Here is a 55,054-nt window from a genome sequence, read left to right as displayed (position 1 = left end):
ACCGGAGCGCTTGATGCCGCCGAAGGGCAGTTCCGCTCCCTCGGCGCCGACGCCGTTGACGAAGACCATGCCCGCCTCAATGCGGTCCGCGACGCGCTCGGCCTGCGCCGGGTCCGTCGTGAAGAGGTATGAACCCAGGCCGTACGGCGTGTCGTTGGCAATGCGCAGCGCGTCGTCCTCGTCGGTGGCCTGGAACACCATGGCGACCGGGCCGAACAGCTCCTGGCGGGCCGCCGCGGAGTCGGGGGTGAGGCCGGTGAGGACGCCGGCCGGGTAGTGGGCGCCGTCGCGCTTGCCGTCGGTGTGCAGGGTCGCGCCCTCGGAGACGGCCGCAGCCACCTGCCGCTCCAGGTTGTCGGCCCCGGCGACCGAGGACAGCGGAGCGCCGGACTGGCGGGCCAGGAGCTGGGCGGTGAACTTCTCCACGAACGCGTCGTACAGGTCGGACACGACGACGAAACGCTTGGCGGCGTTGCAGGTCTGGCCGGTGTTGTCGAGGCGGGCGGCGACGGCGGACTCCACGACCGCGTCGAGGTCGTCGGTGGACAGCACGATGAACGGGTCGGAGCCACCCAGTTCGAGGACGACCTTCTTCAGGTGGCGGCCGGCGATCTCGGCGACGGCGGCGCCGGCGCGCTCCGAGCCTGTGAGGGAGACGCCCTGAACCCGCGGGTCGGCGATGACGTCGGCGATCTGTTCGTTGGTGGCGTAGACGTTGACGTACGCGCCGACGGGGAAGCCCGCCTGCAGGACCAGCTTCTCCAGGAGTGCGGCGGTGGCAGGGCACTGCGGGGCGTGCTTGAGGACGATGGTGTTGCCGATGGCGAGGTTCGGGGCGGCGAACCGGGCGACCTGATAGGCAGGGAAGTTCCACGGCATGATCCCGAGCAGGACGCCGACCGGGCTGCGGCGGACGATCGCCCGGCCGGGGCCCGAGGTGACGTCCAGCTCCTCGTCGGCGAGGAACTCGACGGCGTGGTCGGCGTAGTAGTGGTAGATCGCCATGCAGAAGTCGACCTCGCTCTCCGCCTCCTCACGCGGTTTGCCCATCTCCCGCACGATGCTGTCCGCCAGTTCGGTGCGGTGCTCGGCGTGCAGGTCGCCGAGGCGGCGCAGGAGTGCGGCACGGTCGGCCACGGAGCTGGTGCGCCCCCAGGCGAAGGCCCTGTGCGCGGCCTCGACGGCTGCGGCGACCTCGGTGTCTGTGGCGGTCGGGTAGGTCTCGTCGGTCTTGCCGGTGGACGGGTCGGTGACGGCGTACATCAAATCTCCAGCTAGGTGTCGGGGGTGACGGACGGTGAAGGGGCTCTTCCGAAGCGGTCCTCGCGTGCCGCGGGGACGGAAGGGAAGAGCCCTACGGTTCCAGGATGGTGCGGGCTCCGCGGACTGTGCCGACCAGCTCGTCCAGCGTCAGCCGGTCGGGTCGGTAGAAGGCGGGTCAGTGCAGGGAGGTCGAACGCGCCGAGGCCAGAGCCGATGTTGGGGCTACGTCGCGCGGAATCGTCCCTCCTCCACCTCCGTGACCCGCCCTTCGCCCCGTAGCCGGTCCAGGTGCTGTGCCGCCGTCCTGCGTTCCGCCGGCTCCACGTGCGGGCCTTCGACGTGGGGCCGGTAGACCAGCCGGTGTGCGGCGATCTCTTCGACGGTGCCGGGCTCGCCGAGGAACGCGAGCAGGGCCGTGTCCCGCTTCTCCACCACGGCGGCGTAGGCGTCGAGCCGGCGCCGGAACTCCGCGGCGCCCTCGATCACGCCCTTCTGGTGGGACGTGCCGTACCAGCGGGCGTCGATGTCCCGGCAGCGGCGCATCGACGCCTCGAAGCCGGTGAGACTGCTGCCGGCGTCGCCGTAGTACGGGCCGAACGACGTCAGGTCGATGTCCGCGACGAACAGGAAGCCGTCCGGCTCGATCAGGAAGCCGCAGTGCCCGGCGGTGTGACCGGGCAGGTGCACCACGGTCACCGTGCGCCCGCCCAGGTCGAACACGGCGCCGTCCTCGAAGCCGAGCGCGTCCGGACGCCCCCGCACGTGGAAGTGGTCGCGGAACGTCGCCTCCACCTCCTTCGCCGCGTCCGGCGGGAGGCCGAACCCGGCGACCATGGCCTCACGGGAGCGCAGCGCGGCGAGGTCGGCGCTGTGGACGTGGACCGGCGCGACGTCGTAGCTCCCCAGTCCAGCGATGTGGTCCTCGTGCGTGTGGCTCACCAGGACCAGGTCCGCGGGGGGCGCGTCCTTGACGAGCGACAGCGACGGGTCGACGACCAGGCTCTCCGCCGCACCCCGCACGAGCAGGGAGTTGCCGTACGGGTAGGCGCCCTGCCGGGGGCCGACGAGGACGTCGACTCCGCCGTATGCGACTGCCGTGTATCCCGTGGTCTGCGTGTCCACGCCTATCGTGCCCTCCGATTCGAGACGAGCGAGGTGAGCACCGTATCGGACCCCAAACCTTTGACACAACACTCGTTATCAGAATTAACCCCGGGGAGCCGCGCCGCCGGCGCCGCATTCCTGGTCGTCGTTCAGTGCGAGGTCCATGACGCGCTTTCGGTCGTGTCGCCCTGCCGGTCGACGGTGTGTGCACGGCCGGTCATCGGGGCCCCGGCAGATCGGCCAGGTGCGCAAGGTGTGCCCGGTGTGCGCCGCCCGTGCCGAAGGCGATCTGGTCGGCCTTGGCCCGCTTCAGGTACAGGTGCAGCGGGTACCCCAGGTCATGCCGACGCCGGCGTGGAGCTGGATCGCCTCCTCAGCCGCCTTCACCACGAGGTCGCCGCAGTAGACCTGCGCTGCGGTGGCGGCGATCTCCGCGTCCGGGTCGCCGGCGGCCAGGGTGGCAGCGGCGTAGCGGGCGCCGGCGGCGGCCTGTTCGACGTCCGCGAAGAGGTCGGCGAGGCCGTGCTGGAGCGCCTGGAAGCCGCCGACGACTCGTCCAAACTCGAAGCCCATGCCGGCCGACGGGCGGTCTCGGCCGTCATCGCGGTCTCGATGAACCCGGGGGCGATCGCGTTGGCCGTGACCCCGAACCTGCCGAGTTCGATGGCGAGCGTCTTGGTGAAGCCCTGGATGCCGACCTTCGCCGCCGCATAGTTGGCCTGGCCGCGGTTTCCCAAAGCTGAGGTGCTGGACAGGTTGACGATCCGGCCCCAGCCGGCCGCGGTCATGTAGCCCTGGACGGCGCGGGTCATCAGGAACGAGCCGCGCAGATGCACGTTCATGACCGTGTCCCAGTCGGAGGTGGTCATCTTGAACAGCAGGTTGTCGCGGATGACGCCGGCGTTGTTGACGAGCACGGCGGGTTCGCCCAGCTCGCCCGCGATCCGGTCCACGGCGATCTGAACGCCGCGTTCGTCGGCCACGTCGGCGCCGACGGCCAGGGCCCGGCCGCCGGTGGCCGCGATCTCCTCCACGACCGGCTTGCAGGCCGCTTCGTCCAGGTCGATGACGGCGACGGCGAAGCCGTCCGCGGCGAGCCGTTTCGCGACGCCGGCGCCGATGCCGCGGGCCGCGCCCGTGACGACGGCGGTGCGGGTGGTGGTCATGGGGTCAACTCCTTGTCGTGCAGGCGGATGGGAGGCTGTTGCGGTCGGCGCCGGATGCGGAGGCTGCTCGGCGGGCCAGGCCGGGGATCAGATCGGCGAGGGCGGCACGGGTGGTGTCGGCGTCGGCGTGTCGCAGGGCCGGCATGCCGACGGCACGAGCGCCGAGCACGTTCGGCTCCGCGTCGTCGACGAAGAGCATCCGCTGGGGCGGCATGCCGAGCCGATCCAGGGTGAGCCGGTAGATCGGGGCCAGCGGCTTGCGCAGGCCGACCTCACCGGAGATCACCACGGGGTCGCAGAGGGCATCGATCAGTTCGCGGGGGTAGGTGTTGCCCCAGATGTTGGACAGCTGGGCGACCCGGATGCCGAGAGCGCGCAGTTCGCGGGCCAGAAATGACATCGCCGGGTCGGGTCGCATACCGGCGAACAGACGGGCCAGCAGGCCGACCGGATCGACCGCACTGCCGTCGACCGTGTCCAGTTCACCGGCGAGCAGCGTGTCGAACTGCGCGACGGTCAACTCGCCGGTCTCCAGCCGGTGGATGGGTGTCCCGTCCTCGGCATGTCGGGACAGCCATGCCTTGAGCGTGCGGGAGAACGACGCCGGCTCGATGCCGTCGGCCTCGAGCCACGCCGCGATCGAGTCGCGGACCGGACCGGTGAGCACACCGCCGTAGTCGAAGACCACCGCGTCCACAGGCGCTGTCGTCGCCCTGCTCCCCACGCCTCGGGCCGCGGCCGGAGTGGGTATCACGCTCCCCCGGTCAGCAGCACGCCGCCGTCGACCACCAGCAGTTGTCCGGTGATCCAGGCGGAGTCCCCGGAGAGCAGGAACGCGACCACGCTGCCGATGTCCTCCGGGACGCCGAGCCGTTTGAGGGGGTAGCCGGCCGCGACCTCGTCCTCCCTGCCCTCGTACAGGGCGGCGGCGAACTTCGTCTTCACGACGGCCGGCGCGACCGCGTTCACCCGGATGTCCGGGCCCAGCTCGACGGCGAGTTCCTGGGTGATGTGGGTGAGCATCGCCTTGCTGGCCCCGTAGAAACCGATGCCCGGCGCGGGCCTGACACCGGCCACCGACGAGAGGTTGACCACCGAGCCGCCGTGCTCCTTCATCCAGGCCCGGTGGACCTGCTGCACCCACGACAGGGCGGCGACGCAGTTGACCTCGACTATCTTGCGCGCGACGCCCAGGTCCATCTCGACCATCGGTCCGTACACCGGGTTGATGCCGGTGTTGTTGACCAGCAGGTCGGCGCTGCCGAAGGTGTCGATCGCGCGCTTGACGACCTCGGCCTGGTGGTCGGCGTCGTCCGCCCGTCCGGCGACGCCGAGGGCGTGCTCGGGGCCGCCGAGGCGGCCGACGGCCTCCGCGAGCGCGTCCTGCTTGCGGGCGGTGACGACGACCTTGGCGCCCTCGGCCACCAGCCGCTCGGCGATGGCGAATCCGATGCCCCGGCTGGCGCCGGTCACGATCGCCGTCCGTCCGGAGAATCTCCCGGCCATGACTGATCTGCCCTTCTCCTCGGAGGTCCGGATCGGGTGTCCGACGTGGTCGTTCGCCGTGGTCACGAGAGGCGCTCCAGTACCATCGCCATGCCCTGCCCGCCGCCGACGCACATGGTTTCCAGGCCGAACTGCTTGTCGTGCCACCGCAGGGAGTTGATGAGCGTGGTGGCGATCCGGGCGCCGGTCATGCCGAAGGGGTGCCCCACGGCGATCGCGCCGCCGTTGACGTTGAGCTTCTCCTCAGGGATGCGCAGATCGCGTGCGGACGGGACGACCTGCGCGGCGAACGCCTCGTTGATCTCGACCAGGTCGATGTCGTCGATGGTCAGGCCCGCCCGCCTCAGCGCCTGCTGCGAGGCCTCGACGGGGCCGAGGCCCATGATCTCCGGGGACAGCCCCGAGACACCGGTGGAGACCACCCGGGCCAGCGGTGTGATGCCCAGTTCACGGGCCTTGGTGTCCGACATGACGACGAGTGCGGCGGCGCCGTCGTTCAGCGGACAGCAGTTGCCGGCGGTGACGGTGCCGTCGGGCCGGAAAACGGGGCGCAGCCCGGAGACCGTCTCCAGGGTGACGCCGCTGCGGGGACCGTCGTCCGCGGACACGACGCTGCCGTCCGGCAGGACGACCGGGGTGATGTCGCGTTCCCAGAAGCCGTCGGCGCTCGCCTTCTCGGCGAGGTTCTGGCTGCGTACGGCGAAGGCGTCCTGTTCGGCTCGGCTGATCCCCTTGAACTGGGCGACGTTCTCGGCCGTCTGGCCCATCGCGATGTAGGCATCGGGCAGCCGTCCCTGCGTCCGCGGGTCGATCCACGTTCCGCCGCCGGCCGCCAATTGCTCGGTACGCGACTGAGCTTCGGCGAAGCGGGGGTTGCGGGTGTCGGGCAGACCGTCCGCGTTGCCCTTGGTGTAGCGGCTCACGGTCTCCACGCCGGCGGAGATGAACACATCGCCCTCGCAGGCCTTGATCGCGTGCAGCGCCATCCGGGTGCTCTGGAGGCTGGAGGAGCAGTAGCGGTTCACCGTGGTGCCCGGCACCTCGTCCAGTCCGGCCAGAACGGCCACCACGCGCGCCATGTTGAAGCCCGACTCGCCGGCCGGCTGTCCGCAGCCGAGGACCAGGTCGTCGACCGTCCTCGGATCGAGCTGCGGCACCTGGGCGAGGGCCGCGTGGATCATCTGGACGGTAAGGTCGTCGGGGCGCATGTCCCTGAGCGAGCCCTTGTACGCCCGGCCGATGGGCGAGCGGGCGGTGGCGACGATCACTGCTTCTGGCATGATGCCTCCCTTTTCCTTCTCAATCGCTTGGAGTTATCAAGCGCTTGCTTAGTTCAGTGCCGCAAAAAAATGGGCCGTGCGGGCCCGGGGGCCTCCCCGCTCACACGGGGAGATCCCTCTTGATGATCTTGCCCGTCGGGCCCTTCGGCAGGGCGTCGAGCACCCGCACCTCACGCGGGTACTTGTAGGCGGCGACACGTTCCTTGCAGTAGGACGCGATCTGCTCCGGTGTGGCCGCGGCGCCCGGCTTGAGCGCGACGTAGGCCAGCACCTCCTCGCCGAGCCGCGCGTCGCGCCTGCCGACGACGGCCGCCTCGGCGACCGCGGGGTGCGTGAACAGCACCTCCTCCACCTCGCGCGGGTAGACGTTGTACCCGCCGCGGATGATCAGATCCTTCTTGCGGTCGACGATGAACAGATAGCCGTCCTCGTCGGCGTAGCCGAGATCTCCCGTGTGGAACCACCCGTTCCGGCAGGCTTCGGCGGTGGCCCCGGGCTGCTTGTAGTAACCCTTCATCACGTTGTGGCCGCGGACGACGAGTTCGCCGATGTTGTTGGACCCCGGCGGCAGCGGGGTGTCGTCCGCGTCGACCACACGGACCTCCACCCCCCAGATGGGCCTGCCGATCGAGAGCACCTTGCGGGCCTCGGCGCTGATGTTGAAGGTCGTGGTGCTGGCCGTCTCCGACAGCCCGTACCCTTCCAGGATCACCACGCCCGGCACCTTCTCCTCGAACGCGCGGATCACCTCGCCCGCGATCGCGGCTCCGCCGGACACCCCCACCCGCAGGGCGGACAGGTCGCGGTCGCCGACGCCGGCCGACAGCAGCGCGACGTACATGGTGGGAACTCCGGTGAAGATCGTGCAGCGGTGCCGCTCGATGACGTCGAGCACCGACCGCGGGTCGAACCGGGGCACGAGGACGAGCGTGCTGCCGAAACGCACGCCGACGTTGAGGACGCTGGACAACCCGAAGACATGGAAGAGCGGCAGCACCGCCACGGCGACGTCGTCGTCGCGGGCGCCGAACAGCTCTCCCGCGACCGTGCAGTTCATGTAGAGCTGGAAGTGGGTGAGTTCGGCGCCCTTGGGGCGGCCGGTGGTGCCCGAGGTGTACAGCAGCACGGCGGTGTCTTCCGCGCCGGTGGGCACGATGTCGCCGGTGTCCTCGGCCGAGCAGAGGTCGTCGTACGGGAGTGCTTCCTCCGGGAGTCCGTCACCGGCCGGTGCCGCGACGACGTATGTGGTCACCCCTTTGGCCTGCCGCGCGCCCTGGAGAGCCTCGCCGGCGAACGGCTCGAAGGTCACGAGCAGTTGCGCGTCGGAGTCGTCGAGGTGATACGCGATCTCCGGTGCGCGCAGCAGGGGGTTGAGCGGCACCATCGTCAGACCCGCCTTGAGGATGCCGAAGTACGTGAACAGGAACTCCGGCACGTTGGGCAGGTGGACGGCGACCTTGTCGCCCCGCCGCAGGCCGAGGGCGAGCAGGCCGCCGGCGACCCTGCCGGAGATCTCGTCGACCTGGGCGTAGCTGTAGGACGTGTCCCCGAAGCGGCACAGCGGCTTGCCGGGGTTCGCGCTGCGCGACTCCCGCAGCATGGTGGCGAGGTTGAAGCTCATGAAGGGGCACTCCGACGTGACTGTGGGGCGTGGGTCTGCTAGCGGATCTTGCGGTCGGACCTTCGGTCGAATGCCCACATCGCCCGCATCACCGGAGCGTTGAAGGCGAGCGGGGGCGCGAACCGCGGCCGCTCCCGCCATACGGTGGCGAGGCCGTCGGGGGTCTGGTCGCCGGCGAGCCGGTCGGCGAGGAGCGTACCGAGGTAGGGGGCCTGGGCGAGGCCGTGGCCGTTGCAGGCGATCAGGTAGGAGACGTCCCGCGTCGCCTCACCGGCGACCGGCAGCCACGACGGTGTCATCGCGATCCATCCACCCCACGTGCGCTGGACCGCGACGTCGTGCAGCGAGGGGAACCTGGCGCGGAAGCCCTCGACGATGTCCGCCACGACCGCGGGGTCCGGCTTGCGAGCACCCACGGTGCCCCGCGCGCTCTGCAACTGGCGGACGCCGGCGACGATCGTGTTGCGCCGGGTCGGGCGGAAGCTCTCCATGATGTTGTGCTGGGTGGCCAGGCCGGAGCGGCTCGTCCAGCCGGTCGCCTCGAGCCGGTCGGCCGGGACCGGTTCGGTCTCGATCATGCTGACCCAGATCGGCTCGGCCAGCCGCTTCGGCGCGATCGCCAGCTCGCGGGAGTAGGCGTTGGTGGTGAGCAGGACCCGCTCGGCGCGGACGTGGCCGCCCGGCACGGTGACGATGACTCCCGCGCGGGTGGGCTCCACCGCCTGGACGGAGGTCTGTTCGAACACCTTCGCACCCGAGGCGAGGAGCGCCGTGCGCAGACCCAGCGCGAACTTCCCGGGGTCCATCACTCCCCCGGCGTTCTCCAGCATGCCGCCGAGGAAAGCGTCCGGCAGCCCGAGATCACGGCCGTCGCCGAACTCGACGTCCGCCCCCGCCTTCTGGAAGATCTCCGCCTTCTTCCGCGCGATCCGGAGCTGTCCCGGGGAGACGGCAGCCGCGACGTTGCCGGTCGGCTCGTAGTCGCAGTCGATGCCGAGCCGTCCGATCAGCTTCTCGGTGAAGCCGACGGCGTCCTCGGCGAGGCGGACGAGGCCGTTGAAGCGGCGCGGGTGCAGTGTGCTGAGGAGTTGAGGGTCGCCGCCCGGCACGCTCCCCAACTGGCCGGCGTTGCGGGAGCTCGCCCCGCAGCCGCAGAACCCCGCCTCCAGCAGGACCACGTCGGCGCCGCGTTCGGCCAGCCGCAGCGCGGCCGCCATGCCGGCGTAGCCGCCGCCGACCACCGCGACGTCGCAGTTGAGCTCTCCTTCGAGCGCCGCCGTGACATCACCGGGCGGATCGGCCCAGCCGAACTCCGAGTAGGTGACTCCCGTGGACGACATCGCACACCTCCGTTGTATTCGGGCACATGCCCTCTCTTGCTTTGACCTCGTGTCGCGCCTTCTCGGCTCCCCCACGTCGCGCTGACACGGGGCTGCTTCGCCGTATGAGCGTGTCGGCGGCTGGTTCGCCGTACGGAGCGCGAGGGCTGCTGCTCCGCCGTATGGAGCACGAGGCCTGCTGCTTCGCCGTACTGGGCGCGTCGCCTGCTAATTCGCCGGGCGGAGCTCGTCCGCGGCGACTCCTTCGAGTGGCCGGTTCGTCGTGCGCGGTCCGAAGAGGAGGACGGCGATGGAGAACACGACGTAGGAGGCCGCCGCGATGGCCATCAGGCCACTCCTCCCCCAGCCGCCGTAGATCGCCGCACCGAGGACTCCTGAGGCGGCGCCGCCGAACCGGCCGACGCTGATGATGATCCCGCTGCCCAGGCCGCGGGCCTGGGTGGGGATCGTCTCCGGGATGTAGGCGTAGTACGCGGTGACGATCAGCCCGGTCACGACGCCCGCGATGCCGCCCGCCGCGACGACGAGCCAGTGGGCGGTCGACACGCCGAAGACCACCAGCGGTACGGCGGTGACGACGGACGTGACGAGGATGAAGGTCTTCCGCTCGATCCTGTCCATGGCGAGCAGGGCGACGAACGGTGTGACGGCGTAGACCACGTTCCAGATCAGCTGGATCCGGTAGGCATCGCCCTCGGCGTACTGGAGGCCGTCGACGAGCACGTAGAGGGCCCAGTTCTGGAACAGGTACAGGCCCAGGGTCGCTCCGAAGTAGCCCGCGGCGACGACGGCGATGGTGCGGATGACGCGCTTGTTCCCGAAGAGCCGGCGCAGCGGGACCTCCTCGACGCCCTCCGGCACCGACCGCGGTTCGCTCAGCGGTCCGCGCCGCAGGGCACGGGCCTCGAGCTTCTCGACGATCTCCCGCGCCTTGGCGGGCCGTTTGCGCGAGGCGTACCAGCGCACCGACTCCGGCATGAAGAAGCGCGCCAGCGGGGCGATCAGCAAGCCGGCCAGACCACCGACGCCGAAGAGATGGCGCCAGGTGTCGGGTCCGCCGTGCGGGATCGTCACGAGTGCGAGCAGGGCGACCACCGGCGAGACGATCACGAAGGCCGAGGTCACGATGGACACGAACCTGCCGCGTGTCCTGCTGGGAAACATCTCCGCGATGTACACCAGCAGGGCCGAGATCGCTGCCTGCACGCCGATCCCCGTCACCACACGGGAGACGAGCAGCAGGGCGAGGTTCGGAGCGAGTGCCGTGGCCAGCGCCCCGCACGAGTAGAGGACCGTCGCCCAGACCAGGAGCCGGCGCCGGCCGAACCTGTCCGACAGCCGCCCGCCCACCAGGCCTCCGAGGATCATGCCCGCGAAGAAGGCGCTGCTGACCAGGCCGATCTCCGCGAGGGTGAGTCCTGTGTTCTCCTTGATCGCCGGGACGATGTAGGCGAAGAGCGCGTTGTCGTAGTACTCGAGCATGAGATTGCCGGTCAGGATCGAGATCCAGACGATGTGCGGCAGCATCACCGGCAAGCGGTCGAGCCGCGCGGACACATCCACGGCACTCCCTGACCGGACAGCCTCGGACTGGTCCATCTTCTCTCCCTTTTCTGCGACAACGCCGTCGCACCCACGAACGGCAGGGGGCAGCAAGCACGCGTCTCACGTGCACATCAGGCAGACCTCGGCCCGGTCGGTCAGGGGGAACCGATCGCGGATGCGGTCAGACGAGCCGGCGGAAGACAGGCGAGCGGAACGCGTCGCCCTCGTTCAGCTTCGCCATCTCTTCCGCGAAGAGGACGCCGTTGCGGGCGTAGCGCTTGTTCGCGTCCGGCAGCGGCCGGAAGGTGGCGTCGTCGCCGAAGAAGCGCAGGACCAGCGTGTGGCGGTCGGGGCAGGCGGCGTCGACACCGGCGCCGCCGTGCAGCGAGCGGGGGTGCAGCACCAGGACGTCACCGGGGTCGATGTCCCACGAGAGCACGTCATAGGCTCCGGGGTCCGCCGCGAGCTCGGCGTCGATGTGGGGCAGCCGGGGCAGGACCCCGCCGCCATAGAGGGGCTCGGTCGGGTCGTCGAGGTTGAACGTGGTGCCGTCGTACTGGAGGCCGCGGTGCGAGCCGCGCACGATCTCCAGCGAGTTCCGCTTCGGGATGTGCTGGAAGCTGATCCAGGCGTTGCCCCAGTGGTCCCCGGCCCAGGGCAGATAGGAGGTGTCCTGGTGCCAGCAGCTGCGGGCGCCGCGGCCGCCGGACTTGAGGAACACCTCCTCGGCGAAGTACCAGACGTGCTCCGAGCCCCACAGGTCGGCGAACAGTTTCCCGAACGGCAGGGTCGGCACCAGCGCGTCCAGCCGGTCCTTGGCGAGCGGGTTGGCGTTGTCGACGAGCGACCGGTACTCGGTCCCGTCGAACATCGACGACGCGTTCGGACCGGGGTGGGCGACGGCCCAGTCGAACGCCTCGTGGCACTGAGCCAACTGCGCCGGGTCCAGGCAGTCCTCGAAGAGGACGGCGCCGTCGGTCCGGAACGCTTCCCGCACTGACTCGTCCATCGGTGGTTCCTTCCTTCGTGTCGGGATGTGCAAGCAACGTAGAGCGCCGCGCGAATTTACACAACGGGCGTGACGAAAAATGTGTGGCAGAATCGGGAGGACGTCTAAGGGGAGGACCGATCAGTGAGTGGCGATGCCAGAAGCGAGCAGGTCACACGCCGTGGCCGGCCGACCGGCGACCACGCCGCCAAGCGCGCGGAGCTGCTGAAGGCGGCGGCGTCGGTGATCGCGCGGGAGGGCTTCGCCAACGCCTCGCTGCGCAAGGTGGCCCACCACGCGGGATGCACGACCGGGGCGGTGACGTACTACTTCAAGAACAAGGAAGAACTCGTCACCGCACTCGCCGAGAGTCGCTTCGACACCTACGACGCGATCCTCGAGGCCAGCCGCGAACAGACCGACGTCAAGACGGCCTTGGAGCGGTGGCTGCAACTGACCACCGGCAACCCCGAGTTCTGGCCCGTGATGTCCCAGCTGCTCGCCCACGCACGGTACGAGCCCGCCTTCGCCGCCCTCATCCGGCAGCGCTACGCCCGCTACCGCGCGGTGCACACCGAGATCCTTCAGGCCGGGCAGGCGCAGGGCACCATCCGTACGGACATCCCCGCCGAGCTGCTCGCCGACCAGCTCAGCGCCATGGGCGACGGCTGGATGATGATGTACCCCTTCGAGCCCGAACGGTTCGAACCCAGCCGGGTCCGGGCCCTCGTCGACGCCGCCGTCGCCCTGATCAGTCCTCCTTCCGGCACGCCGCACACCTGATCACTCCGCCGATCCTCGGACCCGCCCGGTGGGGGCGTGATCAGCTGCGCCCGCCGTTCAGTGCGCGAGCGACGTCCCGGGCCGCCCGGACACCGGTCTCGATGGCGCCGTCGATACCGCCGACTCCGAGGGCCGCGATGTCGCCGCCGGCGAAGTGGATCCGTCCGTGCGGCTCACGCATCAAGGGAGCGGCCTGGGTGAGGTTGCCCGGCCGGTGATGGACCCAGGTCCCCTGCGAGCAGGGGTCGCTCACCCAGTCGTGGCAGGCGATGTCGACCACCTCGATGCCGGGGACGAAGAGGCGCAGGGCACGCTCGACGGCTTCGCGGTCGTCGACCAGCGAGAGGTCGGAGCCGAAGCACACGACGAGCGTGTCGCCCTCGTGCCGGTATTCGGCCCGGGCGGTGCTGAGGGGGTATGTGCCGGCCGGGGCGCTGACGGTGAAGGGCTCGATCTCGCCCCTGACCCGCGCCCAGATCTTCGCCGTCCTCATCGGCTGCTTCTGCTCGATCATGCTCCGTACCGGCGGGGCGAGGGGCGGCGTCAGGGCCACATCGGTCAGGGTGTTGAGCGGGAGCGCGACGACGGCGCGCCGGGCGCGCACACGCTCGCCCCGGCCGGTGGTCACGAGAACGCCGGACCCGTCGTCCTCGATCGCCGTCACCGGCGTGGAGAGCCACAGCTCGGCCGTGGAGTCACCGGCGATCGCGTCGAGCAGCCGCCCGGTCCCGCCGTCGATCGGCCAGTGACCGGCGACTTCGAGGAACGCCGCCCAGCTGCCGAAGTTGAGGGCGGCCCAGAAGAGGAACTGGGCCATGCCCTGCTCGCTCTCGGAGTGGACCAGCGAGGACATCACGCCGGCGAGCACGTCCCGCTCGTACGGGGAGAGGTCCATCGCGTCCAGCCGGTCCGCGAGCGTCTCCTTCTCGATCGCGCCGGTGTCGGCGGCGGCGATGTCGGACGGCCGGGGAAACCGCGCCCGCGCGTCGGCCAGGCACCGGGCGACCAGCGGTCCGCCGACGCCGGCGTACTCGGCCGGCGTCCCGGAGTGCACCTCGCCGTTCGCGAGCCAGTAGCACTTCTCGGTCTCCATCGGCGTCGACAGGCCGATGCCGTACCGCTCCAGCTCGTGCCACACGTGCGACTGGGTCCAGTGCACGTACCCGCCGCCGAATTCCACCGAGCGGCCGAACGCCTCGCCCAGGAAGGTCCGCCCGCCGATCCTGTCCCGCGCCTCGATCAACACCACCGAGTAGCCCTGGAGGCTGAGATCCCGGGCCGCGGTCACACCGGCGAAGCCGGCTCCGATCACTGCAACGTCATACATGTGAAACACCAGTTCCGCCATGGGTGCCAGAGGATGCGCTGCACCGTACCGAGCGCCGAACTTTTACGCAACAGGCGTTACAATAAATCGGGGCGGCGCACTCCACCCATGCGGCCCGCTCTCCAGCGCATCGGGAGGGGCCAGCCCTCCCGCGCCCTCACGGTCCTCTCCTCCATGACGTGCCGTCGCACCGAACCGTGCAGGAACTCCCCGCCCAGAAAAGGTGGTTCATGAGCCAGACATTCGGTAGCCAGACATTCGGTGGCCAGACATTCGGTTCCTACCAGAACGAGATCTACCGCGACGGTCTCGCCGGCACGCTGCCGCGCTACCCGATGGTCCATGCCGAACTGGAGGCCAGGGCACAGGCCGCACTGCCTCCGTCGGTGTGGTCGTACGTCGCCGGGGGCGCCGGCGACGAACACACGCAGCGCGCCAACACGGCAGCGTTCCAGCAGTGGGGTCTCGTCCCCCGGATGTTCGTCGGCGCCACGCAACGTGACCTCTCCGTCGAGCTGTTCGGGATGGCCCTGCCCACTCCCCTGTTCATGGCGCCGATCGGAGTGCTCGGCATCTGCGCCCAGGACGGGCACGGCGACCTCGCGGCCGCACGCGCCGCCGCACGCACGGGCGTCCCCATGGTCGCCTCGACCCTGTCCGCCGACCCACTGGAGGCCGTCGCCGGGGAGTTCGGAGCGACCCCGGGCTTCTTCCAGCTGTACACGCCCACCGACCGGGACCTGGCCGAGAGCCTCGTGGACCGCGCCGAGAAGGCCGGCTTCCGGGGCATCGTGGTCACCCTCGACACCTGGATCACCGGCTGGCGCCCCCGCGATCTGGCCACGGGCAACTTCCCCCAGCTGCGCGGGAACTGCCTGGCCAACTACACCAGCGACCCGGTCTTCCGGGCGGGTCTGGACCGAGCGCCGGAGAAGGACATACGGGCCACAGCCCTCAACTGGTCCAGGATCTTCGGGAATCCACTCACCTGGGCCGACCTGCCGTGGCTGCGATCGCTCACCACGCTCCCGCTCATCGTGAAGGGCCTGTGCCACCCCGACGACGTACGACGGGCCAAGGACCTGGGCGTGGACGCCGTCTACTGCTCCAACCACGGCGGCCGGCAGGCCAACGGCGGACTGCCCGCCCTCCAGGCCCTGCCGGCCGTCATCGAAGCCGCGGACGGGATGCCGGTCCTGTTCGACTCCGGCATCCGCAGCGGCGCGGACATCGTCAAGGCGATCGCTCTCGGCGCCACCGCCGTCGGTGTCGGCCGGCCCTACGCCTACGGCCTCGCCCTGGGCGGCACCGACGGAGTCGTCCACGTCCTGCGCTCGCTCCTGGCCGAGGCCGACCTGATCATGGCGGTCGACGGCTACCCGGCCCTCGCCGACCTCACCCCGCAGGCACTCCGGCGCGTCACCTGATCCATCGCCCGGGCCGAGGCGCTCCCCGCACCTCGGCCCCGGCCACCGCGGAGTCGGGAACGTCCTGGCGAGGGGACACTGCCGAGCCACCCGAGGAGGAACGCCCCCGGCACGCAGAACAGACCCGCGGTCTGGAACGGATACCAGTCGAAACGCCCCTGCGGCCACCGCCCGCGTACGCGGTTCCGGAGACGGCAGGCGAGGAGACAATGAGCGGGACGCGCGCAGCAGCCCCCGTAGACGGACCACAGGAGCCCTCGTCCGGCAACGGAACAGCAGGCAGCGCGCCGGTCCCCGGTCTGCTCAGAGGCGCGTCAGCGGGCCGAGTACGCGCCGTCCACGTAATGAGAGCTGCCGTTGACGAACGACGCCCGCTCGGACAGCAGGAAGGCCGCCATCTCCGCGACGTCCTCCGCGGTGCCCAGGCGGCCGGCGGGGTGCAGGTCGATCAGCTGTGCGCGTTCTTCGTCGGTGATGCCGGCCAGCAGCGGGGTGTCGATGAAGCCTGGCACCATCGCGTTGACCCGTACTCCGCGGGGCGCGTACTCCAGAGCGGCGGTCTTGGTCAGGCCGATGACGCCGTGCTTGGCGGCGGCATAGGCAGCGACGCCTTGGAAGCCGTTCACGGAGAAGAGGGAGCCCAGGTTCACGATGGCGCCGCCGCCGGCCGCGAGCATGGCGGGCAGTTCGTACTGCATCGAATAGAAGACTCCGTCGAGGTTGGTGGAGATGACGCGCCTCCACTCGTCCTGCGGGTACTGGGCGGTGGAGGTGAAGGCGCCGACGATGCCCGCGGCGTTGACGGCCAGGTGCAGGGCGCCGAGCCGGTCCACGGTGGCCTCGACGGCCGCTTGCACGGACGCCGGGTCGGTGACGTCGACATGGACGGCTGTCGCGCGGGCGCCTCGCCCCAGGAGTTCGTCGGCGATCTCCCGGGCGCCCTTGTCGTTGATGTCGGCAAGGGCCACAGCGGCGCCGCCGGCGGCCAGACGACGGGCCACGGCCAGGCCTATGCCTGAAGCCGCGCCCGTGACGAGGGCGGTCCGCCCGTCGAACTCGGTGGTGTAGTCGGTGCAAGGGTTCACGGGTGTCTCTCCCTGAGATGGGGTGATCGCCGGTCAGTAAGGTGAGCGGGATTCAGCCGCCCGGGGTGATCAGGACCTTCGCGTCCTGCGGGGAACTCGCCAGGTGGGCGAACGTCTCGGGCACCTCGTCGAGCTTGACGGTGCGGGTGACCAGCGGGGCGACGGAGAAGTCGCCCCGCACCAGGTGCTCGAAGGTGCGGGCGAACTCGCTGGGCGTGTACATGTAGGCGAAGCGCAGGTCCAGCTCCTTGACCAGTGCCTGGGCGGGTTCGAAGCGGTCGCACGTCATGCACAGTCCCGCGACGACGACCCTGCTCCGGGCCGGGGAGCCGAGGACGATCTGCTCGATGACCCCGGGTGCTCCGACGCACTCGAAGGCCACCGTCGGCCTCCCGCGGGCGCCGTCGACCTCGCCGTCCTCCCCGGCCCCGGTCACGTCGCGGGACGACTTCCCCGGGGTCGTCGTCGGATGTCCGCCGGAGGACGCCGCGGTCCGCGTCCACGCCTCGTACGGGGAGCTTTCCGCCGGGTCGACGACCAGGTGCGCCCCCAGTGACTCGGCGAGCCCGCGCCGCTCGACGGAGAAGTCGGCCGCCACGATCGGGCCGGCACCCCGCATGCGGAGCACCGCGATGACCGCCAGACCGATCGGTCCGCACCCGATGACCAGCGGGACGTCGTCCGGACGAAGGTCGGCGCGGTCCACCGCGTGGTACGCGACGGCGAGCGGCTCGGTGAGGGCGGCGTGCTCGGTGGGGACGTGATCAGGGACCTCCAGCAGCAGCGCCTCACAGAGCACCATGCGCTCGGCGTATCCGCCGGGGGTCTCGGGGGCGCTGAAGCCGAGGAAGGGCTCGCCGGGGCGGCCCAGCGAGGGCACGGAGACGACCCGCCCGCCGATCGGGACGCGGCCGGTGGTGCCGGGCCCGTGCGCGACGACCCGGCCGACGAACTCATGGCCGAACACGATCGGCCGGTCGAGGTCGAGCACGTCCACGCCGTAGGCCGCCCGCATCGACGCGTTGAACTCCGCGCCGTGCTGCGCGCAGTGCAGGTCCGAGCCGCAGATCCCGCAGGCGAGGACCTCCACCAGCACCTCCCCGTCGCCGGGCACCGGCTCCGGCACCTCGGTGAGGCGCATCCGCCGGTCCTGCATCACGACGGCGCGCACGGCTACTCCGCCTCCGTGAGGGCAGCAGCACCGGTGCTGATGTAGCGCAGCTTCGCTCCCTGGGCCTGGGCGAAGTGAGTGAGCCAGTGCTTGAGGCTGACCGCGTCGATGATCGAATGGAACTGTCCGTCCTCCGTGAAGTTCACGTTGGCCCCGGCGACCATCACGAGCATCACCGTGTCCTCGGTGTTGTCCTCCGGGGTGTGCAGGGTGTGGACGGAGCCGCCGGGCTCGAAGAGGTAGGAACCGGCCGTCTGCGCCTGATCCGGGTACTCCTTGTAGAGCCACCGGCCCTTGAGCGTGTACACCTCCGCCGTACCGGTGTGGTAGTGGATCGGCACCGAGGCGCCGGGCTTCATGTGCACCATGACCACCCAGTGGCCGGCTTCCAGGTCCAGACGCAGCAGTTGGATGCTGGTGCCGTCGTCGGTGTCCACCACCGGGAGGTCGTTGACGTTGAGGGTGAGCAGCTCCGTCTGCGGCAGCGCGAGCAGCGGCAGAGCCGCACCGGAACTGGTGGTCGCAGAAGTCGGCGTCAGGGCATCGGACACAGCGGTTCTCCCTTGTCGGCGGGGCTGCGCGCGGCAGCGCGTTCCCCTGATGATGCTGGTGACATCGCGACCGGGACTTGACATCAGACGACACGTTTTTTGATCCTGGGCGACGTGTCTCTGATCCGTGGGACGTCGCTCCAGGGCTATGCCGAGCTCGTGCACCTGCTCGGCGCCGATCCGAACCCGCTGCTCGACGCCGCCGGAATCCCGAGGCAGGCCGTGGGTGACTCCGGCGCCTTCATCCGGTACCGCAGCCTGATCGCCGCGTTGGAGTCGGCGGTCCAGGCGACCGGCGCCCGTGACTTCGGACGGCAGTTGGCGCTTCGCCAGGGCATCGAGATCCTGGGGCCCGTCGGACTGGTGGCGCTGACCGCCCCGACCGCGGGCGATGCCCTGCAGGCCCTCGGCCAGTACTTCGCGGTCTACAGTCCCGCGATCAAGGCGTCGATCGATTCCCACCCGGGCTCCCGCTATGCCCGCTTCGAGTTCCGGATCGAGCTCAAGCGGCTGCCGCCCCACCAGCAGGTCCTCGAACTGTCCCTGGGAGTGGCACTCCAGATCTACGCGCTCATCCTCGGGCCGGACTTCAAGCCGGTGTCGGTCCATCTGCCGCACGGCGCGCTGGTTCCCGTGGCGGACTATCTGGACTACTTCGGCTGTCCCGTGCACTTCGGTGAGCCTCTCTGCGGCTTCCGGTTCCGCCGGACCGAGCTCGGACGGCCGCTTCCCTCACGTAACGCCGTCCACGACGTGGTACGCCAGTACCTCCAGTCGATCACCCCGCCCGCGGACGCGACGCTCGCGACGGCCGCCCGCTCGCTGGCCCGCCGGTTGCTGCCCACGGGCAGTCTCACCCTCGAACTCGTCGCCGGGCAGCTTTCGGTCCACCCCAGAACCCTGCAACGCCACTTGGCCGCGGAGGGGACCTCATTCGAGACCTCGGTCGACGAGCTGCGGCGGGACGAAACCGAGCGCTACCTGCGCGACACCGACATGCCGCTCGGCCAGCTCGCGGGCCTCCTCGGCTACAGCGAGCAGAGCGTTCTCACGCGGGCCTGCCATCGCTGGTTCGGCACCAGCCCGTCGGCGTACCGGAGGGCATCGCGCCGCTTCGGCTGACCCGGACGGACCGGCGCCCAGTGCTCCCACACCACGTCGTCAACGTCCGAGCCAGGTCCGAAGAGCCCACCACCAGTGAGCTGTGTCCGCGACGGAGGTGGCGTCCACCGGGGAGGTGCCGGTGAGCTCGCGGAGGCGTCGAAGGCGGTACTTCACGGTGTTGCCGTGCACGTGGAGCGCGGCGGCGGCCTGCTCGATCCGGCAGCCGTGGTCCAGGTAGGCAAGGGCGGTAGCGGCTGTCTCGCGGTGGAACGCGTTGCCGGGGCTGAGTCCGCGCAAGAGCGAGGCGGACAGGAGCCCGCTGAAGCCGGGGAGCGTGTGGGTGGCGGTGAGCAGGGCCAGATCGGTGAGACGGTGCAGTCCCGTCAAGTTGGCGGCTGTGCCTGCTTGGAGTGCGCGCAGGGCGAGGGCGTGGAGCGGGGCGATCTCGGCCGGCGGCGCGGGCGGCGCGGCCACAAAGAGGGGGGCGTCGGCGGGCAGGGCCGGCAGTCGGCCGACGAGGGCGGCGAGACGGCCGTCGACCAGGCCGCACAGACCCGGGCCGGCGGCAGTGAGATGTCCCTCCAGCAGGGCCGCCAGGGCAGGGTCGCTCACGTCCGAGACCAGGCAGTGGTACGCGACGGACGGGTGCAGCGGCATCCCGACGGGCGCCGGTTCGCCGTTCAGGAGCTTCCGGAGCATGAGCGCGCGACCCGCACGGGTCGTGGGGGACACATCCAGCTCGGCCATTGGGCGGGCATGAGCCATGCGGTGGACGAGGGCGTCGCAGATGTGGTCGATCCTGGTGACGCCGTCGAGGAGAACGTCGGCAGCGACGCCGCGGCGGCGGCCTTCGGTGATCACCGCCTCGACCAGGCGGGTACGTCCCGCCCGGAAGCCGTCCAGAATGGCCGCTACGGGGACTTCGCGCCCGGCCCGCTCGGAGACCAGGCGCTCGGCCGCCGACAGGAGGGCCTCTCCGGGTCGGTCGCCGTCGGCCAGGGCTGCCCGGACACCGTGGAGGAACGCTCGAGCGTACCGGCGTACCTGCTCTTCGGGGAGGGCGGCGACCTGCTTGGACGTGGTGCGAGCGGCACGTGTCGTTTCCTGCACCACGGCGGGATCCGTCACGCACGCCGTCACCAGCTGGAGGAAGCAGTCCCCCGCTGCACTCATTCCCGTCCTCCCGGGTCGGTTGTCCGCCAACGACAAACGCTGCCGCAGGCGTTGAGCCCGACGGGCCTAGGCGGCGTTCGCATCGGTGCTGTTGGGTGTGGATGCCCATGCCGCCGCACAGGCGAAGGAGTGTCACACCGTGTCCGATACCAAGACGTTCCGGAAACAGCAGCAGAGCGAACTGGTCTTCCGGCTGCCCCCGTCGTTCGACGACGTCCAGGAGGAGCGTCGCCACCGCAAGGAACGCCTGGCCGCCGCGTTCCGGATATTCGGCAGGTTCGGGTTCGAGGAGGGCGTGGCGGGCCACATCACGGCACGTGACCCGGAATTGACGGACCACTTCTGGGTCAATCCGTTCGGCATGTCCTTCAAGCACATCACAGTGAGCGACCTCGTCCTGGTCGATCACCTGGGCAGGGTCGTGGAGGGCCGGTACCCGGTGAACGAGGCGGCCTTCGTGATCCACTCCCGCGTGCACCAGGCCCGACCCGATGTCGTGGCCGCCGCGCACAGCCACTCCCCACACGGACGGGCCCTGTCTGCCCTCGGGCAGAGGCTGGAGCCGATCACCCAGGACGCGTGCGCGTTCTACGGCGATCACGGACTGTTCGACGACTACACGGGCGTGGTCACCGATCTGGAGGAGGGCAGGCGCATCGCGACCGCCCTGGGCGACCGCAAGGCAGTCATCCTCCGCAACCACGGACTGCTCACGGTCGGCGGCTCGGTCGACTCCGCCGCCTGGTGGTTCATCACCATGGAGCGTTCCTGCCAGGTCCAGCTCCTGGCCAAGGCAGCCGGAACGGTCGTGCCCATCGCCGCTGAGAACGCCGCCCTCACCCACCGGCAGATCGGCTCCGAACTGGCCGGCTGGGTCAACTTCCAACCGCTGTACGACCAGATCACCCGAGAACAGCCCGACCTTTTCGAGTAACGCAGCGGCTTCGAGGCAGCACTCGGAACAACCCTCAGGTCGTGCGCCCCTCCCTTTCCCAAGGAGTCACGGAAAGGGAGGGGCTGCTGCATCTGCGCACCAGCGCCCTCCCGGTCCGCCCTGCCCCGCCCCGCCCCGCCCCGCCCCGGGAGTACGGGGCCGCGCTGAGCGTTAACTACTGCGCCGCGCTGAGCGTTCCGGCGACTACCCCTTCGAGCGGGCGGTTCGTGGTCCGCGGCCCGAACGCGAGCACGGGGATCGAGAACACGATGTAGGCGGCCGCCGCGACGGCCATCAGGCCGCCTCTGCCCAGGCCGCCGTAGAGCGCGGCACCGAGGACGCCTGAGACGGCGCCACCGCACTGCCCGATGCTGTTGATGATCCCACTGCCCAGGCCGCGGGCCTCCGTGGGGATCGCCTCGGGGATGTAGGCGAAGAACGCGGTGACGACCAGGCCCGTCGCGATGCCGGCGATGCCGCCCGAGGCGATGACGACCCAGTTGGTGATCGATATCCCGAAGACGACCAGCGGTATCGCGGTGACGAGGGACGCGACGAGGATGAGCGTCTTGCGTTCGACCCTGTCCATGACCAGGAGCGCGAGGAACGGCGTGATGGCGTAGACCACGTTCCAGATGACCTGGATCCAGTAGGCGTCGTTGTCCGAGTACTTGAGGCCGTCGACGAGGACGTAGAGGGCCCAGTTCTGGAAGAGGTACAGGCCCAGCGTCGTTCCGAAGAAGCCGGCGGAGATGACGGCGATGGTGCGCAGCACCCGCTTGTTCCCGAGCAGCCGGCGTAGGGAGAGTTCCTCGGTGCCTTCCGCCAGGGTCTGGGGTTCGCTCAGCGGTCCGCGCCGCAGCGCACGCGCCTCGAGCTTCTCGACGATCATCTCCGCCGTGCCGGTCCGCCCGTGTGCGTCGTACCAGCGCACCGACTCCGGCATGAAGAAGCGCGCGAGGGGGGCGACCACCAGGCCGGCCGCGCCGACGGCGAACAGGTGGCGCCAGGTGTCCGGTCCGCCGTGGGGGATCATCACGAACGCGAGGAGCGCGACCACCGGGGAGATGATCACGAACGCCGACGTCACGACCGACACGAACCGGCCACGTGTCTTGCTCGGGAACATCTCGGCGATGTATACGAGCAGCGCCGAGCCCGCCGCTTGTATGCCGATCCCCGTGACCACACGGGAGGCGAGCATCAGCTCGAAGTTCGGCGCGAATGCCGTCGCCAGGGCTCCGCACGAGTAGAGGACCGTCCCCCACACGATGGCCCACCGTCGGCCGAACCTGTCCGACAGTCGTCCACCGGCCAGACCACCCACGATCATGCCGACGAAGAAGGCACTGCTGACCAGGCCGATCTGGCCGAGACTGATCCCCGTCCCCTCCTTGATCGCCGGTACGATGTAGGCGAAGAGTGCGTTGTCGTAGTACTCGAGCATCAGGTTGGCGGTCAGGATCGATATCCAGATGATGTGAGGCATCATCACCGGTAGACGATCGAGCCGCGCGGCCACGTGTGCGGACGTTCTTGTCCGAGCGGCCTTGTCCGCGATGTCTGAGTGATCCATGCATCTTCCCTTTCGTGCGACAGCACGCGCGCGGGCGAAGAAGAGCCGCGGGGATACATGCGCGCAAGCCGCGAGCTTGGTGAGGGCGTTGCGAATTACCGACGTGGACGCCGGCCTCGCCGAGGACTCGAACTCAGTTCACACACTGGGCAGTCATGTGAAGGGCGGCCACGTCGACGAGCGGTGGCCGACGTCCTCCGCCGGGGCGCGGCACAGCGGGTAGCCACCATCCGGGCCTGGGGCGCGGCACGGCGGGAAGCCGCCATCCGGGCCTGGGGCGCGGCACAGCGGGTAGCCACCATCCGGGCCTGGGGCGCGCCGCCCGTCGGAGCGCGGGCGCGAGCATGCCATGCCCGGCCGACAGGGGTGGCGCGCCGGTGACCTTGGGTCAGCCGTCGCCGCCGCCGGCCACCGCGACGACGCGGATCTCGACGAGCAGTTCAGGACGGGCCAGCTGGGTCACCCCGACCGCCGTCCACGACGGGTAGCGATCAGGCAGGTACTCGTCCTTGACCTGGACGAATTCCTGGATGTCACCGCGGAGATCGGTGTGGAACGTCGTCAGTTCGACGATGTCCGCCAGGCTCGCCCCTGCGGCCTCGAGGACGGTCCGGACGCCGTCGAAGGCAAGCCGGGCCTGGGCCTCCATGCCCTTGCCGGGACGCATGGTGACCTGGTCGATCCCCACCTGGCCGGAGACCCAGATCAGGTCGCCGACCCGGGTGGCTTGCGAGAAGTGCAGCCTGTCGTACGTCGCCTCGGTGGGGGGAGGGTTGATCAGTCGGCGTTTCATATCGTGCCAATCATGAGGTGGCCGGTGAATGTGCCGGCGGGGAAGAGGGACGAGCGACCGGGCACACCAGCGGGTCGTCGTGAGAGGTGACCGGACAGTGGGCAGTGCATGACGGTGCGGGCCACGCCGCTGCCCCTGGGCATCCAACGGGAAGGCGGTACAAGGAGATGGCCGGGCTCGAGCGCCGCGAGATCACGTCGCGGACGTCGAGGCCGGCCGCGAGCTCGGTGTCGATGTCGGGCAGCCGAGGCGGGACGCCACCGTGCAGGGCTGATGCATGTCGGTCACCAGTTCCGCCATGAGTGCCAGTCGGTGGGGGAACCGTACCCACCGCCCCACCTTGACGCAACGGTTGTTACGTTAATTCGTGCGGAGACCCGGCCCGCTCACGGGCTGGAGATCCGGCCCGCCGGAACGAAGCGCAGTTCGAAGCCGCGACCCTGCACGGTGTACTCGTGGGCGACACGCACCGGCATGACGCGCTCACAGCTCCACCGGCAGATCCAGCGCAAATGCGGAGAGGCGTGGCCTCACCACCCGCCCAGGCTGTGCGGGAGACCGGCGAGACATGTAACCGGCAACCGCCACGTCGGATGTGCCATCACAATCCCGCTTGCAGGCCACCCGACTCTGCCCTGACGGTCAACCCGTTGATGTGGCCGGAAGCCCCCCAGAGAACTCTCAGCGCCTTGGCCACTCCTTCGATGGAACGCGAACGACGCTGATGTCAACAATAAAGCGTTCTCGCAGGTCAGCGCACTCTTCCTCGCGGTTTCAACGCCGTCACCGGCAGCTCCGGAGCGGGCAGCGGAGCGCCGTCGTACCCCTTCACCTCCCCGAACCGCGTCCCTTCCGTCCACTCACGGCGGGCCTGTTCGATCTCCTCCTGGGAGCGCCCGATCCAGTTCCAGAACATGATCAGTTCCTCCTCGAACGGCTCGCCGCCCAGGAGCATCAGACTCGCGTCGGATTCGCCGCGCAGGGGAAGTTCGGTGCGGCCGCAGCCCAGGTAGAGCATCGAGCCGGGCAGGAGCGGGACGCCGTCCACGTGGGCCTCGCCCGACATGGACAGCACCGCGTACTCGAAGTCCGCCTCCAGCGGCAGGCGGACGTCCGCGCCGCGGGCGAGGGCGAGGTCCGCGCCGACGAGGGGGGTGTACGTCGTCCCGGGTGAGGTCGCGCCGTCGAGGTCGCCGAGGACGAGCGTGGCCGTGAGGCCCGGTGCCGTGACCGTCGGCAGGTCGGCGTGGTACTCGAAGCGCGGGTCGGTGTGGCGGTGGGCGTCGGGCAGGGCGACCCACAGCTGGGCGCCGTGCAGGAAGCGGGCGTGCGAGCGCGGGCTCTCCTCCGAGTGGCTGATCGCCCGGCCGGAGGTCATCAGGCCCAGTTGCCGGGGGCGGATCAGCTGGTGGCTGCCGGTGGAGTCGCGGTGCAGCACCTCCCCTTCGTGCAGCCAGCTCACCGTCTGCAGGCCCATGTGCGGGTGCGGGGGCACCTGCATGCCGGGCTCGTCGGCGATGTCGTCGGGGCCGTAGTGGTCGACGAAGCACCAGGCGCCCACCATGCGCCGGCCGAGGTTGGGCAGCAGCCTGCGGACCTCGGTGGACTCGCCGAGCGGGACGCGGCGCGGACTGAGAAGTTCACGGACCGGCTCCGCCACGACGAAGCCACGGCCGCCGCACACGGCGGGCACCGCCCGGCGATCGAGATTGCTCATGCGGAACAACGTAGTCCCGCTTGCCGTGCCCGTCAGTTCGTCGACCGGGCGGCACCTGTTCGTGGCGGGTCGCCGTCGACCGGGCGGTCGCCCCGCTGGGGCTGACCCACGCGCAGTACTCGCTCGTGGCCTCGCTGCACGGCATGCGGCGCACCAGCGAGCGTCCCAGCCAGCGGCGTCTCGCCGACCACACGGGACTGGAGCCGCTGTACGTGTCGAAGCTGGCGCGCTCCCTGGAGGCCGCCGGGATGCTGGAGCGCGCCCGCGATCCCCGCGACCCGCGTGCGGTGCAGCTCGCGCTGACCGAGCGGGCGGCCGACCACCGAGCAGGCCATCGAGGTCGTCCAGCGGCTGCTCGACCAGCCGCCCAGCGGTAGATGACGCGCACCGGCCGCCCGGCGTACAGGGCGGCGGCCAGTTGCTGCAGCCGCTCGGTGGCCTCGACAGCCCGCGCACCCGCCCGTTCACCGGCGAACTGACGGCCCTGCTCGACACCCCGCTCGACCCGTCGAACGTGCACGTCGACATCGACAAGGAACAGTCATGACCACCACCGCACCGCTCGCCGACAGCCGCGCCATCGGGGTGGCCCACTACGCCGCACGTGGGTGCTGGAGCAGGTGACGGGCCGCCACGGCCTGAGCTTCCTGCAGACCACCGTGTTGCGGCCGGTCGCCACGGCGAACGAGCCTCTCTCCCGCGGCCGCCTCGTCCGGACCGTCGTCGACACCGTCAAGACCACCGCGGCGGAGGCGGACCGGACCGTCGAGGAGCTGATCGGGCGGGAGCTGCTCACCGTCGCCGAGAGCGACACCGTCCGGATGACGGAGGACGGGCGGGCGCTGTACGACGCCGGGACCGCCGAGACCGCGCGGGTCTCGGCGCGGATCTGGGCGGGCGTCTCCGAGGCGGACCGGGCGGCGGCCGGCCGGGTACTGGCGCTGGTGACCGAGCGCGCGAACGCCGAACTGCACACCCCCGGACACAGCTAGCGGAATACAGCTAGTGGAATATTGAACCAATTCCGTCGGTTGTCGGCCGCGAAGGAGGTCGGCCGTGCAGACGACGTTCCACGCGGCACAGGAGCCGCACATGCAGGATCAGCAAACGCAGCAGGCACAGCAGTCCGCGTACTACACCCACGGAACGCCCGCGGAGCGCTGGGAGCGTGCCCGGATGTTCTTCGGCGCCAAGGACTACGCCGCCGCGGCGCGGGTGCTGGCTCCGCTGGCCGAGGAGGTGCCGGAGCAGACCGGGCCGCGCCTGCTGCTGGCCCGCGCCTACTACCACTCCGCCCAACTCAAGCGCGCTGAGGAGCAGTTGCACATCATCGTGGAGCGCGACCCGGTGGAGCACTACGCCCGGCTGATGCTCGGCCGCACGCTCGAACGCCAGGGCCGGGGCGAGGAGGCCGCGACCCATCTGCGGATCGCCTCCGCCTTCGCCGGGGACTTCGAGGAGCAGTGAGTCCGTCACCATGGCCCGGGCGGGCGCCCGTCGCCCGTCCGGGCCATGGCATGCTGACGCGATGTCCCTTCCCCATGATCAGGCACCCCTGGCCGAGCGGATCGAGGAACTGCTCGCCCCCGGCGGCCTGTTGCCCATCGTCGCGGCAGGCGACCCGGTGCTGCGCCGCGGCACCGAACGGTACGACGGTCAGCTCGCCCCCGCCCTGCTCGCCCGTTTCGTCGAGGCGCTGCGCGTCACCATGCACGCGGCGCCCGGCGTCGGACTGGCCGCACCGCAGGTCGGAATTCCGCTACGGATCGCGGTGATCGAGGACCCGGCGCCGGTGACGGAGGAGGTACGGCTGGCCCGGGGGCGCGTGCCGCAGCCGTTCCGGGTGCTGGTCAATCCCTCGTACCAGCCGGTCGGCCCCGAGCCGGCCGCCTTCTTCGAGGGCTGTCTCAGCGTGCCCGGCTGGCAGGCGGTCGTCGCGCGGCACGCGCGCGTGCGGCTGACCGGCGAGGACGAGCACGGCCGGCCCGTCGACGAGGAGTTCGCGGGCTGGCCGGCCCGGATCGTGCAGCACGAGACGGATCATCTGGACGGCATCCTCTACCTGGACCGCGCCGAGCCGCGGTCCCTGTCGTCGAACGACGCGGTGGCCGAGCGGTGGGCCCACCCGACACCCGAGGCCGCCGCCCGCGAACTCGGCTTCGACCTGCCCTGACCGGCGCGAACAGTGGCGGTCAGCCTCGGTAGGCCTCCAGCAGTCGCAGCCAGACCTCGCTGATCGTCGGATAGGACGGCACCGCGTGCCACAGCCGGCCGACGGGCACCTGTCCGGCGACGGCGACGGTCGCCGAGTGGATCATCTCGCCGACGCCGGGACCGACGAAGGTGACCCCGCGCAGGATCTCGTCCTCGAGGTCGACGACCATACGGGCGCGGCCCTTGTAGCCGTCGCGGTACAGCCCGGCCCCGGCGACCGACGACATCTCGACGTCGACGGCCCGCACCCGGTACCCCGCCTGTTCCGCCTCGGCGAGGGACAGGCCGACGGCGGCGGCCTCGGGGTCGGTGAAGACGACCTGCGGTACGGCGTGGTGGTCGGCGGTGGCCGCGTGCGCGCCCCAGGGCTCGTTCTCGGACAGGGCGTCGCCGGCGGCGCGGGCGGCGATCGCGGCGCCCGCGATCCGGGCCTGGTACTTGCCCTGGTGGGTGAGCAGGGCGCGGTGGTTGACGTCGCCGACCGCGTACAGCCAGTCCGTGCCGGTGACGCGCAGGCTGTCGTCGGTCTCGAGCCAGGAACCGGGCTGCAGGCCGACGGTGTCCAGGCCGAGGTCGTCGGTGCGCGGGGCGCGGCCGGTGGCGAAGAGGATCTCGTCGGCCTCGATACGGTCGCCGGAGTTGGTGACGGCCACGACGGTGCCGTTCTGCCTGCTGACGGACTCCACGGACGTTCCGGTGCGCACGTCGGCGCCGGCTTCGGCGAGGGCCTCGGCGACGAGTTCACCGGCGAAGGGCTCCATCCGGTTGAGCAGGCCCTTGCCCCGCACGAGGAGCGTGACCTGTGTGCCGAGGCCCTGCCAGGCGGTGGCCATCTCCGTGGCGACCACTCCCCCGCCGACCACGATCAGCCGCCCCGGCACTTCCTTGGCGCTGGTGGCTTCCCGGCTGGTCCACGGCTTGACGTCGGCGAGTCCGGACAGGTCGGGCAGCTGGGCGCGGGTGCCGGTGCACACGGCGACCGCGTGCCGGGCCGTCAGGACGCGGCGCGTGCCGTCGGGCGCGGTCACCTCGACGGTGCGCGGGCCGGCGAGACGGCCGTGTCCGCGGTACAGGTCGGCGCCGATGCCCTCCAGCCAGCGGACCTGGCCCTCGTCGTTCCAGTCGGAGGTCTCGTAGTTGCGGTGGGCGAGCACCTCCGCCGCGTCCAGCGGCCCCTGCGCCGCCCGGCGCAGGCCCGGGGTGCGGCGGGCGTCGGCGTGGGTGATGACCGGGCGCAGCAGGGCCTTGCTCGGCATGCACGCCCAGTAGGAGCACTCGCCGCCGACGAGTTCGCTCTCCACGACCGCGGTGGTGAGTCCGGCCGCGCGGGTGCGGTCCGCGACGTTCTCCCCCACGGGGCCGGCCCCGAGCACCACGACGTCGTACGCGATCGTTTCCGTTTCCGTCATGGGGCCAGTCTGGTGGGTGGCGGGCGTCCGGGCCACAGAACCGCTGGATCACGGCGCCGTCGTGCGCCGCCGGGACGCGGGTGTGTGCCCCGGGCACATGGGTACGTGCGCGGAATACGCATGTCGTCGGCCGTGTTGTGCCGACACTCGCCCCCCTACGTCAGGAATGAGGGATGCACGCCATGAGCAGCACCGTGGAGCTCACCAAGGAGAACTTCGACCAGATGGTCACGGACAACGATTTCGTCCTGATCGACTTCTGGGCGTCCTGGTGCGGGCCGTGCCGTCAGTTCGCGCCGGTGTACGAGAAGGCCGCGGAGCAGAACCCCGACCTGGTGTTCGGGAAGGTGGACACGGAGGCGCAGCCCGAGCTGGCGGCGGCTTTCCAGATCCAGTCGATTCCGACGCTGATGATCGTGCGCGACCAGGTCGCGGTCTTCGCGCAGGCGGGCGCCCTTCCGGAGGCCGCTCTCACGGACGTCATCGGGCAGGCCCGCAAGCTGGACATGGACGAGGTGCGCAAGTCGATCGCGGCGCAGGAGGGCCAGGGTCAGGCGGAGCAGCAGCAGTAGGGTTTCGCTCCTCGCCGACCGGCGTGGGAGGAGCTTTCGGCCGGGACGGGGGCGACCGGGCCGAAGGTTCCTTTTTTCATGCGCTCGCCCGGGCGGGCCGTGTACGTCGCTCAGCTGGAGTCGCGGTGCACCACCGAGGCTCCGACCACCTTGTGGATGCCGGGTGCGGCGCCCGGCTCGCGGACCGCACGGTCGACCAGTTCGGCGAGGTCGCCGCCGGAGGGCAGTTCGATGTGGACCGTGCTCAGCCGCGGCCGCAGCAGCCGGCCCAGCATCAGGTCGTCGGCGCCGACGACCGCCGTCTCCTCCGGCACGCGCACGCCGTCGTCCTGCAGGGCGCGCATCAGCAGCATCGCGTACTCGTCGTTGTAGGCGAACACGCCGTCCAGGCCGAGCCCGCGCCAGCGCGCCGCGAGCCGGGCGGCGGGCTCCTCCTCGTAGGCGAGGGGCAGCGCGGTGATCGTGGCGTCGGTGCCCCGCAGGGCGCGGCGGGCGCCCTCCAGGCGGGGGCGTGAGAAGGACTCCAGGCCCGCTTCCTCGGGGACGACGACGCCGATCCGGCGCCGGCCACGGGCGTACAGATGCGTGGCGGCGGCGTGGCCGACGCCCTCGTGGTCGAGCAGCAGGGCGTGGGCGCCCTCGACGGCCTCGGAGCCGAGGGTGAGCACCGCGCGCGCACCGGCCCTTTTGAGCACGGTGACGCCCTCCGGGCCGAGGCCGGTCCCGGGGACGAGGACGGCGACGGGCCGCAGTTCGGCCCAGGCGCGGGCGGCCTCGTCGCCCTGGACGCCGACGGTGCCGTACTGCACGACCGTGTAGTCGAGGCGGCCGAGCGCCCACTGGAGTTCGTTGAGGAAGCGGCTGTAGAGCGGGCCGACCGGGATGGCCGGGGCGGGCATCAGGACGATACGGCTGTGACCGGCGCGCAGGCTGCGGGCGGCGGCGTGCGGGACGTAGCCGAGTTCCCTGGCGGCCTCGTGCACCCGCCGGCGGGTGGCGTCGCTGATCCGCACGGCGCTGGTGTTGTTCAGCACGTACGAGACGGTCGCGCGCGAGACGCCGGCCAGCCGGGCGACATCGGCGCTCGTCGGGGCGGAGCGGGGTGCGGGCGACGCGGGCGGGGGCGTGTTCGGTATCTGCACCATGACGGTACGCATCTTGGCAGAAGGGGACGGGGGCCTCCTGCCCGGGGCGGCATGCGGGGTGGTCGTCGACGGGGATTGCGCTCTACGGGTACGTCCGCACCACCGCCGACCTGCACGCGGCCTTCCTCGGCGAACTTCTCGGGACCGTCGGCCTCGCGCCCACGCACGGCTCGTGGCGGGAACCGGCCTCAGCCGACGGTTCCGTGCAGCCGTGCCAGGTCAGCAGAGCCGCTGGGAGCACGTGACCCGGTCGACGAGGTCCACCCAGCTCGCCTCCAGCCGCTCGACGGGCATCCGGCACTGCCGGGTCAGGTGGTGGACCAGGGCCGGGCTGAGCTGGCCCATCAGTGCGTGCGCCAGCAGCTCGGAGTCGGCGTCCGGGACCGCCTGGCGCAGCAGCATGGCGACATGGCTGTGCAGCACCCGGCGCGGCGGTACGACGAAGCGGCGGTCCGGGCTCGGTTCGGCCGCCAGCTCCAGCTCCAGCTCGTCGACGGTCCGGCGCAGCAGCGCGCACCCGAAGGCGCGCAGGCGCTCCACGGGCGGGGCGCCGGGGCCGAGCGGCGGGGGGCCGCTGAGGAACGCGGCCTGGAACTTGCGTTCGGTGTGGTCCAGGAGCGCGGTCAGCAGGCCGGTGCGGTCGCCGAAGCGGCGGAAGACGGTGCCCTTGCCGACGTTCGCCGCGGCCGCCACGGCCTCCATCGTGACCCCGGCCACGCCGTGCTCGGCGATCAGCCGGGCGGCGGCGTCCAGGAGCTTGGCACGGTTGCGGGCCGCGTCGGCGCGCAGGCACGGTTCGTCGTCGGCGGCCCCGAGGGTGAGCAGTTCGGGTGCGCCGTCGGTCTCCAGGGACGGCCGGACAGGGGGCACGGGCGCGGACATGAACTCAGCCTAAGGCATCGGGAATGAAACTGGACCGCGGTCCGGTTAGAGTGATAGAAAAATAAACGGACCTCGGTCCGGATAGATGACAGCAGTGTTTCAGCAGCCCTTGGAGTTCCCATGTCCGTTCGCATCCTCGCCCTGGTCGGCAGCCTTCGCGCCGGTTCGCACAACCGTCAGCTCGCCGAGGCCGCCGTCAAGCTCGCTCCCGAGGGCGCCGAGGTCGTGCTGTTCGAGGGCCTGGCCGAGATCCCGTTCTACAACGAGGACATCGACGTCGAGGGCAGCGTGCCCGCCCCGGCCACCGAACTGCGCGAGGCCGCCCAGGCGGCCGACGCCTTCCTGCTGTTCTCGCCGGAGTACAACGGCACCATCCCGGCCGTTCTGAAGAACGCCATCGACTGGCTGTCGCGTCCGTACGGCGCCGGCGCCTTCGGCGGCAAGCCGGTGGCCGTCGTCGGCACCGCCTTCGGCCAGTACGGCGGCGTGTGGGCGCAGGACGACACCCGCAAGGCCGTCGGCATCGCGGGCGGCAAGGTGATCGAGGACATCAAGCTGTCCATCCCCGGCTCCGTGACCCGCTTCGCCGAGACCCACCCGGTGGACGACGTCGAGGTCGCCGCGCAGCTGACCGAGGTCGTCGCCCGTCTGCACGGCCACGCGGGCGAGGCGGTCGCCGCCTGACGCCGGGACCCGTTCCCCCGGCCCTCACGGCGAAGGGGTGGCAGCCCAGGGCTGCCACCCCTTCGCCGTTTCGCGCCGCCCTGGAGCGCCACGGCGGTGCGACGCCTCCCCCGGCCGCCGCCCAGGCCACGGCCCCGCCGCCGACCGCCCCGGGAGCACCCGTCGCCGACCGGCCCCGGAGCATCCAACGCCGACCACTCCCCCACCGGCCCGCCCGTCAGGAGGCCCCGGTGGGCCACGTCGCCATCGCGAGGTCCGCGATCCGCTCCAGCGTCCGCCGGTCGGCGCCGTCGCACGCCTGCTGGTTCATCCCCTGGATGACCGCGGCGTAGTACGCCGCGAGCGCGTCGGCGTCCGCCTCCGGCGCGAGGAGGCCGGCCTCGATGTCGGCGCGGATGCGGTCGGCGATGGCCGCCTTGGTCTCCTCACGCATCACCCGCAGCCCCTCCTTCACGTCCGCCGACCCGGGAGCGCAGTTCGCCGCCCCGGTGATGATCAGGCAACCCGGCGGATGGCTCGGGTCGGTGTAGTCGGCGGCCACGTACCGCAGCATCGCGGCGATGGCCGTGCGGGCGTCCGGCCCTTCCAGCGGGCCGACCGCGTACTCGCGCCGATAGAGCTGCACGGCCTCGTCGAAGAGGCGGCGCTTGTCGCCGAAGGCGGCGTACAGGCTCGGCGGGTTGATGCCCATCGCCTCGGTGAGGGAGGCGATGGACGTCGTCTCGTAGCCGTGGGTCCAGAACTCCCTGAGGGCCGCGGCCAGAGCCCGGTCGCGGTCGAAGGCGCGCCGGCTGCGCCGGGCGGCGGGGCGGGAGCTGTCCGTGCTGCTCATGACCGCAGTCTAACCGGGGCTGTATCGATCGCTAAAGAAGCTGGTACGGTCAGCAACCCCGCCACTGCTTTAGCGATCGCTAAAGCAGTGCGGCGCCCACGAATGCCCGCATTTTCGGGAGGACCGAGCCATGACCACCTCGCTTTCATCCCCCTACGCCCGTACCGTCCGCGGCCGGGGCCCGGGGCTCCTGCTGGCGCACGGCGCGAGCGGCAGCGTCGAGGGCAACTACGGGCCGATCATGACCGGGCTGGCCGCCGGTCACACCGTCGTCGGCGTCGACTACCCGGGGACCGGCGCCACGCCCAGGGCGGCGGAGCCGCTGAGTCTGGACGAGCTTGCCGAGCAGCTGGTCGCGGCGGCCGACGCGGAGGGGCTCGGCACATTCGCCGTCAGCGGGTTCTCCCTCGGCGGGCCGGTCGCGCTCCGGCTGGCGGCCCGGTACCCCGAACGCGTCGAGGCGCTCGTCCTCACCGGGGCCTTCGCCCACGCCGATCCCCGCACCGACCTCGCCGCGGCCGTCTGGCAGCGGCTCTTCGACACCGGTCAGCACGACCTGCTGGCCGCGTACATGACCCTGATGACGCTGAGCACCCCGGCCCTGACCGCACTCACTCCCGGCCAACTCCGCGCCTCGGTCGCGGGGTTGGCCGGCCACCTGCCCGTCGGCACCGGCGACCACGTCGCCCTCGTCCGGGCCGCCGACGTACGCGCCGATCTGGCCCGGATCAGCGCGCCGGCGCTGGTGGTCGTCACGACCGGCGACCCGCTCGTCCACCCGGGCCTGCAGCGCGAGCTTGCTGCCGGCCTGCCGCACGCCCAGGTGGCCGAACTGCCCACCGGCCACCTGCCGTTCGCCGAGCGCCCCGCCGAGTGGCTGGAGCTGATCACCGGGTTCCTGGCGGGCGTGCGGACCCGCTAGGCGGTCGGTCTCACCCCGTCGCGAGGGCCGTCCGTTCGTCGCCGTCCGGCTCCGCCCGGGCCGCCTCCTCCTCGGTGGCCTTTCCGCGCAGTGCCGTGACGACGAGCAGGGCCGACAGCAGCGCGGCGCAGCCGCAGACCACGAAGCCGATGCCGTATCCGTGCCCGAGTGCGTCCAGCGCGTACGAACGGGCCACGCCCGGAGGCGAGTCGGGCGGCACCGAGTTCAGTGCGAGCGGGCCACCCTCCGCCAGCACCTCGTGCGCGGCCGCCCGGGACTCGGCGCTCAGCGCGGGCGCGCCGGCCAGCGAGGACGTCACCCACGTCGCGGCCTGGCTGAGCGCGACCGCGCCGATGACCGCGGGGCCGAGGGTGAACCCGAAGTCGCGCAGCAGGTTGGTGGCGCCGCTGGCCATGCCCGCCAGCTGCACGGGGACGGTGTTGACGGCGGTCGCGGTGATCGCGGACACGGTGAGCGCGAAGCCGATGCCGACCAGGCCGAGCGGCAGGATCAGCGAGGTCAGCGCGCGGTCGTCGACGTCCAGCGCGGCCGCGAGGAAGTCGCCGGCGGCGATGAGTGCCAGGCCGAGCGTGAGCGACTCGCGCGGCGGACGCCGGTGCAGCAGGCGGGAGGTGAGCGGGGTCAGGAACGGGGTGAGGCCGTTGAGCAGCAGGAACGCGAACGCCGTACGCATCGGGCTCTGGTGCTGCATCGGTCCGAGGCGGATGCTCGCCGCGTACGCCGTGCCGAGGAAGGAGAACATGCCGACGACGGCGACGACGGAGGCGATGGCGAAGGAGCGGTTGCGGAACAGGTCGAGTCTGAGCAGCGGGGAGGCGGCCCGGCTCTCCGCGACGACGAACAGCGCGACGAAGAGGGCCGCGACCGTGAAGGCGACGACCACCGGGGGCGAGCCCCAGCCGTCCGTCGGCCCCTGGATCACGGCGTACAGCAGCGCGAACAGGCCGACGCCGATGGTGATCTGGCCGCCGAGGTCGAGTGAACGCCCCTGCGGGGCACTGGAGTCGGCGGCCAGCAGCAGGCTGACCAGGGCGCTCACCGCGGCCAGGACGGCGACCACGACGAACGCCGCACGCCAGGAGCCGTAGGTGCCGGTGATCCCGCCGAGCAGGGGGGCGAGGAAGCCGCCCGTGGACAGGCTGGACGCCCACACCGCGATGGCTCGGGCGCGCCGGCCGCCGGTGTGGGTACCGGCGGCGATCATGGCGAGGGAGGTCGGGAAGAGCGCGGCGGCCCCGAGACCGGCCAGCGCCTGCCCCGCCCACAGCTGGTGGATCCCGGACGCGACGGCGGCGACCGCCTCGCCCGCGCACAGCAGCGCGGCACCGCCGATGAGGAGCCGTTTGCGGCCGAAGAGGTCGCCGAGCACGCCGAACGACAGCTCCAGTACGGCGACGGGCAGCAGGAACGCGTCGGAGATCCAGGTGAGTTGGGAGCCGACGGGGTGGAGGTGTTCCTGGAACAGTCCGTTGAGGGTGGCCGGCATCGCCAGACCGATCTGGGCGAGGCACACGGCCAGGCAGCCGGCGACGAGCGTGCCGACGGGCAGGTTCTTGGGTGAGTGCGGCATGGAGGTGTCCCGACGTCAGCGGTGGGTGGGGTGGTCGCGGCCTACCGTGAGCGGCGCCGGGCGGTACGGCACGTAGGCCGCGCCGTCGGGGCCGAGCCGGGCGGCGGACCGCTGGAGCGCGTCCGGGGTGGCGGCGTCCCAGCGGCCGGTGGTGACCCGGTGTTCCACGGCGTGCAGGGCGGCGAGCGTCTCGGCGGTGGTGAAGGTGCAGTGGCCCTGCCGTGCGACGTAGGCCTGCCGCAGCAGCGCGCCGTCCCCGGCCGCCCGGACCCGGTCGCCGAAGCGCCGCTCCTGCTCGACGGGCACGAGGTTGTCGGCGACGGTGTGCACGTCCAGCAGCGGTACGGCGAGGCTCTGGCCGGCGGTGGAGGTGTGCTCCAGGGTGCGGACCGCGTCGGGGTCGGCGGTGACGGCGGCGCCGTCGGTGAGGGCCGCCAGGTCGGCGTCCAGGTCGAGGCCGGCCGCCCGGTACAGGGCGCGTACCTGCGGGGCGTGCGCCGAACCGGTGAGGAGGCGACCGTAGTCGACGCCGTGGTTGAAGGAGGTGTTGCCGCCGGCGGACTGCTCGACGGCGTACCGGCCGTTCTCGACGAACGCGAGGATGCCGCCGGCGAACCAGGCGTACTGCTGCTCCTCCTGCCCCTGCCAGTCCCCCGGGGCGGGCGCGGCGCGGTCGGGGGCCCAGGCGGGCAGGTTGAGGAAGGCGGCGGCGAGCGCGATGCGGGCGCGGCCCTGCGGGGTGGACTGTGCCGCGGCGGTGGCCGCGCTGAGCCGGTCGGCGGTGGCCTGGGCGTCGGCGGCCGAACCGAAGCGGACGAGGGGGACGTCCTCGCCGGGCAGCAGCAGGCGGGCGATGGTGTATTCGGCGTCGAGCTGATAGTTGTCCAGGTCGGTGCCGCCGGCGACCAGGCCGCACAGGCCGAGCGCCCCGTCGATGCGGCCGGCGCCGTCGCGGGCGAGCTGGGCGTTGACCAGACCGCCCATGGACTGTCCGACGGACAGGACGCGCCGGGGCTCGCCGGTCTTCGCGGTGACGGCGTCGAGGGTGGCGAACTGGTCGCGTTCGGCGCTGTTCAGGGCCCACATCGAGCCGTGCGGGTCGTAGGAGGAGCCGGCGAGCGCGTAGCCCTCGTCGAGGAGTGCGGTGCGGACGGCGTCGCTGGGCGCGTCCTTGGCGACGGTGGGGCCGAAGCCGTGGCTGAACAGCAGCAGGGTGCCGTTCCAGTGGGCGGGGACGTCGGCGACCCAGTCGGCGCCGTCGGCGAGGGTGCCGGTGAGGTGGGTGGCGGCCGGTGTCCCGGCGTGCGCGGCCGGAACGGTCAGCGCGGTGAGGGCGGCGCAGGCGATTGCGGCCAGGGCGGTACGGGCGGGCATGACGTCGGCTCCTGTCTGCGGTGGGGAGCGTGACCCGATCGGCGCTGGGGAGAGCGCGACCGGACAGGATGCTCAGTGCACTGAACGACAGGGAATGTAGGGCTGTTTTCTTGCAAGCGTCAATGGAATGCACAACATGGATCGTCACGGGTGCCTGATGCCGCGCAGGAAGCCTGCAAGGAAACCTCCGGCGGAGAGGCCCTCGCCGTCGCGAGAGAGGGCGGCGCTATGCGGTGACCGGAATGGTCTCGATCACGCGCCGGGCGGCGTCCCGGGCGGGCGCGTCCAGCAGCGCGTGGACGGTCCGGAACGTCTCCTCGGCCCGGGCCGCCGGCCAGTCGGCGGGAAGGTGCGCGGCGGGCAGCCGCGGGTCGCCGCGGATGACCTCGAGCCACGCGCACGACATCCGCAGCCGCAGCGCGAGGGCGTCCTCCGCGTCCGCCCGGGCCCGGCCGGTCGCGTACGGCCGCCAGTCGGCGTCGAACTGCCGGTAACGGTGGGCCAGTTCGCCGAGGTCCCAGGTCTCGTCGATCATCCCGGGCAGGTCCGTGCCGTCGTCGGCGCGCGCCCGGAACACCCGTACATGCGCGGCCAGGCCCAGCTCCGCGACGATCTCCGTGACGTCGACCTCGCCGGGCGCGATCCACAGTCCGTTGAACAGCGGGCCGAAGCCGGCCCAGGTCAACTGCGAACGCAGATCGTGCCGTTGCCGCTGCCAGGACTCCGGCAGCGAGAAGCCCAGCAGGGTCCAGGTGCCGTCCCAGTCGCGGTTGACGGCGCCCGTCTTCCAGATACGCCGCTCGCCGTCGCGCAGCACCGCATCGGAACGCTCGGTGAGACCCACGTACGTCCGCCGCCCCCGCCGCTCGCGGCGCAGCAGGCCGCGGCCGGCCATCCGGGACAGGGTGGACCGGGTGGCCTGCTCGCCGACGCCGACGCGGGCGAAGACGTCGATGACGCTCCCCGTGTACACGCACACGCCGCGGCCCAGCACCTCGTCGCCGAGGAAGGTCAGCATCAGGGACTGGGGGCGGGGCGCGGCGCGGGTCACGGACCTACGGTACGACGCGCCCCGTCGGCTCGACACGATCTTCCGGGGTGCCCGGACCCGGCAGCCGGCCGCGGGAGGCTCGATGTGAGCGCGACCGACGCACGCCCGGCGGCATCAGCGGCGGGCCAGCGCCAGCACGCTCAGGCCGAACATCAGCACCCCCAGGGGGAGGTGGACCGAGGGGACGTGTGCGATGCCGAGCACGACCTGGACGGAGGCCAGTGCGAGGAATCCCGACGCGTGCCAGATCGGCCGGGGCGAGTGGCCGCCCGGCTTCCAGGCCAGCACCGCGGCGAGCACGTACAGCATCGACGCCGCGTACATCACCCGCGCTCCGACGCCGTGCAGCGTCTCCCCGTAGGAGGCGGTCAGCAGCAGTCCGGCGGAGACGGCCTGAAGGAAGATGGTCAGGGTCTGCACGGCGATCGCGATCCTCAGGAGTGAGGAGGTGCGTCGGGCGTTCACCGTCACCTCGGTGGCCATGGCGGGGTCCCCCTTCTTCTCCGCCCTCGGGCGGTCGATCGATAAGGTCTCACCAGCCCGACGACACGGGCCCGCGAAAGGTAAGGCCAGGGGGGCGGACGCATGGGGACGGTCATGTCCGGCACGGAGGAGACAGCCGGCGAGCGAGGGCAACTGATCAATGTCGCCTACCGGTTGCTCGGTTCGCTGGCGGAGGCCGAGGACGCCGTACAGGACGCCTACGCACGCTGGTACGGGCTGCCGCGCGGCCGGCGGGAGGAGATCTTGTCCCCCGGCGCCTGGCTGACGACGGTGACCGGCCGTATCTGCCTGGACCTGCTCGGCTCGGCGCGGGCCCGCCGGGAACGCTATGTCGGCGCGTGGCTGCCCGAGCCGCTGCCCGACCGAACCGAGTGGGGCCGCCCCGCGGGTGGCGCCGGTGCCGCGGGGCCCGCGGACCCCGCCGACCAGATCGTCCTGGACGAGTCGGTGACCATGGCGTTCCTCGTCGTCCTGGAGTCGATGACGCCCGCCGAGCGGGTGGCGTTCGTCCTGCACGACGTCTTCCGTTACCCGTTCGCCGAGATCGCCGCCGTCCTCGACCGCACTCCGGCGGCCTGCAAGCAACTGGCCTCCTCCGCCCGGCGGCGGGTGAGCGCGGCGAGCGCTCCGGTGACGGCGCTCTCCGGTCGGGCCGAGATCGTGCGGCACGTCAAAGAGGCATGGCAGAGCAAGGACATCGCGGCCCTCGTCGGCCTGCTCGACCCGGCCGCCGTGATGACCGCCGACGGCGGCGGCATGGTCGGCACCGTTCTGCGCCCGGTCGAAGGCGGCGCGCGCATCGCCCAGTACATGGCCGCCATCGCCGACAAGGCACCGGACCTCGAACTGCTGGAGCGGTCGGTCAACGGCATGCCGGGCCTGGTCGCCCGACGCGCGGGCACCGTCGCGACCGTGGCCGCCTTCGACGTCTCCGGCGGCCGCGTCACCCGGATCTGGGTGGTCCGCAACCCGGAGAAACTGCGGCCGTGGGCACGGCAGGGCTGACCGGCCGCCGGCCGGCACCGGCCGCGGTCCCGGACGCCGTGGATCCCAGCTCCACGGACCCGTCCTTGCTTCTTCGGCCTCCTGGTGTGGAAAACCGGCCTGCGGCCGACGTCCCCTGTGTCCGGGGAGCGCAGGGTCGCCGGAGAATCCGCGCAGGAGCCTCACACGGACTGCACACAGCCTTTCATCAGGATCGTTAGCGTGACTGGCCGTCCGTACCACCGTCAGGAAGACGCCGATGGATTACTGCTCCTCGTGCCGCCGCCACCTCAACGGCGCCCTGGTGTGCCCGGGGTGCGGCGCCTACGCGCCGGACATAGACCCGGCGCTCGGCGCCGAACCCACCGACACGCCGTCGGCCGCAGACCCGGCGAGCGTCGCTCCGCACCGGGAGCCGTTGACCACCGCTCCGGTCTGGGAGCCTTCGAGCGCCGCGCCCGTCCGGGACGCTCCGGTCTGGGAGCCGGCGACCGCCGCCTTCGTCGCCGAGGACGGGCCGGAAGGCGCGCAGGACGTCGCGTACGACGGTGGTCCCGCGCCGTCGGGCCGGGCCGCGCGACGCCGGCAGCGGGCCCGCTGGCAGAAGAACCGGCGCCGGGCCGCGGTCGCGACCGCCGTCGCGCTGGTGGGCGGTGGACTCACGGTCGCCGCGATGGACCGCGGCTCCGGTGGCCGCGCCCAGGCCGCCACCACCCCGGACGACCACACGCTGAATGTCGCCGAGGAACCGGTGCAGACCTACGCGCCTCCGGTGGCGCCCGAGCCGCGCCACTCCACCGCCGCCTCGGCACCGGGCCACGCGGCGGCGCCCGCGCCCCCGGCCCGGCACACCGACGGCGCCGCGGCGCCCAGCGCCCTGCCGACGACTCACGCCCGGCCGCAGTCCGCGGTCCCGGCGCGAGCGGTGATCCCCACCGTCGCGCAGCCGCACACTCCGCTCCCGCAGCCGTCCGGCGCCCCGGTCACCGACCCCGTCTCCGGCTCGGGCTCCGGCTCCGGCTCCGGCTCCGGCGGCACGTCGACGTCAGCACAGCAGCCTGCGACGCCCGCGGGCACCAGCAGCGGCAGCGACACCGCGCCCGCTCCGGCGCCGTCGAGCACCTCGCCGTCGAGCACGACGCCGTCGAAGCAGCAGATCTGCCTGCTCGTGGTGTGTCTCGGCTGACGGGCCAGGCGTCCATGACGAGCCGTCACGAGGTGCGTCTGCACCGCATGGGCCGCTGGTGGGCCGTCGACATTCCCGGTCTGGACGCGCACAGCCAGTGCCGCACGCTGGACGAGGCGGAGGATCTGGCCCGAACTCTCCTCGCCCAGGCGCTGGGGACCGGGCCGGAACAGGTCGCCGTGCACCTGGTGGTGCCGGAGCTGGCGCCCGAGGTGGACGCGGTGGCGGGGGCGCGCCGCCGCCGGGAGGCCGCTGTGGCCGCCGAGCGGGAGGCGGTCGCGGCGGCCGTGCGCATCCTGGTCGAGACGCTGGGCATCGGTCAGGGCGACGTGGGCCGGCTGCTGGGCCTGCCCCCGGACCAGGTCGCCCGCATGACCCCGCGCCGCGCCTCGGGCACGGCGCACCTCACGCGCGTACCACCGCCGGGCATCCCCCGCCCGGACCAGCGGCCGGGCCTGAGCGCGACCGCGCCCCGGCGCCCGCGAAGTGTGCCGGACAGGGGGCCCGCGCCCCGCTGACGCGGCAAGCAGCACGCGGGCTCACTTGCCGAATGTCTGCTTCCGGCGGGCCCGGTGGCGGGCGGCGCCCCGGCCGTGGCCGTTCGCCGCGCCGAGGGCCGGCAGGGCGGTGCCGTGGTGCCACAACCCGAGCAGGTCGCGGTGGACGGCGACGATGCCGTTGTACCGGGCGAAGTCCTCGGCGGGGCGGCTGAAGCGGCTGGTGGTGACGAACACGGCGACCGCGGCGCCGAAACGCACCTTGGCGCGGAGCAGATCGCGCAGTTCGCGGCCGGCGACGGTGCGGCTCGGGGCGTAGCGCCTGCACTGGACGACCATGGCGCGGCCGTCCGGCAGCCGCCCCAGGACATTCGCGCCGCCGTCGTAGGCGCCGCCGACGCGCCGCACCCGCGTGCAGCCGTCGCGCCGGCACAGGGTGACGACGAGTTCCTCGAACTCGACTCCGGTCATGGCGTCGACACCGGTGAGGCTGCTCAGGCCGGTTTCGGCGGCCTGTTCCCGCCGCGACCGCCGGTCGTGCCCGCGCAGTGCGCGGCGGGTGCGCCACAGCCACCAGCCGCCCGCCGCGAGCCCGCCGGCGAGGACCACCGCGAACACCGCGGCCAGGCCGTACGTCCAGCCGGCCGCCGCACCGGCCACGGCCAGGGCGGCGGTCAGGCCCGCGCCGTATGCCGCCGCCCCGCGCCCGTGAGCGGGTCCGCCGCTCCTTCCGCGTCCAGCCGCCACGCCGCCTCCCCTGCCGTCCGTACCGGCAGTGTGGGCGGGGCGGCGCGGCGGCAGTAGGCGCGGGTCGGCCAACTGTGCGCGCTCAGCCCACCGTTCGGTGCACGATGTGGCCGCCGGTGACGGTCAGCGGCACCGGGGCGTCGGCGACCTCGTCGGCGGGGGCGTCGACGGGATCGACGCCGAGCGCGGTCAGGTCGGCGCGCAGCCCGACGGCGATACGGCCCGTGACGCCCTGCTCCCCGGCCGCGAGCGCGGCGTGGGTGGTGCAGCCCTCCAGTGCCTGAAGGCCCGTCAGCCCGGCACGGTCGGAGGCGGCGCCGCGGGGTGCGCGGGCGGTGGCGAGGACGGCGCGGGCGTCGTAGTGGGCGATCGGCCAGTCGGAGCCGAGGGCGAGGACCGCGCCGGCGTCGCGCAGGTCGCGCATGCGCCAGGCGCGCCCGGCGCGGGTGCCGCCGAGGCGGGTGGACCACTCGTCGGTGCGGTCGGGCCGGGTGTAGGCGGTGTGCGGGGGCTGCATGGAGGCGATCACGCCGAGCCCGGCGAAGCGCGGGACGGTGTCGTCGGGCACGGACTCGATGTGCTCGACGCGGTGCGCGAAGCGGGCGTCCTCCCCCAGCGCCTCGACGGTGTCCAGGACGTGCCGCACGGCCGCGTCGCCGATGGCGTGGGTGGCGGTGCGCACCCCGGCGCGGTGCAGGAAGCGCACGGCGTCGCTGTAGGCCTCGGGGTCGGGCCAGAACGCCTCGGTGCCCTGGCCGTGGCAGTCGGGGTGCTCCAGCCAGGCGGTACCGCCCTCGACGGTGCCGTCCATGAAGAACTTCACGCCGCCCACCCGCCAGTGCCGTCCGCCCCGCCGCTGCAGGGCGACCAGGTCCTCCAGCGCGGCCCGGTCGGCGCCGGGCATGCACCAGGGAGCGAAGCGCAGCCGCACCGGCAGGACGGTCTCCTCGGCGACGGCGCCGACCAGGTCGGGGTCGCCGCCGTCCATGACGTGGGCGCCGGTGAGCCCGGTGGCGGCCATGCCGGTGAGCAACTCGACCAGGCGCGCCCGTCGTTCGGCGTACGGCAGCCGGGGCGCGACCTCGTGGACCAGGTCCATCGCGGCGTGCTCGACGAGGTGCCCGGTGAGCCGCCCGTCGGCGTCGGTGACGATGGTGGCGCGCTGGGCGAAGGTGCGCGGGCCGGTGATGCCGGCGGCCTTCAGGGCGGTGCCGGTGACGAGGGCGGAGTGGCCGTCGTACAGGCGCAGGAAGGCGGGGGCGCCGTCCAGGACGTCCTCGACGAGGGCGCGGTCGACCGGGCGGCCGCCGAAGACGTTGTGGTCGAGGCCCCAGCCGAGGACCCAGCCGTCGGTGCGGGACGCCGTGGCCAGGGCGGCGCGCAGCCCTTCGAGGTCGCGGACGTGGGAGAGGTCGGTGCCGGAGGTCATCTCCAGGCCCCACACCGGATGGCTGTGCCCGTCGACCAGGCCGGGCACGAGGCTCGCCCCGGCCAGGTCCACCACCTCGGTGCCGGCCCCGCACCAGTCGCGTACGGCGCTCTCGTCGCCGACGTACGCGATCAGTCCGTCGCGGACGGCGACCGCGCGCGCCTCGGGCCGGTCGGGGTCGAGGGTGCGGACGCGGGCACCGGTGAGGACGAGGTCGGCGGTGGGCATGGGTCTTCCTTACGGCTCGGCGGGAGCGGCTTACGGCTCGGCGGTAGGGGGCGGGGGTCAGTCGCGGGCGAGGGCGGCGGGTTCGGCCACGGGTGCGGCGGTCTCGTCGTCGGGTTCGGCGGCGAAGTGGGCGTACACCTCGGGCCGGCGGCGGCGCAGCCAGCCGGCGAGGGCCAGCCCGGCGAGGAACACGGCCGGGACGACGGCGGCGAGGACGGTGTTCACGGTCGTTGAGGCGCCGGTGAACAGGTCGAGGTGGGTGACCACCAGGGCGATGGCGGTGGCCAGCAGCACCGCGGCGACCACGGGCGCGACGACGGTGCGCAGGGCGCCCTCGCGGTGCGGGATGCGCCGGAAGTAGAAGGGGATGGCGAGCGCGGCCAGCAGTTGCAGCGCCAGCAGTCCGAGCATGCCGGGGGTGTTGACCCACAGCAGGAGCTGGTTGTACGGGTCGGCGCCGGCCGCGGCGAAGGCGAGCACGACGGCGGCGCCGAGCACGGTCTGCCCGATCCCCGCGACGTACGGGGAGCCGTGGCGGGAGTGGACGCGGGCCAGCGCCTTGGGCAGGACGCCCTCCTCGGCGAGGGCGAGGCCGTAGCGGTTGATGGCGTTGTGGAAGGACAGCAGGGACGCGAGCACGCTGGTGACGATCAGGACGTGCATGAGGTCGGCCGCCCAGCCGCCGACATAGGTGGTGATGGCGGAGAAGAACAGCCCGGCGGGGTCCTTCCCGGCCGCCTGGACGACATGGCTGTCGCCGAAGGCCTGGATGGCGATCCACACCACGAAGGCGTAGAAGAGGCCGAGGAATCCGACGGCGATGTAGGTGGCGCGCGGCACCGTGCGGTCGGGGTCGCGGGCCTCGCGGCGGTAGATGACGGTCGACTCGAAGCCGGTGAACGCGGCGAACGCGAACGCGAGGACGGCGGCGGTGCCGGGCACGAAGACGTTGCCGGGAGTGAAGGAGGCGAGGGACAGGCCGTGTGCGCCGCCCTTGAGCAGGACGCCGCCCGCGAGCAGGACGAGGATGCCGGTCTCGGCGACCAGCAGCACGCCGAGCAGCTTGGCGCCGAAGTCGATGGAGCGGAATCCGCCGTATCCGATGACCAGCAGGCCGACCAGGGAGACGGGGAGCCAGGGCACGTGCGAGCCGGACAGCGCGTGGACGGTGTCACGGGTGGCGGTGCCGAGGAGGCCGTAGACGCCGATCTCCATGCCGTTGTAGCCGATCAGGGCGAGCAGGGCGGCCCCGACGCCGACGCGGCGGCCGAGGCCGCGGGTGATGTACGCGTAGAAGGCGCCGCCGCCGTGGACGTGCCGGCTCATGGTGGTGAAGCCGATGGCGAAGACGGCGAGGGTGACTCCGGCCAGCAGATAGCCGACGGGTGCGCCGATCCCGCCGAGCAGGATCGCCAGCGGGGCGACACCGGCCATGACGGTGAGCGGGGCGGCGGCCGAGACGACGAAGAACGCGATGTCGGCGGTGTTCAGGGAGCCGCTTCTCAGCGCTGCGGCGGGCGGGGGTGAGGCGTGGGTGTCGGGCACGGCGTAGCCCTTCTGAGCTGCGGGCAGGGGGCGGGACACGGGCATGCGGGATCTCCGGCGCCGTAAACCGAAAGGCTTTCGGTTTCCGCAATGTAACCTCCTCTTCAGACACCTGGGAAGACCTGAGGGGGAAGAACGAGACATGGGACGGCCGCGCACACCCCTGCTGGACCGGGAGCGCATCACCACCACCGCGCTGGAACTCGTGGACGAGCAGGGCGAGTTCAGCGTCCCGCAGATCGCGCGGCGGCTCGGGGTGCAGACCGGTTCCGTCTACCACCACGTGGACGGCCGCGACGGCATCGTGGAGCTGCTGCGCGAGCGGGTGGCCCGGGCCATCGACATCGCCACGCTCGACCTCCGCCCCTGGGACGCGGCGCTGGCGGCCTGGGCCCGCACCTACCGGGCCGCGTTCGCGGCGCACGCGAGGGCGATCCCGCTGCTGATGACGAATCCGGTGCGGGCGCCCCGGGTGCTCGAGCAGTACGAGCGGGCCGTCACGCTGCTGCTCGACGCGGGCTTCCCGGCGCCGGAGGTGATGCCGGTGCTGGTCGCCCTGGAGAACGTGGTCCTGGGTTCGGCACTGGACCTCGCCGCGCCCGAGGCGATGTGGGAGGTCGGCGACGCCTCGGCGACCCCCCGGCTGGCCGAGGCCCTGGACGCGGCCGGCCCGCACCGGGCCGACCGCGCCTTCGAGATGGCTCTGGAGGCATTCCTGGCCCACGCCCGCCGCAGGCTTCAGGAGTGCCGGCAGGACTGATCAGCGGCAGACGTCACCGTGCCGGACGTCCAGGACGACGCGCCCCGGGGAGTGCACCACGTAGGCGTGCCAGTGAGGGCTGGTGTGGAAGGCGGCGCCGAAGGAGACCACGCCTTCGAAGTCGCCGGTCAGCGCGAGACCCCTGAGCTGGGGCAACCGGACGGCTGTCAGGCGCGGCCCCCGGTACACGGACTGCCCGGCCGTGTTGTGCGCGGCGGCGGGCGACAACCGGATGGAGAGGAAGTGCCGCCCCGGAAGCGGTACCCGCTTGCCCGAGGCGTCGTAGCGCAGTTGCCGGACGGGCGTCACGGTGACTGCGGGCGCGGCGCCGCGGACGTCGATGACGAGCCGGTCGTAGGTGCAGTGACCGGCCCAGTGGGCGTTGGTGACCAGCGCGGTCCTGGGCGCCGGCCCGGTCTGCGGAGTGGCGGAGGCCGTGGCGCCGGCCACGGAGAGTCCGATCAGCGCGGCCACCACGGCAGCCGCACGGCGAGGATGAAGAAGCATGACGCCCCCCGCTTTCTACGTGGGTGAGGGGACGGAAGAAGTGTCATCAACAAGGACATTCCACTCGGCCGGACGGTTGCAGTCGTCAGGCTGCGGTTCGGTTACGTCTTGCTCACACCTTGGTGGCCGGGCCGTAAGCACACCATGATGAGCGCATGACGTTGGCCCTGCGAGCCATGGACCGGCTGGCGAACTGGGCGGATCTCACCGAGACCGCCCCGAGCTGCGGCAGCGGACGCGCTCTGCGTTCCGCCCAGGCCGAGATCGCCCACTTCCACACCGAGCGCGATGTGGACCTGCACCTGACCACCTGGGCCATACGGCGCTTCGAACAGGACCTCGGCGGAGCGAGCGCGGTGCGGCTGCTCCCGGGGGCGCAGTGGGTGACGGTGCGCCTGGAGGTCGACACGGACATCGACCTGCTGATGACCCTGGTCAGCCTCGCACTGCGCGCTCATCAGCGGGGCCCGGTCTCCCACGACGCGCCGCCGCCGCGCTGCACGACCCACCCCGGCGTCGCGGCCCGGCGCGGATAGCCCCGTCACCCGACTGGCCGTGACAAGGGGCCGCCCCCGCGCCGCCGTGCTCGGATGGAGACGTCCTTCTCCATTCCGAACCGAGGTAGCTGAGATGCACGAGATGTGGTGCGGCGCAGACACCCGGGGCGAACCGGTGTGGCACGTCCTGACGACCGACAAGACCTCCACGCTGTGCGGAATGACGAAACGGGAGGAGAGACTCCAGGACCCGGACGAGACCGACAAGCACTGCTTCAACTGCATGAAGACCTTCCAGGAGGCCGTGCAGGCGACGATGTGACCGTCGGCGCGGGGAGACGGCAGGACCGCCACCGCCACAGACGAGGTGATCGCCGGCGCCGGCGACCGCTGGGCCGGGCGGCCCTTTCCGACGTACCGTCCGGGCCATCGGCGGCAAGCACTCCGTACGCCGCAGCGACTCCGTACGCCGCAGCGAGCGGCCAGGCCCCCCCCGGCGGGCGTCACCCTCCCCGCGGGCGCCGGCACGCCGGAGCACCCGCTGGACGCGCCCCTGGCCGACGCGGACCACCGCGGCCTGGACGGGCTGCTCGACGGTCTCGTGGACCGTTGCCTGACCCACCGGCCGCCACAGCGACGACAGCACGGTCCTGATGCTGCGGGCGGGCCCGGTTCCGCGGTGAACGCGGTCACGGAACGGTGAAAGGGCGGTGAAGGGACCACCTGACGGAGCCCTCGGGCGGTGCGGTTAGCATATGAGCGCCACCTAGCTCGAAAGTTGGACGGAACCCGTGACTGTCAACGACGACTCGTTCACCACCTGGAACCACCGCGAGGAGATCGCGGAGTCGATGATCCCGATCATCGGAAAGCTGCACCGGGAGCGGGACGTGACGGTCCTGCTGCACAGCCGTTCCCTGGTGAACAAGTCGGTGGTCAGCATCCTCAAGACCCACCGATTCGCCCGTCAGATCGCCGGCGAGGAGCTGTCGGTCACCGAGACGATGCCCTTCCTGCACGCGCTGACCACCCTCGACCTCGGCCCGTCGCAGATCGACATCGGCATGCTCGCCGCGACGTACAAGAGCGACGACCGCGGCCTGAGCGTCGAGCAGTTCACCGCCGAGGCCGTGGCCGGCGCCACCGGCGAGAACAAGATCGAGCGCCGCGAGGGTCGCGACGTCGTCCTCTACGGCTTCGGCCGCATCGGCCGCCTCGTCGCCCGCCTGCTGATCGAGAAGGCCGGCTCCGGCAACGGCCTGCGGCTGCGCGCGATCGTGGTGCGCGGCGGCGGCGCCCAGGACATCGTCAAGCGCGCCTCGCTGCTGCGCCGCGACTCCATCCACGGCCAGTTCCAGGGCACCATCACCGTGGACGAGGAGAACAGCACGATCCTCGCCAACGGCAACGAGATCAAGGTCATCTACGCCAACGACCCGAGCGAGATCGACTACACGGCGTACGGCATCAAGAACGCGATCCTGATCGACAACACCGGCAAGTGGCGGGACCGCGAGGGCCTCTCGCAGCACCTGCGTCCGGGCATCGACAAGGTCGTGCTGACCGCCCCCGGCAAGGGCGACGTGCCGAACATCGTGCACGGCGTGAACCACGACACGATCAAGCCGGACGAGCAGATCCTGTCCTGCGCCTCCTGCACCACCAACGCCATCGTGCCGCCGCTGAAGGCGATGGACGACGAGTACGGCGTGCAGCGCGGCCACGTGGAGACCGTCCACTCGTTCACCAACGACCAGAACCTGCTGGACAACTACCACAAGTCCGAGCGCCGTGGCCGTTCCGCGCCGCTGAACATGGTCATCACCGAGACCGGTGCCGCCTCGGCCGTCGCCAAGGCGCTGCCGGACCTGAAGGCGCGGATCACCGGCAGCTCGATCCGGGTGCCCGTGCCGGACGTGTCCATCGCGATCCTCAATCTGCAGCTGGCCCGCGAGACCACCCGCGAGGAGGTCCTCGACTACCTGCGGGACGTGTCGCTGACCTCGCCGCTGCGCCGCCAGATCGACTTCATCAGCGCGCCCGACGCGGTCTCCAGCGACTTCATCGGCTCGCGGCACGCGTCGATCGTGGACGCCGGCGCCACCAAGGTCGAGGGCGACAACGCGATCCTCTACCTGTGGTACGACAACGAGTTCGGCTACTCCTGCCAGGTCATCCGCGTCGTGCAGCACGTCTCCGGCGTCGAGTACCCGACGTACCCGGCTCCGGCGGTCTGATCCGGCGCCCTCGCGGCAGCGACGAGGCCGGCGCCCTGCCCCGGGGCGCCGGCCTCCGGCACGGGTGCGGTCAGTGCGGGTCGGGCGCCGCCTTCCGGGTGCGCAGGGCGCCGACCGTCCTCAGCAGGCGGTCGGCCGGCTCGCGCAGCGCGGGATGGGCGAGCACCGTGTTGCGCAGCCCCCGCACCGGCCTGCGCACCACCCGGTGGGCCGCGGCGACCGGGTGGGCCCGGGTGGCGAAGCCCTCGGCGACCCGCAGCTCACGGGTCTTGAGCCAGTCCTTGTACTCCTTGTCGCCACGGCCCCAGTCGAGCAGCCGCACCCCCTCCCGGCGGGCCGCCTCGGCGAGGCGCAGGTGCATCATCAGGCCCGGCGAGTAGCGGTGGCAGCCGGGGTCGTACGCGGTGAACCAGGCCGCGAGCACCGTGCGGGAGCGCGGCCCGAAGTGCACCGCCACCGGCCGCTCACCGGCGTAGAGCACGGACATCACTCCGGTGAAGCAGGCCTCGCGGACCTGGAACAGATACTCCACCAGGTCGACGATCCACGGCCGGGAGAACCGGTCCATCCGGCCCGTCCTGCGGTACTGGGCGGACTTCCACCGCATGAGCGTGCGCAGCGCCTCGGGATCGCGCTCGTCGAACACGAAGCGGACCTCACCGACGTCACGGCCGAGCCGGCGCTCCTTCTTCAGGATCGTCTTCGCGTGCCCCGGGTAGGTGGCGCGCAGCCACTCGGGGTAGCTGTCGTCGCCGTGTTCCAGGTCGATCACCGGGGAGGCGAACGTGCCGGTGACCGATGGTTCGAACGGCTTCTGCTCCGCGACGAGGTGATCGAACTCGAAGCTGGCGAGTCCGCAGGCCCGCAGCAGGTCCTGGGTGTCCCAGGTGACCCCGGGCCGGTGCACCAGGGCCTGGCAGTCGGACAGGCCGAGCCCGATCGCCCGGCCGACGCCGAGGGCGGTGCGCTCGTGGGGGAAGAACCCCACCGGCTCCCCGCCCTCGTGCAGGACGGCCACCCGGACCCCGGCCCGGTACCTGCCGACGCCGATCGCGAACTCCGGGGCCAGGAAAGGGTTGGCGTACTCGGGTGACTCTTCCATCGCGCGGTGCCAGGCCCGTCTGAGGGACTGGGTCAGCTCGCCCGTTCTGTGGACCGTGATCTCCGCGGCGCTGCTGACGGATCGCATGCGATCGCTCCCCCATCCCCCCGTGACGCCGGCGGCCGCGAAGCGGACTTCTCGACCTTGCCCAAACGTCGCGGGAGCATGCGGACGTTGTCAAGGCTTTGTGGCGTAACGGGACAACTGGATTACGGGAGCGGCTCGGTGACGGCGGGTCAGCCCTCCGACTGGGCGATGTCGACCATCCAGGGCACGCCGAACCGGTCGGTGCACATGCCGAACACATCGCCCCACATCTGCTTCTCCAGCGGCATCGACACCGACGCGTCCGCGGACAGCTTCTCCCAGTAGCCGCGCAGCTCGCTCTCGTCGTCGCCGCTGATGCTCACGGAGAAGTTGTCGCCCGCCGTGCGCTGCATCTCGGGCGGGGTGTCGGCGCCCATGATCGTGAAGCCGGCGGGCGTCTCCAGCATGCCGTGCATGATCTTGTCGGCCTGTGCGGCGTCGGGGTGCCCGAAGTCGCCGTACGTGTTCACCGTCAGGGTGCCGCCGAAGACGTCCTTGTAGAACTCCAGCGCCTCCCGGGCGTCGCCGTTGAAGCTGAGGTAGGGGTTGAGACGCGAGGCCATGAGTACCTCCCCGAATCGGGTCATCGGTCAGTTGTCCGCAGACTAACGCCGGGCACTGACAACGGCCCCCCGGAAGAGTTGATCATGCCCGGGCCGGCAGGGTCAGGCCGTCCGGGACCGTGATGCCGAACCTCTCGTCGAGGACCCGGCGGGTCTCAGCCTCGTCCGCCAGCTCCCGCTCGGTGACCGTGCCGTCCGGGCGGGTCACGGTCAGCAGCCGCCCGACGAGGGACAAGTGGCCGCCGTCGGAGGTGAGCCGCTGCACGTAGAGCCGCTGGCTGAACGGCGAGCGCGGGTTGGTGGCGATGTGCCAGTTGATGACCTCGAAGTCGGGATGCTCGAAGGGCTCGACGGTGAAGGCGTACTGCGCTTCCCAGCCGTTCTCGGCGCCGTCCGGGATCCCGGCCTGCTCCAGGTCTCCGGTCCGCTCCGGGTCTCGGGTCCGCTCCGGGTCTCGGGTCCGCTCCGGGCCCCCGGCCCGCTCCGCTTCCCCGGTCTCCTCCGGGCCTCCCGCCTGCTCCCTGACCTCGGCCTTCCCCGGCCGGTGGGCTTCGAGCACCCACATCGGCAGGGGTCCGCCGTGCGGGACCTGGACCAGGCGGTGCCGGCGTCCGGCGTCGTGGAACTCGGTGCCGGCGGTGAGCGGCACGGCCTCCAGCAGGGCGCCGAGCGCCCCGAACCCGACATCGGCGAGGTACGGCCGCGGATCGTCCGGGATCTCGACCAGCAGGGCCATGTGCGTGCGGGGGCGGCTCTGCAGCCGGTCGGCGCCCACCACGACTCGGGCGGCCAGCCGCGTCACCCGGAAACCGAGTGCCTCCAGGGCGTGCGCGAACAGGGTGTTGTGCTCGTAGCAGTACCCGCCGCGCCGGCTGTGCAGCAGCTTCGCGGTGAGGTCGGCCATGTCGAGGGAGGGCGCGGTGCCGCCGAGGGGGTCCAGGTTCTCGAAGGGGATGGAGCGCATGTGGGCGAGGTGCACGCCCCGCAGGGTCGCGGCGTCGGGGCGGCGCTCTCCTTGCCGGCCGATGTGCTGGAGGTAGGTGTCGAGGTCGAACCGGGCGGTCTGGGGCATGCCCTCACCTTAGGGATGGCTCGCCGCCTCTGTCAGCGGTCTTCGGTCCGGCCTCCGGCTGCGACTTTCGCCCTGGTCCCGCCTCGCGAGACCCCGCCGTACGGGGCGCCGGGCGCATCGGTCACACTCGTGAGCCGAGATGCGTGTACGCACCACCGGGGCTCCGAGAGGTGCGTACGCGTGTGTGTACGACCCTTCGGAGACCTCGCATGAACGCAGTACCGGCCGCGGTGGCGGGCGCCGCCGTTTTCGTCTGGCTGGGCATGGTGCTGGCCATCTCGTTCCTGGAGGCGCCGCTGAAGTTCCGGGCGCCGGGCGTGACGCTCGCGCTGGGCCTGGGCATCGGCCGTATGGTCTTCCGCGCCCTGAACCTCGCCGAGGCGGTCCTGGCCGTCGCCGTCGTGGTGGCGGTCGCCCTGGGTTCGCCCAGCGCGTCGATCGTCACGCTCACCGCGGTGGCGGCGGTGCTGCTGGTGGTGCAGCTCGCGGCGGTCCGCCCGGTGCTCAACCGGCGCAGCGACCGGGTCCTGGCGGGCGAGGACGCACCGCGTTCGCGCGCCCACCTCGCGTACATCGGCTGCGAGCTGGTGAAGGTGATCGCCCTGGCGGCGCTGGGCGTGACGACGCTGGCCTCGCTCACCTGAGGCCGCACATCCGTCACCTGAGGCCGCACATCCGTCCGTCCCGGGCCGCCTGACGTCAGACGTCGCGTGCGGCGTCCAGGCGGCCGACGCGGGCCAGGTTCTCGCGGTCCTCGGGGTCGTCGCCTGCCTCGGCCGCGAACCAGGCGTCGAGGATCTCCTTCAGCAGCGGCTCGGACGTCAGGCGCAGGCTGAGCGCGAGCACGTTGGCGTCGTTCCAGCGACGGGCGCCGTCCGCGGTGTAGGCGTCGGTGCACAGGGCGGCCCGCACGCCGGGCACCTTGTTCGCGGCGATGGAGGCGCCGGTGCCGGTCCAGCAGCACACGACCGCCTGCTCGGCCCGCCCCTCGGCGACCTCCCGGGCGGCCCGCGCCGAGCACGCCGCCCACTGCGGGTCGTCGCCGGGCCGCAGCGCCCCGTACGCCACCACTTCGTGGCCGCGCCGGCCCAGCTCGGCGACCAGGGCCCGGGCCACGGGTTCGTCCATGTCCGAGGAAACGGTGATCCGCATGGTGCGGAGCCTACAGCGGCCGGGACCCACGGCACCGGGCCGAGTGACAGGGCGAGCCCGAGCCCGGTGACGGGGCGAGCCCGAGCCCGGTGACGGGGCGAGCGGCGGCTCGGCGGCGGGGCGGGCGGCGGCTCGGGCGGGAGCAGGTTTCAGGGGCCGGTCGCGTCGCCCTGGGCGATCTCGATGTCCTGGTGGACGCTGATCGCGCCGGTCGCGGCGGTGGTGCAGGACAGCAGCGCGCAGGCGGCCAGCAGGGCGGCGACCCAGGGGGTGCCGCGCGGGGGCCGTGCGGCGGGCGACAGCAGGGCGGCCACGCGGCGCGGTACGGGGCCGGAGGTGGCCGCGGGGGTCATCGCGGGCCGGGAGGTGTCCGCCGTGTGTGTGGCGAGGGCGGCGCGGGCGATGGCACGGGCGGTGAGGCGGCGGTCGCCGACGGCGGTGGCGGCGGCCTCGTCGGCGGCGCGCTCGGCGGCCAGCTGGATGGCCTCGCGGATGGCGCGCAGGGCGGGGTGGCAGTGGGCGGTCAGCTCGGCCGCCGCCAGGAAGTAGTGGTGGCCGCCCCCGTTGTGGGCTCGCTCGTGCGCGAAGAGCGCCTCGCGTTCGCGCGCGTCGAGGCTGCGCAGCATGGCGGTGGTGACGACGATGCGGTGCGGGCGGCCGGGCAGGGCGTACGCGTCGGGACGCGGGGAGTCGACGACGCACAGGTCACCCGCCGCGGGCCGGCGACCGGCCTCGACGCGCGCGGTGCGCAGACCGGCGACCTGTCGCAGCGCCGTGCGGACCAGGGCGAGCGCGGCGAGCGTGAGCAGGCCGGTGGCGAGGGCGGCCAGGGGCAGGACCAGGCGCGCGGAGGGCGTGTGCAGCGGGTGCACCAGTTCGCCCAGCGCGGCGAAGGCCGGGATTCTGAGCAGCCCGGTCAGCGCGAGCGTGCCGAGCGCCGCGACGGTGCCGGCCGCGAGCAGCAGCGCCGACACGGTCAGGGTCCACAGCGCCGCCGCGGGTGAGCAGCGGTCGAGGACCCTGCGGGCCGGTGCGGGCGCCGCCCAGGGCAGCAGCAGAGGGATCAGCAGCAGGACGAACCTCACGGGCCCTCCTCCAGCAGTCGGCGCAGGACCTCCTCGTCGCCCGGGCTGAGCTGGGCGACGAAGCGCGCCAGGACCGTCTCCCTGTCACTGCCGCGGTCGAGTTCGCTGTGCATGCGCAGGGCGGTCAGGCCGTGCGGGTCCTGCACGGGGCGGTAGGCGTAGCCGCGGCCCTGCCGCTGCCGTTGCAGGGTGCCCTTCTCGTGCAGCCGGGAGAGGATCGTCGTCACGGTCGTGCGGGCCAGGCCGGAGGCGAGTTCGGCCTGCACCTGGGCCGGGGTCAGCGGCGTGCCCGCGGCCCACAGCGCGGCCATCACGGCGGACTCCAGCTCGCCCGCCGGCCGGCGTTCGTCCTTCTCGGCGCTCATGGAACGATCCTCACCCCGCGATCGTCTACAGTGTCGTAGACCGTCTACGTGATTGTAGACGATCGGGTGCCGTGCATCCGGTGGCCGGACAGAAAGGACTCATGCGATGACCACACCCGTGGTTCTATCGTCGCAGCTCGCGGTGAACCCGCTCGACGCCGGTTCGCTGCTGGCCGCTTTCGGCGTCCTCGGCGTCGGCGTGGTGATGTTCGCCGAGACGGGGCTGCTGATCGGCTTCTTCCTGCCGGGCGACTCCCTGCTGTTCACGGCCGGCCTGCTGTGCACCGGCACGGGGCAGCACGGCATCCGGCTGTCGCTCGGGCCCCTGCTGGCCGCCGCGGCGCTGGGCGCGCTGGCCGGCGCGCAGTGCGGCTATC

The 55,054-nt window shown here is 72.0% G+C and carries 55 protein-coding genes and 2 pseudogenes (2 of these 57 running past the window's edge); 20 read left to right on the top strand and 37 right to left on the bottom strand.

The window, feature by feature from the left end:
* The 11 genes and pseudogenes from AC0B9F_RS24465 to AC0B9F_RS24415 form a co-directional block, all read right to left on the bottom strand.
* Positions 1-1,263, bottom strand: the 5' portion of a protein-coding gene (locus tag AC0B9F_RS24465; protein WP_472006036.1) for an NAD-dependent succinate-semialdehyde dehydrogenase. 72 nt of this gene lie to the left of the window's left edge; only the first 1,263 of its 1,335 coding nucleotides appear in the window; it begins with the start codon at positions 1,261-1,263; its stop codon lies beyond the left edge, outside the window.
* Between the two features lie 222 nt (positions 1,264-1,485).
* Positions 1,486-2,385: an MBL fold metallo-hydrolase gene (locus AC0B9F_RS24460; protein ID WP_472006034.1), complete on the bottom strand. Its 900-nt coding sequence runs from the start codon at positions 2,383-2,385 to the stop codon at positions 1,486-1,488.
* A 291-nt stretch (positions 2,386-2,676) separates the two neighbouring features.
* Positions 2,677-2,940: an acyl-CoA dehydrogenase family protein gene (locus AC0B9F_RS24455; RefSeq protein ID WP_472006127.1), complete on the bottom strand. Its 264-nt coding sequence runs from the start codon at positions 2,938-2,940 to the stop codon at positions 2,677-2,679.
* A pseudogene (locus AC0B9F_RS24450) lies at positions 2,929-3,533 on the bottom strand (SDR family NAD(P)-dependent oxidoreductase); the annotation flags it as partial. The pseudogene AC0B9F_RS24450 and the gene AC0B9F_RS24455, both read right to left, overlap by 12 nt.
* Before the next feature lie 4 nt (positions 3,534-3,537).
* The gene (locus AC0B9F_RS24445) at positions 3,538-4,230 is read right to left on the bottom strand and encodes an HAD family hydrolase (protein ID WP_472006032.1); all 693 of its coding nucleotides are present in this window, start codon (positions 4,228-4,230) and stop codon (positions 3,538-3,540) included.
* Positions 4,231-4,283: 53 nt separating this feature from the next.
* On the bottom strand, positions 4,284-5,039 hold the full coding sequence (locus tag AC0B9F_RS24440; protein ID WP_472006125.1) for an SDR family oxidoreductase: 756 nt from the start codon (positions 5,037-5,039) through the stop codon (positions 4,284-4,286).
* 62 nt (positions 5,040-5,101) lie between these two features.
* Positions 5,102-6,319, bottom strand: coding sequence for an acetyl-CoA C-acetyltransferase (locus AC0B9F_RS24435; RefSeq protein WP_472006030.1), 1,218 nt, complete (start codon positions 6,317-6,319; stop codon positions 5,102-5,104).
* 100 nt (positions 6,320-6,419) lie between these two features.
* The gene (locus AC0B9F_RS24430; protein ID WP_472006028.1) at positions 6,420-7,940 is read right to left on the bottom strand and encodes a long-chain-fatty-acid--CoA ligase; all 1,521 of its coding nucleotides are present in this window, start codon (positions 7,938-7,940) and stop codon (positions 6,420-6,422) included.
* 38 nt (positions 7,941-7,978) lie between these two features.
* Positions 7,979-9,280, bottom strand: coding sequence for an NAD(P)/FAD-dependent oxidoreductase (locus AC0B9F_RS24425; protein WP_472006026.1), 1,302 nt, complete (start codon positions 9,278-9,280; stop codon positions 7,979-7,981).
* A 207-nt stretch (positions 9,281-9,487) separates the two neighbouring features.
* Positions 9,488-10,843: an MFS transporter gene (locus AC0B9F_RS24420; RefSeq protein ID WP_472006025.1), complete on the bottom strand. Its 1,356-nt coding sequence runs from the start codon at positions 10,841-10,843 to the stop codon at positions 9,488-9,490.
* 163 nt (positions 10,844-11,006) lie between these two features.
* Positions 11,007-11,834 carry a phytanoyl-CoA dioxygenase family protein gene (locus AC0B9F_RS24415; protein ID WP_472006023.1) on the bottom strand — a complete coding sequence of 276 codons (828 nt, stop codon included), beginning with the start codon at positions 11,832-11,834 and terminating at the stop codon, positions 11,007-11,009.
* 123 nt (positions 11,835-11,957) lie between these two features.
* On the opposite strand from AC0B9F_RS24415, the gene AC0B9F_RS24410 reads away from it, so the two are divergent.
* The gene (locus AC0B9F_RS24410) at positions 11,958-12,596 is read left to right on the top strand and encodes a TetR/AcrR family transcriptional regulator (protein WP_472006016.1); all 639 of its coding nucleotides are present in this window, start codon (positions 11,958-11,960) and stop codon (positions 12,594-12,596) included.
* Positions 12,597-12,636: 40 nt separating this feature from the next.
* Here AC0B9F_RS24410 and AC0B9F_RS24405 read toward each other — a convergent pair whose 3' ends face one another.
* Positions 12,637-13,923, bottom strand: a complete 1,287-nt coding sequence (locus AC0B9F_RS24405) for a flavin monoamine oxidase family protein (protein ID WP_472006014.1) — start codon at positions 13,921-13,923, stop codon at positions 12,637-12,639.
* Positions 13,924-14,153: 230 nt separating this feature from the next.
* Between AC0B9F_RS24405 and AC0B9F_RS24400 the strand changes: the two genes are divergently transcribed.
* Positions 14,154-15,350, top strand: a complete 1,197-nt coding sequence (locus tag AC0B9F_RS24400; protein WP_472006012.1) for an alpha-hydroxy-acid oxidizing protein — start codon at positions 14,154-14,156, stop codon at positions 15,348-15,350.
* 314 nt (positions 15,351-15,664) lie between these two features.
* Here AC0B9F_RS24400 and AC0B9F_RS24395 read toward each other — a convergent pair whose 3' ends face one another.
* The 3 genes from AC0B9F_RS24395 to AC0B9F_RS24385 are packed head-to-tail and all read right to left on the bottom strand — an operon-like array spanning position 15,665 to position 18,157.
* Entirely contained in the window at positions 15,665-16,435 is a 771-nt protein-coding gene (locus tag AC0B9F_RS24395) for an SDR family NAD(P)-dependent oxidoreductase (protein ID WP_472006010.1), read from the bottom strand.
* A gap of 52 nt (positions 16,436-16,487) precedes the next feature.
* Complete coding sequence (locus AC0B9F_RS24390; protein WP_472006009.1) at positions 16,488-17,606, bottom strand: zinc-binding dehydrogenase; 1,119 nt, start codon at positions 17,604-17,606, stop codon at positions 16,488-16,490.
* 2 nt (positions 17,607-17,608) lie between these two features.
* A complete protein-coding gene (locus AC0B9F_RS24385) occupies positions 17,609-18,157 on the bottom strand; it encodes a 2,4'-dihydroxyacetophenone dioxygenase family protein (protein WP_472006007.1) in 549 nt (182 codons plus the stop codon).
* 114 nt (positions 18,158-18,271) lie between these two features.
* Here AC0B9F_RS24385 and AC0B9F_RS24380 point away from each other — a divergent pair, with 114 nt between their 5' ends.
* Complete coding sequence (locus AC0B9F_RS24380; protein WP_472006005.1) at positions 18,272-19,279, top strand: AraC family transcriptional regulator; 1,008 nt, start codon at positions 18,272-18,274, stop codon at positions 19,277-19,279.
* Between the two features lie 39 nt (positions 19,280-19,318).
* Here AC0B9F_RS24380 and AC0B9F_RS24375 read toward each other — a convergent pair whose 3' ends face one another.
* A complete protein-coding gene (locus AC0B9F_RS24375) occupies positions 19,319-20,434 on the bottom strand; it encodes a helix-turn-helix domain-containing protein (protein ID WP_472006003.1) in 1,116 nt (371 codons plus the stop codon).
* Between the two features lie 139 nt (positions 20,435-20,573).
* Here AC0B9F_RS24375 and AC0B9F_RS24370 point away from each other — a divergent pair, with 139 nt between their 5' ends.
* Complete coding sequence (locus AC0B9F_RS24370; protein ID WP_472006002.1) at positions 20,574-21,368, top strand: class II aldolase/adducin family protein; 795 nt, start codon at positions 20,574-20,576, stop codon at positions 21,366-21,368.
* A 175-nt stretch (positions 21,369-21,543) separates the two neighbouring features.
* On the opposite strand, the gene AC0B9F_RS24365 is transcribed toward AC0B9F_RS24370, so the two are convergent.
* From AC0B9F_RS24365 to AC0B9F_RS24355, 3 genes are all read right to left on the bottom strand, one after another.
* Positions 21,544-22,944: an MFS transporter gene (locus tag AC0B9F_RS24365; protein ID WP_472006001.1), complete on the bottom strand. Its 1,401-nt coding sequence runs from the start codon at positions 22,942-22,944 to the stop codon at positions 21,544-21,546.
* A gap of 388 nt (positions 22,945-23,332) precedes the next feature.
* Positions 23,333-23,737: a RidA family protein gene (locus AC0B9F_RS24360; protein ID WP_472005999.1), complete on the bottom strand. Its 405-nt coding sequence runs from the start codon at positions 23,735-23,737 to the stop codon at positions 23,333-23,335.
* 751 nt (positions 23,738-24,488) lie between these two features.
* A complete protein-coding gene (locus AC0B9F_RS24355; protein ID WP_472005997.1) occupies positions 24,489-25,454 on the bottom strand; it encodes a pirin family protein in 966 nt (321 codons plus the stop codon).
* Between the two features lie 20 nt (positions 25,455-25,474).
* Here AC0B9F_RS24355 and AC0B9F_RS24350 point away from each other — a divergent pair.
* The 4 genes and pseudogenes from AC0B9F_RS24350 (at position 25,475) to AC0B9F_RS24335 (ending at position 27,627) form a co-directional block, all read left to right on the top strand.
* Positions 25,475-26,001, top strand: a pseudogene (locus tag AC0B9F_RS24350) (MarR family winged helix-turn-helix transcriptional regulator).
* A gap of 61 nt (positions 26,002-26,062) precedes the next feature.
* A complete protein-coding gene (locus AC0B9F_RS24345; RefSeq protein WP_472005995.1) occupies positions 26,063-26,446 on the top strand; it encodes a MarR family transcriptional regulator in 384 nt (127 codons plus the stop codon).
* A 100-nt stretch (positions 26,447-26,546) separates the two neighbouring features.
* Positions 26,547-26,921: a tetratricopeptide repeat protein gene (locus tag AC0B9F_RS24340; RefSeq protein WP_472005994.1), complete on the top strand. Its 375-nt coding sequence runs from the start codon at positions 26,547-26,549 to the stop codon at positions 26,919-26,921.
* A gap of 61 nt (positions 26,922-26,982) precedes the next feature.
* Complete coding sequence (locus tag AC0B9F_RS24335) at positions 26,983-27,627, top strand: peptide deformylase (RefSeq protein WP_472005992.1); 645 nt, start codon at positions 26,983-26,985, stop codon at positions 27,625-27,627.
* Between the two features lie 19 nt (positions 27,628-27,646).
* Here the strand turns inward: AC0B9F_RS24335 and AC0B9F_RS24330 are convergent, their stop codons facing one another.
* On the bottom strand, positions 27,647-29,077 hold the full coding sequence (locus AC0B9F_RS24330; RefSeq protein ID WP_472005990.1) for a dihydrolipoyl dehydrogenase family protein: 1,431 nt from the start codon (positions 29,075-29,077) through the stop codon (positions 27,647-27,649).
* Positions 29,078-29,259: 182 nt separating this feature from the next.
* Between AC0B9F_RS24330 and trxA the strand changes: the two genes are divergently transcribed.
* Positions 29,260-29,649, top strand: coding sequence for a thioredoxin (gene trxA / locus AC0B9F_RS24325; protein WP_472005988.1), 390 nt, complete (start codon positions 29,260-29,262; stop codon positions 29,647-29,649).
* Positions 29,650-29,759: 110 nt separating this feature from the next.
* On the opposite strand, the gene AC0B9F_RS24320 is transcribed toward trxA, so the two are convergent.
* Positions 29,760-30,794: a LacI family DNA-binding transcriptional regulator gene (locus tag AC0B9F_RS24320; protein WP_472005986.1), complete on the bottom strand. Its 1,035-nt coding sequence runs from the start codon at positions 30,792-30,794 to the stop codon at positions 29,760-29,762.
* Between the two features lie 219 nt (positions 30,795-31,013).
* Complete coding sequence (locus AC0B9F_RS24315; RefSeq protein WP_472005984.1) at positions 31,014-31,676, bottom strand: TetR/AcrR family transcriptional regulator; 663 nt, start codon at positions 31,674-31,676, stop codon at positions 31,014-31,016.
* Positions 31,677-31,796: 120 nt separating this feature from the next.
* Here AC0B9F_RS24315 and AC0B9F_RS24310 point away from each other — a divergent pair, with 120 nt between their 5' ends.
* Positions 31,797-32,360 carry an NAD(P)H-dependent oxidoreductase gene (locus AC0B9F_RS24310; RefSeq protein ID WP_472005982.1) on the top strand — a complete coding sequence of 188 codons (564 nt, stop codon included), beginning with the start codon at positions 31,797-31,799 and terminating at the stop codon, positions 32,358-32,360.
* Between the two features lie 217 nt (positions 32,361-32,577).
* Here AC0B9F_RS24310 and AC0B9F_RS24305 read toward each other — a convergent pair whose 3' ends face one another.
* Positions 32,578-33,192 carry a TetR/AcrR family transcriptional regulator gene (locus tag AC0B9F_RS24305; RefSeq protein WP_472005980.1) on the bottom strand — a complete coding sequence of 205 codons (615 nt, stop codon included), beginning with the start codon at positions 33,190-33,192 and terminating at the stop codon, positions 32,578-32,580.
* A 130-nt stretch (positions 33,193-33,322) separates the two neighbouring features.
* On the opposite strand from AC0B9F_RS24305, the gene AC0B9F_RS24300 reads away from it, so the two are divergent.
* Complete coding sequence (locus AC0B9F_RS24300; protein ID WP_472005978.1) at positions 33,323-34,114, top strand: alpha/beta fold hydrolase; 792 nt, start codon at positions 33,323-33,325, stop codon at positions 34,112-34,114.
* 10 nt (positions 34,115-34,124) lie between these two features.
* On the opposite strand, the gene AC0B9F_RS24295 is transcribed toward AC0B9F_RS24300, so the two are convergent.
* From AC0B9F_RS24295 to AC0B9F_RS24280, 4 genes are all read right to left on the bottom strand, one after another.
* A complete protein-coding gene (locus AC0B9F_RS24295) occupies positions 34,125-35,705 on the bottom strand; it encodes an MFS transporter (RefSeq protein WP_472005976.1) in 1,581 nt (526 codons plus the stop codon).
* A gap of 15 nt (positions 35,706-35,720) precedes the next feature.
* Positions 35,721-37,079 (bottom strand): alpha/beta hydrolase, encoded by a 1,359-nt coding sequence (locus AC0B9F_RS24290; protein WP_472005974.1) that lies wholly within the window; start codon positions 37,077-37,079, stop codon positions 35,721-35,723.
* A gap of 226 nt (positions 37,080-37,305) precedes the next feature.
* Positions 37,306-38,130, bottom strand: coding sequence for a PaaX family transcriptional regulator (locus AC0B9F_RS24285; RefSeq protein WP_472005972.1), 825 nt, complete (start codon positions 38,128-38,130; stop codon positions 37,306-37,308).
* Between the two features lie 114 nt (positions 38,131-38,244).
* Positions 38,245-38,613, bottom strand: a complete 369-nt coding sequence (locus AC0B9F_RS24280) for a hypothetical protein (protein WP_472005970.1) — start codon at positions 38,611-38,613, stop codon at positions 38,245-38,247.
* Positions 38,614-38,715: 102 nt separating this feature from the next.
* Here AC0B9F_RS24280 and sigJ point away from each other — a divergent pair, with 102 nt between their 5' ends.
* The 3 genes from sigJ (at position 38,716) to AC0B9F_RS24265 (ending at position 41,322) form a co-directional block, all read left to right on the top strand.
* Positions 38,716-39,639, top strand: a complete 924-nt coding sequence (sigJ, locus tag AC0B9F_RS24275; protein ID WP_472005968.1) for an RNA polymerase sigma factor SigJ — start codon at positions 38,716-38,718, stop codon at positions 39,637-39,639.
* Positions 39,640-39,877: 238 nt separating this feature from the next.
* The gene (locus tag AC0B9F_RS24270) at positions 39,878-40,804 is read left to right on the top strand and encodes an SCO2400 family protein (protein WP_472005966.1); all 927 of its coding nucleotides are present in this window, start codon (positions 39,878-39,880) and stop codon (positions 40,802-40,804) included.
* 14 nt (positions 40,805-40,818) lie between these two features.
* Entirely contained in the window at positions 40,819-41,322 is a 504-nt protein-coding gene (locus AC0B9F_RS24265; RefSeq protein WP_472005964.1) for a hypothetical protein, read from the top strand.
* 21 nt (positions 41,323-41,343) lie between these two features.
* Here AC0B9F_RS24265 and AC0B9F_RS24260 read toward each other — a convergent pair whose 3' ends face one another.
* The 3 genes from AC0B9F_RS24260 to AC0B9F_RS24250 form a co-directional block, all read right to left on the bottom strand.
* Positions 41,344-42,048: a restriction endonuclease gene (locus AC0B9F_RS24260; RefSeq protein WP_472005962.1), complete on the bottom strand. Its 705-nt coding sequence runs from the start codon at positions 42,046-42,048 to the stop codon at positions 41,344-41,346.
* 82 nt (positions 42,049-42,130) lie between these two features.
* Entirely contained in the window at positions 42,131-43,705 is a 1,575-nt protein-coding gene (locus AC0B9F_RS24255) for an amidohydrolase (RefSeq protein WP_472005960.1), read from the bottom strand.
* A 57-nt stretch (positions 43,706-43,762) separates the two neighbouring features.
* Positions 43,763-45,295: an APC family permease gene (locus AC0B9F_RS24250; RefSeq protein WP_472005958.1), complete on the bottom strand. Its 1,533-nt coding sequence runs from the start codon at positions 45,293-45,295 to the stop codon at positions 43,763-43,765.
* Positions 45,296-45,392: 97 nt separating this feature from the next.
* On the opposite strand from AC0B9F_RS24250, the gene AC0B9F_RS24245 reads away from it, so the two are divergent.
* A complete protein-coding gene (locus tag AC0B9F_RS24245; RefSeq protein WP_472005956.1) occupies positions 45,393-46,010 on the top strand; it encodes a TetR/AcrR family transcriptional regulator in 618 nt (205 codons plus the stop codon).
* On the opposite strand, the gene AC0B9F_RS24240 is transcribed toward AC0B9F_RS24245, so the two are convergent.
* Positions 46,011-46,517: an AMIN-like domain-containing (lipo)protein gene (locus AC0B9F_RS24240; RefSeq protein ID WP_472005954.1), complete on the bottom strand. Its 507-nt coding sequence runs from the start codon at positions 46,515-46,517 to the stop codon at positions 46,011-46,013.
* A 155-nt stretch (positions 46,518-46,672) separates the two neighbouring features.
* Here AC0B9F_RS24240 and AC0B9F_RS24235 point away from each other — a divergent pair, with 155 nt between their 5' ends.
* From AC0B9F_RS24235 to AC0B9F_RS24225, 3 genes are all read left to right on the top strand, one after another.
* Positions 46,673-47,053 (top strand): luciferase domain-containing protein, encoded by a 381-nt coding sequence (locus AC0B9F_RS24235; RefSeq protein ID WP_472005952.1) that lies wholly within the window; start codon positions 46,673-46,675, stop codon positions 47,051-47,053.
* A 94-nt stretch (positions 47,054-47,147) separates the two neighbouring features.
* Entirely contained in the window at positions 47,148-47,336 is a 189-nt protein-coding gene (locus tag AC0B9F_RS24230) for a hypothetical protein (protein WP_472005950.1), read from the top strand.
* A 469-nt stretch (positions 47,337-47,805) separates the two neighbouring features.
* Positions 47,806-49,251: a glyceraldehyde-3-phosphate dehydrogenase gene (locus tag AC0B9F_RS24225; protein ID WP_472005948.1), complete on the top strand. Its 1,446-nt coding sequence runs from the start codon at positions 47,806-47,808 to the stop codon at positions 49,249-49,251.
* A 70-nt stretch (positions 49,252-49,321) separates the two neighbouring features.
* On the opposite strand, the gene AC0B9F_RS24220 is transcribed toward AC0B9F_RS24225, so the two are convergent.
* From AC0B9F_RS24220 to AC0B9F_RS24210, 3 genes are all read right to left on the bottom strand, one after another.
* Entirely contained in the window at positions 49,322-50,440 is a 1,119-nt protein-coding gene (locus tag AC0B9F_RS24220) for a GNAT family N-acetyltransferase (protein WP_472005946.1), read from the bottom strand.
* A 149-nt stretch (positions 50,441-50,589) separates the two neighbouring features.
* Positions 50,590-51,003 (bottom strand): VOC family protein, encoded by a 414-nt coding sequence (locus AC0B9F_RS24215; RefSeq protein WP_472005944.1) that lies wholly within the window; start codon positions 51,001-51,003, stop codon positions 50,590-50,592.
* Positions 51,004-51,085: 82 nt separating this feature from the next.
* Positions 51,086-52,075, bottom strand: a complete 990-nt coding sequence (locus AC0B9F_RS24210) for an arylamine N-acetyltransferase family protein (protein WP_472005942.1) — start codon at positions 52,073-52,075, stop codon at positions 51,086-51,088.
* 209 nt (positions 52,076-52,284) lie between these two features.
* Between AC0B9F_RS24210 and AC0B9F_RS24205 the strand changes: the two genes are divergently transcribed.
* Positions 52,285-52,719, top strand: coding sequence for a hypothetical protein (locus AC0B9F_RS24205; RefSeq protein ID WP_472005940.1), 435 nt, complete (start codon positions 52,285-52,287; stop codon positions 52,717-52,719).
* A gap of 55 nt (positions 52,720-52,774) precedes the next feature.
* On the opposite strand, the gene AC0B9F_RS24200 is transcribed toward AC0B9F_RS24205, so the two are convergent.
* The 3 genes from AC0B9F_RS24200 to AC0B9F_RS24190 all read right to left on the bottom strand — a co-directional run bounded on the left by AC0B9F_RS24200 (position 52,775) and on the right by AC0B9F_RS24190 (position 54,677).
* Positions 52,775-53,227: an RpiB/LacA/LacB family sugar-phosphate isomerase gene (locus AC0B9F_RS24200; RefSeq protein ID WP_472005938.1), complete on the bottom strand. Its 453-nt coding sequence runs from the start codon at positions 53,225-53,227 to the stop codon at positions 52,775-52,777.
* A gap of 149 nt (positions 53,228-53,376) precedes the next feature.
* Entirely contained in the window at positions 53,377-54,312 is a 936-nt protein-coding gene (locus AC0B9F_RS24195) for a M48 family metalloprotease (RefSeq protein WP_472005936.1), read from the bottom strand.
* Complete coding sequence (locus AC0B9F_RS24190; protein WP_472005934.1) at positions 54,309-54,677, bottom strand: BlaI/MecI/CopY family transcriptional regulator; 369 nt, start codon at positions 54,675-54,677, stop codon at positions 54,309-54,311. Before AC0B9F_RS24190 ends, AC0B9F_RS24195 begins: the two co-directional genes overlap by 4 nt.
* A gap of 106 nt (positions 54,678-54,783) precedes the next feature.
* Here AC0B9F_RS24190 and AC0B9F_RS24185 point away from each other — a divergent pair, with 106 nt between their 5' ends.
* Positions 54,784-55,054: the 5' end (the start) of a DedA family protein gene (locus tag AC0B9F_RS24185; protein ID WP_472005932.1), read on the top strand. The gene runs 398 nt beyond the window's last position; the window shows 271 of its 669 coding nt (coding positions 1-271); its start codon is at positions 54,784-54,786; its stop codon lies beyond the right edge, outside the window.

The sequence above is a fragment of the Streptomyces sp. NPDC097129 genome, assembly GCF_055668065.1.
The sequence above is the reverse complement of the archived record's forward strand: the minus strand, read 5'-3'. Positions and strand labels throughout refer to the sequence as shown.

Coding starts and splice junctions, on each gene's coding strand:
- AC0B9F_RS24335 (WP_472005992.1), top strand. CDS start 26,983: ATGTCCCTTCCCCATGATCAGGCACCCCTGGCCGAGCGGATCGAGGAA.
- AC0B9F_RS24440 (WP_472006125.1), bottom strand. CDS start 5,039: ATGGCCGGGAGATTCTCCGGACGGACGGCGATCGTGACCGGCGCCAGC.
- AC0B9F_RS24245 (WP_472005956.1), top strand. CDS start 45,393: ATGGGACGGCCGCGCACACCCCTGCTGGACCGGGAGCGCATCACCACC.
- AC0B9F_RS24280 (WP_472005970.1), bottom strand. CDS start 38,613: ATGGCCACCGAGGTGACGGTGAACGCCCGACGCACCTCCTCACTCCTG.
- AC0B9F_RS24365 (WP_472006001.1), bottom strand. CDS start 22,944: ATGGATCACTCAGACATCGCGGACAAGGCCGCTCGGACAAGAACGTCC.
- AC0B9F_RS24290 (WP_472005974.1), bottom strand. CDS start 37,079: ATGCCCGCCCGTACCGCCCTGGCCGCAATCGCCTGCGCCGCCCTCACC.
- AC0B9F_RS24305 (WP_472005980.1), bottom strand. CDS start 33,192: ATGAGCAGCACGGACAGCTCCCGCCCCGCCGCCCGGCGCAGCCGGCGC.
- AC0B9F_RS24215 (WP_472005944.1), bottom strand. CDS start 51,003: ATGGCCTCGCGTCTCAACCCCTACCTCAGCTTCAACGGCGACGCCCGG.
- AC0B9F_RS24240 (WP_472005954.1), bottom strand. CDS start 46,517: ATGCTTCTTCATCCTCGCCGTGCGGCTGCCGTGGTGGCCGCGCTGATC.
- sigJ (WP_472005968.1), top strand. CDS start 38,716: ATGGGGACGGTCATGTCCGGCACGGAGGAGACAGCCGGCGAGCGAGGG.
- AC0B9F_RS24415 (WP_472006023.1), bottom strand. CDS start 11,834: ATGGACGAGTCAGTGCGGGAAGCGTTCCGGACCGACGGCGCCGTCCTC.
- AC0B9F_RS24430 (WP_472006028.1), bottom strand. CDS start 7,940: ATGAGCTTCAACCTCGCCACCATGCTGCGGGAGTCGCGCAGCGCGAAC.
- AC0B9F_RS24255 (WP_472005960.1), bottom strand. CDS start 43,705: ATGCCCACCGCCGACCTCGTCCTCACCGGTGCCCGCGTCCGCACCCTC.
- AC0B9F_RS24230 (WP_472005950.1), top strand. CDS start 47,148: ATGCACGAGATGTGGTGCGGCGCAGACACCCGGGGCGAACCGGTGTGG.
- AC0B9F_RS24360 (WP_472005999.1), bottom strand. CDS start 23,737: ATGAAACGCCGACTGATCAACCCTCCCCCCACCGAGGCGACGTACGAC.
- AC0B9F_RS24315 (WP_472005984.1), bottom strand. CDS start 31,676: ATGTCCGCGCCCGTGCCCCCTGTCCGGCCGTCCCTGGAGACCGACGGC.
- AC0B9F_RS24270 (WP_472005966.1), top strand. CDS start 39,878: ATGGATTACTGCTCCTCGTGCCGCCGCCACCTCAACGGCGCCCTGGTG.
- AC0B9F_RS24235 (WP_472005952.1), top strand. CDS start 46,673: ATGACGTTGGCCCTGCGAGCCATGGACCGGCTGGCGAACTGGGCGGAT.
- AC0B9F_RS24330 (WP_472005990.1), bottom strand. CDS start 29,077: ATGACGGAAACGGAAACGATCGCGTACGACGTCGTGGTGCTCGGGGCC.
- AC0B9F_RS24250 (WP_472005958.1), bottom strand. CDS start 45,295: ATGCCCGTGTCCCGCCCCCTGCCCGCAGCTCAGAAGGGCTACGCCGTG.
- AC0B9F_RS24190 (WP_472005934.1), bottom strand. CDS start 54,677: ATGAGCGCCGAGAAGGACGAACGCCGGCCGGCGGGCGAGCTGGAGTCC.
- AC0B9F_RS24210 (WP_472005942.1), bottom strand. CDS start 52,075: ATGCCCCAGACCGCCCGGTTCGACCTCGACACCTACCTCCAGCACATC.
- AC0B9F_RS24320 (WP_472005986.1), bottom strand. CDS start 30,794: ATGGTGCAGATACCGAACACGCCCCCGCCCGCGTCGCCCGCACCCCGC.
- AC0B9F_RS24220 (WP_472005946.1), bottom strand. CDS start 50,440: ATGCGATCCGTCAGCAGCGCCGCGGAGATCACGGTCCACAGAACGGGC.
- AC0B9F_RS24455 (WP_472006127.1), bottom strand. CDS start 2,940: ATGGGCTTCGAGTTTGGACGAGTCGTCGGCGGCTTCCAGGCGCTCCAG.
- AC0B9F_RS24435 (WP_472006030.1), bottom strand. CDS start 6,319: ATGCCAGAAGCAGTGATCGTCGCCACCGCCCGCTCGCCCATCGGCCGG.
- AC0B9F_RS24265 (WP_472005964.1), top strand. CDS start 40,819: ATGACGAGCCGTCACGAGGTGCGTCTGCACCGCATGGGCCGCTGGTGG.
- AC0B9F_RS24295 (WP_472005976.1), bottom strand. CDS start 35,705: ATGCCGCACTCACCCAAGAACCTGCCCGTCGGCACGCTCGTCGCCGGC.
- AC0B9F_RS24375 (WP_472006003.1), bottom strand. CDS start 20,434: ATGAGTGCAGCGGGGGACTGCTTCCTCCAGCTGGTGACGGCGTGCGTG.
- AC0B9F_RS24425 (WP_472006026.1), bottom strand. CDS start 9,280: ATGTCGTCCACGGGAGTCACCTACTCGGAGTTCGGCTGGGCCGATCCG.
- trxA (WP_472005988.1), top strand. CDS start 29,260: ATGAGCAGCACCGTGGAGCTCACCAAGGAGAACTTCGACCAGATGGTC.
- AC0B9F_RS24300 (WP_472005978.1), top strand. CDS start 33,323: ATGACCACCTCGCTTTCATCCCCCTACGCCCGTACCGTCCGCGGCCGG.
- AC0B9F_RS24355 (WP_472005997.1), bottom strand. CDS start 25,454: ATGAGCAATCTCGATCGCCGGGCGGTGCCCGCCGTGTGCGGCGGCCGT.
- AC0B9F_RS24400 (WP_472006012.1), top strand. CDS start 14,154: ATGAGCCAGACATTCGGTAGCCAGACATTCGGTGGCCAGACATTCGGT.
- AC0B9F_RS24340 (WP_472005994.1), top strand. CDS start 26,547: ATGCAGGATCAGCAAACGCAGCAGGCACAGCAGTCCGCGTACTACACC.
- AC0B9F_RS24310 (WP_472005982.1), top strand. CDS start 31,797: ATGTCCGTTCGCATCCTCGCCCTGGTCGGCAGCCTTCGCGCCGGTTCG.
- AC0B9F_RS24200 (WP_472005938.1), bottom strand. CDS start 53,227: ATGCGGATCACCGTTTCCTCGGACATGGACGAACCCGTGGCCCGGGCC.
- AC0B9F_RS24405 (WP_472006014.1), bottom strand. CDS start 13,923: ATGTATGACGTTGCAGTGATCGGAGCCGGCTTCGCCGGTGTGACCGCG.
- AC0B9F_RS24205 (WP_472005940.1), top strand. CDS start 52,285: ATGAACGCAGTACCGGCCGCGGTGGCGGGCGCCGCCGTTTTCGTCTGG.